Annotated in this window: 47 protein-coding genes and 2 pseudogenes (2 of these 49 cut by a window edge); 30 read left to right on the forward strand and 19 right to left on the reverse strand. The window is 64.7% G+C overall.

Annotation, left to right across the window (positions count from 1 at the left end):
- The 8 genes from nusA to QA643_RS00295 form a co-directional block, all read left to right on the forward strand.
- Positions 1 to 319: the 3' end of a transcription termination factor NusA gene (gene nusA, locus QA643_RS00260; RefSeq protein WP_283031228.1), read on the forward strand. 1,292 nt of this gene lie to the left of the window's left edge; the window shows 319 of its 1,611 coding nt (coding positions 1,293-1,611); the start codon falls outside the window, past its left edge; its stop codon occupies positions 317 to 319.
- Between the two features lie 75 nt (positions 320 to 394).
- Positions 395 to 1,075, forward strand: a complete 681-nt coding sequence (locus QA643_RS00265) for an RNA-binding protein (protein ID WP_283031229.1) — start codon at positions 395 to 397, stop codon at positions 1,073 to 1,075.
- Between the two features lie 74 nt (positions 1,076 to 1,149).
- Positions 1,150 to 3,810, forward strand: a complete 2,661-nt coding sequence (gene infB / locus QA643_RS00270) for a translation initiation factor IF-2 (protein WP_283031230.1) — start codon at positions 1,150 to 1,152, stop codon at positions 3,808 to 3,810.
- A gap of 155 nt (positions 3,811 to 3,965) precedes the next feature.
- Positions 3,966 to 4,379 (forward strand): 30S ribosome-binding factor RbfA, encoded by a 414-nt coding sequence (rbfA, locus tag QA643_RS00275; protein ID WP_283031231.1) that lies wholly within the window; start codon positions 3,966 to 3,968, stop codon positions 4,377 to 4,379.
- Positions 4,379 to 5,527 carry a tRNA pseudouridine(55) synthase TruB gene (gene truB, locus QA643_RS00280; RefSeq protein WP_283031232.1) on the forward strand — a complete coding sequence of 383 codons (1,149 nt, stop codon included), beginning with the start codon at positions 4,379 to 4,381 and terminating at the stop codon, positions 5,525 to 5,527. Before rbfA ends, truB begins: the two co-directional genes overlap by 1 nt.
- 2 nt (positions 5,528 to 5,529) lie before the next feature.
- Positions 5,530 to 5,799 (forward strand): 30S ribosomal protein S15, encoded by a 270-nt coding sequence (rpsO, locus tag QA643_RS00285; RefSeq protein ID WP_028347859.1) that lies wholly within the window; start codon positions 5,530 to 5,532, stop codon positions 5,797 to 5,799.
- Between the two features lie 321 nt (positions 5,800 to 6,120).
- Positions 6,121 to 8,277 (forward strand): polyribonucleotide nucleotidyltransferase, encoded by a 2,157-nt coding sequence (gene pnp, locus QA643_RS00290; protein ID WP_283035073.1) that lies wholly within the window; start codon positions 6,121 to 6,123, stop codon positions 8,275 to 8,277.
- A 229-nt stretch (positions 8,278 to 8,506) separates the two neighbouring features.
- Complete coding sequence (locus tag QA643_RS00295) at positions 8,507 to 9,253, forward strand: superoxide dismutase (RefSeq protein WP_283031233.1); 747 nt, start codon at positions 8,507 to 8,509, stop codon at positions 9,251 to 9,253.
- A gap of 289 nt (positions 9,254 to 9,542) precedes the next feature.
- On the opposite strand, the gene katG is transcribed toward QA643_RS00295, so the two are convergent.
- Positions 9,543 to 11,696, reverse strand: a complete 2,154-nt coding sequence (katG, locus tag QA643_RS00300; RefSeq protein ID WP_283031234.1) for a catalase/peroxidase HPI — start codon at positions 11,694 to 11,696, stop codon at positions 9,543 to 9,545.
- Between the two features lie 116 nt (positions 11,697 to 11,812).
- Between katG and QA643_RS00305 the strand changes: the two genes are divergently transcribed.
- The 4 genes and pseudogenes from QA643_RS00305 to QA643_RS00320 all read left to right on the forward strand — a co-directional run bounded on the left by QA643_RS00305 (position 11,813) and on the right by QA643_RS00320 (position 14,846).
- On the forward strand, positions 11,813 to 12,751 hold the full coding sequence (locus QA643_RS00305) for a LysR substrate-binding domain-containing protein (protein WP_283031235.1): 939 nt from the start codon (positions 11,813 to 11,815) through the stop codon (positions 12,749 to 12,751).
- Positions 12,752 to 12,806: 55 nt separating this feature from the next.
- Positions 12,807 to 13,260: pseudogene (locus QA643_RS00310) on the forward strand (GNAT family N-acetyltransferase).
- 296 nt (positions 13,261 to 13,556) lie between these two features.
- Positions 13,557 to 14,171, forward strand: coding sequence for a hypothetical protein (locus QA643_RS00315; protein ID WP_283031236.1), 615 nt, complete (start codon positions 13,557 to 13,559; stop codon positions 14,169 to 14,171).
- 78 nt (positions 14,172 to 14,249) lie between these two features.
- Positions 14,250 to 14,846, forward strand: coding sequence for a glutathione S-transferase family protein (locus QA643_RS00320; protein WP_283031237.1), 597 nt, complete (start codon positions 14,250 to 14,252; stop codon positions 14,844 to 14,846).
- A gap of 102 nt (positions 14,847 to 14,948) precedes the next feature.
- Here the strand turns inward: QA643_RS00320 and fabV are convergent, their stop codons facing one another.
- From fabV to fabA, 3 genes are all read right to left on the reverse strand, one after another.
- Positions 14,949 to 16,118 carry an enoyl-ACP reductase FabV gene (gene fabV / locus QA643_RS00325; RefSeq protein WP_283031238.1) on the reverse strand — a complete coding sequence of 390 codons (1,170 nt, stop codon included), beginning with the start codon at positions 16,116 to 16,118 and terminating at the stop codon, positions 14,949 to 14,951.
- A gap of 84 nt (positions 16,119 to 16,202) precedes the next feature.
- On the reverse strand, positions 16,203 to 17,426 hold the full coding sequence (gene fabB / locus QA643_RS00330; protein WP_283031239.1) for a beta-ketoacyl-ACP synthase I: 1,224 nt from the start codon (positions 17,424 to 17,426) through the stop codon (positions 16,203 to 16,205).
- Between the two features lie 59 nt (positions 17,427 to 17,485).
- On the reverse strand, positions 17,486 to 18,007 hold the full coding sequence (gene fabA, locus QA643_RS00335) for a 3-hydroxyacyl-[acyl-carrier-protein] dehydratase FabA (protein ID WP_283031240.1): 522 nt from the start codon (positions 18,005 to 18,007) through the stop codon (positions 17,486 to 17,488).
- 346 nt (positions 18,008 to 18,353) lie between these two features.
- On the opposite strand from fabA, the gene irrA reads away from it, so the two are divergent.
- Positions 18,354 to 18,845 carry an iron response transcriptional regulator IrrA gene (gene irrA, locus QA643_RS00340; RefSeq protein ID WP_065752496.1) on the forward strand — a complete coding sequence of 164 codons (492 nt, stop codon included), beginning with the start codon at positions 18,354 to 18,356 and terminating at the stop codon, positions 18,843 to 18,845.
- A 126-nt stretch (positions 18,846 to 18,971) separates the two neighbouring features.
- Here irrA and QA643_RS00345 read toward each other — a convergent pair whose 3' ends face one another.
- Positions 18,972 to 19,499 (reverse strand): SH3 domain-containing protein, encoded by a 528-nt coding sequence (locus QA643_RS00345; RefSeq protein ID WP_283031241.1) that lies wholly within the window; start codon positions 19,497 to 19,499, stop codon positions 18,972 to 18,974.
- Positions 19,500 to 19,841: 342 nt separating this feature from the next.
- On the opposite strand from QA643_RS00345, the gene QA643_RS00350 reads away from it, so the two are divergent.
- A complete protein-coding gene (locus QA643_RS00350; protein ID WP_283031242.1) occupies positions 19,842 to 20,843 on the forward strand; it encodes a D-glycerate dehydrogenase in 1,002 nt (333 codons plus the stop codon).
- A gap of 110 nt (positions 20,844 to 20,953) precedes the next feature.
- On the opposite strand, the gene QA643_RS00355 is transcribed toward QA643_RS00350, so the two are convergent.
- Positions 20,954 to 21,913 carry a LysR family transcriptional regulator gene (locus QA643_RS00355; protein WP_283031243.1) on the reverse strand — a complete coding sequence of 320 codons (960 nt, stop codon included), beginning with the start codon at positions 21,911 to 21,913 and terminating at the stop codon, positions 20,954 to 20,956.
- Between the two features lie 119 nt (positions 21,914 to 22,032).
- Between QA643_RS00355 and QA643_RS00360 the strand changes: the two genes are divergently transcribed.
- The gene (locus QA643_RS00360; RefSeq protein WP_283031244.1) at positions 22,033 to 23,037 is read left to right on the forward strand and encodes an aldo/keto reductase; all 1,005 of its coding nucleotides are present in this window, start codon (positions 22,033 to 22,035) and stop codon (positions 23,035 to 23,037) included.
- Between the two features lie 12 nt (positions 23,038 to 23,049).
- Here QA643_RS00360 and moeB read toward each other — a convergent pair whose 3' ends face one another.
- Positions 23,050 to 23,853 (reverse strand): molybdopterin-synthase adenylyltransferase MoeB, encoded by an 804-nt coding sequence (gene moeB / locus QA643_RS00365; RefSeq protein WP_283031245.1) that lies wholly within the window; start codon positions 23,851 to 23,853, stop codon positions 23,050 to 23,052.
- 245 nt (positions 23,854 to 24,098) lie between these two features.
- Between moeB and QA643_RS00370 the strand changes: the two genes are divergently transcribed.
- Entirely contained in the window at positions 24,099 to 25,478 is a 1,380-nt protein-coding gene (locus QA643_RS00370; RefSeq protein WP_283031246.1) for a peptidoglycan-binding protein, read from the forward strand.
- Positions 25,479 to 25,615: 137 nt separating this feature from the next.
- On the opposite strand, the gene QA643_RS00375 is transcribed toward QA643_RS00370, so the two are convergent.
- The gene (locus tag QA643_RS00375; protein ID WP_283031247.1) at positions 25,616 to 27,718 is read right to left on the reverse strand and encodes a methyl-accepting chemotaxis protein; all 2,103 of its coding nucleotides are present in this window, start codon (positions 27,716 to 27,718) and stop codon (positions 25,616 to 25,618) included.
- A 589-nt stretch (positions 27,719 to 28,307) separates the two neighbouring features.
- Between QA643_RS00375 and QA643_RS00380 the strand changes: the two genes are divergently transcribed.
- Positions 28,308 to 29,105, forward strand: coding sequence for a ParA family protein (locus QA643_RS00380; RefSeq protein WP_283031248.1), 798 nt, complete (start codon positions 28,308 to 28,310; stop codon positions 29,103 to 29,105).
- 103 nt (positions 29,106 to 29,208) lie between these two features.
- Here the strand turns inward: QA643_RS00380 and QA643_RS00385 are convergent, their stop codons facing one another.
- On the reverse strand, positions 29,209 to 29,775 hold the full coding sequence (locus QA643_RS00385; RefSeq protein ID WP_283031249.1) for a GNAT family N-acetyltransferase: 567 nt from the start codon (positions 29,773 to 29,775) through the stop codon (positions 29,209 to 29,211).
- Positions 29,763 to 30,644, reverse strand: a complete 882-nt coding sequence (gene mutM / locus QA643_RS00390) for a bifunctional DNA-formamidopyrimidine glycosylase/DNA-(apurinic or apyrimidinic site) lyase (RefSeq protein WP_283031250.1) — start codon at positions 30,642 to 30,644, stop codon at positions 29,763 to 29,765. Before mutM ends, QA643_RS00385 begins: the two co-directional genes overlap by 13 nt.
- Before the next feature lie 79 nt (positions 30,645 to 30,723).
- Between mutM and ubiE the strand changes: the two genes are divergently transcribed.
- The 13 genes and pseudogenes from ubiE to QA643_RS00455 all read left to right on the forward strand — a co-directional run bounded on the left by ubiE (position 30,724) and on the right by QA643_RS00455 (position 49,690).
- Positions 30,724 to 31,485, forward strand: a complete 762-nt coding sequence (ubiE, locus tag QA643_RS00395; RefSeq protein ID WP_283031251.1) for a bifunctional demethylmenaquinone methyltransferase/2-methoxy-6-polyprenyl-1,4-benzoquinol methylase UbiE — start codon at positions 30,724 to 30,726, stop codon at positions 31,483 to 31,485.
- Positions 31,482 to 33,056, forward strand: coding sequence for a 2-polyprenylphenol 6-hydroxylase (ubiB, locus tag QA643_RS00400; protein ID WP_283035074.1), 1,575 nt, complete (start codon positions 31,482 to 31,484; stop codon positions 33,054 to 33,056). Before ubiE ends, ubiB begins: the two co-directional genes overlap by 4 nt.
- A gap of 58 nt (positions 33,057 to 33,114) precedes the next feature.
- Positions 33,115 to 34,554, forward strand: coding sequence for a bifunctional phosphopantothenoylcysteine decarboxylase/phosphopantothenate--cysteine ligase CoaBC (coaBC, locus tag QA643_RS00405; RefSeq protein WP_283031252.1), 1,440 nt, complete (start codon positions 33,115 to 33,117; stop codon positions 34,552 to 34,554).
- On the forward strand, positions 34,551 to 35,009 hold the full coding sequence (gene dut / locus QA643_RS00410) for a dUTP diphosphatase (RefSeq protein WP_283031253.1): 459 nt from the start codon (positions 34,551 to 34,553) through the stop codon (positions 35,007 to 35,009). Before coaBC ends, dut begins: the two co-directional genes overlap by 4 nt.
- Before the next feature lie 273 nt (positions 35,010 to 35,282).
- Entirely contained in the window at positions 35,283 to 37,799 is a 2,517-nt protein-coding gene (locus QA643_RS00415; protein WP_283031254.1) for a PAS domain-containing sensor histidine kinase, read from the forward strand.
- Positions 37,796 to 39,316 carry a tRNA (adenosine(37)-N6)-threonylcarbamoyltransferase complex ATPase subunit type 1 TsaE gene (gene tsaE, locus QA643_RS00420; RefSeq protein ID WP_283031255.1) on the forward strand — a complete coding sequence of 507 codons (1,521 nt, stop codon included), beginning with the start codon at positions 37,796 to 37,798 and terminating at the stop codon, positions 39,314 to 39,316. Before QA643_RS00415 ends, tsaE begins: the two co-directional genes overlap by 4 nt.
- 90 nt (positions 39,317 to 39,406) lie before the next feature.
- Positions 39,407 to 39,730, forward strand: a complete 324-nt coding sequence (locus QA643_RS00425; RefSeq protein ID WP_283031256.1) for a PilZ domain-containing protein — start codon at positions 39,407 to 39,409, stop codon at positions 39,728 to 39,730.
- 129 nt (positions 39,731 to 39,859) lie between these two features.
- Positions 39,860 to 40,582: a nucleotidyltransferase family protein gene (locus tag QA643_RS00430; RefSeq protein WP_283031257.1), complete on the forward strand. Its 723-nt coding sequence runs from the start codon at positions 39,860 to 39,862 to the stop codon at positions 40,580 to 40,582.
- Between the two features lie 299 nt (positions 40,583 to 40,881).
- Entirely contained in the window at positions 40,882 to 44,028 is a 3,147-nt protein-coding gene (addB, locus tag QA643_RS00435; RefSeq protein ID WP_283031258.1) for a double-strand break repair protein AddB, read from the forward strand.
- A pseudogene (gene addA / locus QA643_RS00440) lies at positions 44,022 to 47,554 on the forward strand (double-strand break repair helicase AddA). Before addB ends, addA begins: the two are co-directional and overlap by 7 nt.
- 73 nt (positions 47,555 to 47,627) lie before the next feature.
- The gene (gene trxA, locus QA643_RS00445) at positions 47,628 to 47,948 is read left to right on the forward strand and encodes a thioredoxin (RefSeq protein WP_016847387.1); all 321 of its coding nucleotides are present in this window, start codon (positions 47,628 to 47,630) and stop codon (positions 47,946 to 47,948) included.
- A gap of 131 nt (positions 47,949 to 48,079) precedes the next feature.
- Positions 48,080 to 49,090: an ATP-dependent DNA ligase gene (locus QA643_RS00450; RefSeq protein ID WP_283035075.1), complete on the forward strand. Its 1,011-nt coding sequence runs from the start codon at positions 48,080 to 48,082 to the stop codon at positions 49,088 to 49,090.
- 138 nt (positions 49,091 to 49,228) lie between these two features.
- Positions 49,229 to 49,690, forward strand: a complete 462-nt coding sequence (locus tag QA643_RS00455) for a DUF2231 domain-containing protein (protein WP_283031259.1) — start codon at positions 49,229 to 49,231, stop codon at positions 49,688 to 49,690.
- 16 nt (positions 49,691 to 49,706) lie between these two features.
- Here the strand turns inward: QA643_RS00455 and QA643_RS00460 are convergent, their stop codons facing one another.
- From QA643_RS00460 to sppA, 9 genes are all read right to left on the reverse strand, one after another.
- A complete protein-coding gene (locus QA643_RS00460; RefSeq protein ID WP_283031260.1) occupies positions 49,707 to 50,447 on the reverse strand; it encodes a metallophosphoesterase family protein in 741 nt (246 codons plus the stop codon).
- 250 nt (positions 50,448 to 50,697) lie between these two features.
- Positions 50,698 to 52,038, reverse strand: coding sequence for a folylpolyglutamate synthase/dihydrofolate synthase family protein (locus QA643_RS00465; RefSeq protein ID WP_283031261.1), 1,341 nt, complete (start codon positions 52,036 to 52,038; stop codon positions 50,698 to 50,700).
- Positions 52,035 to 52,976 carry an acetyl-CoA carboxylase, carboxyltransferase subunit beta gene (accD, locus tag QA643_RS00470; protein ID WP_283031262.1) on the reverse strand — a complete coding sequence of 314 codons (942 nt, stop codon included), beginning with the start codon at positions 52,974 to 52,976 and terminating at the stop codon, positions 52,035 to 52,037. Before accD ends, QA643_RS00465 begins: the two co-directional genes overlap by 4 nt.
- 83 nt (positions 52,977 to 53,059) lie before the next feature.
- Positions 53,060 to 53,896, reverse strand: coding sequence for a tryptophan synthase subunit alpha (trpA, locus tag QA643_RS00475; protein WP_283031263.1), 837 nt, complete (start codon positions 53,894 to 53,896; stop codon positions 53,060 to 53,062).
- A gap of 241 nt (positions 53,897 to 54,137) precedes the next feature.
- On the reverse strand, positions 54,138 to 55,358 hold the full coding sequence (gene trpB, locus QA643_RS00480; RefSeq protein ID WP_283031264.1) for a tryptophan synthase subunit beta: 1,221 nt from the start codon (positions 55,356 to 55,358) through the stop codon (positions 54,138 to 54,140).
- A complete protein-coding gene (locus tag QA643_RS00485) occupies positions 55,355 to 56,014 on the reverse strand; it encodes a phosphoribosylanthranilate isomerase (protein WP_283031265.1) in 660 nt (219 codons plus the stop codon). Before QA643_RS00485 ends, trpB begins: the two co-directional genes overlap by 4 nt.
- A gap of 89 nt (positions 56,015 to 56,103) precedes the next feature.
- A complete protein-coding gene (locus QA643_RS00490) occupies positions 56,104 to 56,496 on the reverse strand; it encodes a LapA family protein (protein ID WP_283031266.1) in 393 nt (130 codons plus the stop codon).
- 78 nt (positions 56,497 to 56,574) lie between these two features.
- Entirely contained in the window at positions 56,575 to 56,880 is a 306-nt protein-coding gene (locus tag QA643_RS00495; protein ID WP_057844774.1) for an integration host factor subunit beta, read from the reverse strand.
- Between the two features lie 171 nt (positions 56,881 to 57,051).
- Positions 57,052 to 57,671, reverse strand: partial view of a signal peptide peptidase SppA gene (sppA, locus tag QA643_RS00500; protein WP_283031267.1) — the 3' portion only. The gene runs 352 nt beyond the window's last position; the window shows 620 of its 972 coding nt (coding positions 353-972); its start codon lies off the right edge, out of view — the gene reads right to left on this strand; it ends in the stop codon at positions 57,052 to 57,054.

A 57,671-nucleotide genomic window follows, 5' to 3' on the forward strand; every position in this document is an offset into this window, starting at 1 on the left:
CAAGGAGCTTGGCGTGGAAGATGCGATGAAGAAGGTCCCCGGCGTGACCTCGAAGATGCTGGTGAAGTTCGGCGAGAACGACATCAAGACGGTCGAGGATTTGGCGGGCTGCGCCACCGACGATCTGGTCGGCTGGACCGAGCGCAAGGAAGGCAGCGAGCCGACCAAGCACGCCGGCATCCTCGACGCCAACGAGATCTCGCGCGACGACGCCGAGCGCATGATCATGCAGGCCCGCGTCATCGCCGGCTGGATCACCGAGGCCGAGCTCGCCAAGCAGACCGAGGCGGCGGAAGCCACCGAAGACCAGACGGCGTAATGCGGGTGTTACGCACCGCCGGATATCTTTTCTGCGCGCAGCCCGTGCGCAGATGACAGGAGCCGTCAAACAGGCATGCTCGCTTTGGCTGACCCCGATCTCGACCATGGGCCGCGGACCGACAAGTCCGCGACCATGCGGATGTGCGCGGTCAGCCGGCAGGTGCGCCCGATTGACGAGCTGATCCGCTTTGTGGTCGCCCCGTCGGGCGACGTCGTTCCCGATTTGAAACGGAAATTGCCCGGCCGCGGCCTGTGGGTCGGCGCCTCGCGCCGCACCATTGCAGAAGCGGTCAAGCGTCACCAATTTAGCCGTGGGTTCAAGCGCGACGTCCGGGTTGCGGCCACCCTTCCCGCCGATACCGAGGCCCTGCTGGAACGAAGCTGTGTCGAGGCGCTGGCCATGGCCGCCAAGGCCGGCCAGGTGATTTCCGGCTATGCCAAGGTCGAGGGCCTGCTCGAACAGGGCAGGGCCGGAGCCCTGATCCACGCTTCGGACGGGGCGGCCGACGGAATCCGCAAATTGGACGCGATCGCCGGGCAAAGGAGCCGAAATATCGGCGATTCGCGCGATTTGCCGATTGTCACTGCTTTAACCTCGGCACAATTGGATTTGGCACTGGGCCGGTCAAATGTGATACATGCTGCGCTGCTCGCGGGCCCGGCGAGCAAAACGTTCCTGTCGCGCTGCCAGATCCTGGTTCGATACCGGATGGACGATGACGACGGGACCGGGGATGGCGGCCAGAAATTCTGACGACGATCGGTTCCGAAGACCTGCTGTAATGACGGCGCGGAAGCGCACAACGCTAACGAGATTAGGACTGCTGAATGGTTGATACCAAAACGCCTGGCGACAAGACTTTGAGTGTCCCGACCAAGACCTTGACGCTGAAGCCGCGGGTCGAGACGGGCACCGTGCGCCAGAGCTTCAGCCATGGCCGGACCAAGCAGGTCGTGGTCGAAAAGCGCGGCAAGCGCCGCGTCGGCGGTGATGCGCCGGCGACTGAGACGCACGCGCCCGAGCCGGTGGCCGCCAAAGCGGCGCCCGCGGCGAAGGCACCGCTGTCCCGTCCCGGGGCAGCGCCGGCAGGTGCACGCGGCGGCTCCGGCGTCGTGCTGCGCACGCTGACCGAGGACGAGCGCTCCGCCCGCGCCAGCGCGCTGGCCGATGCCAAGGTGCGCGAAGTCGAGGAACGGCGGCAAGCCGAGGAAGAAGCCAAGCGCCGCGCCATCCGTGAAAGCGCCGAGAAGGCCGAGCGCGAGGCCGCCGAGGCCCGCCGCAAGGCCGAGGAAGAACGACACCGTCAGGAAGAAGAAGCCAAGCGTAAGGCCGAAGGCGAGGCCAAGAAGCGGTTCGGCGAAGGTGAAGCCAAGCCTGCCGCGGCGGCACCGGCGGCAGCCCCCGCCGCGACCGCCCGTCCGGCCACGACGCGCCCGGCAACCACCCGTCCGGCCGCCGCGACGCCCGCTGCTCGCACGCCGGTCGCAGCCGACGGTTCCGATGAGGACGAAGGTCCGCGCCAGATCAGGCGCGGTCCCGGCGGCGCCATGCGTCCCGTCGCGGCCCCCAAGACCACCCACAAGCCCGGGCCGCAGAAGGAGCGCGGCCGCCTGACCGTCGTCACCGCGCTCAATGACGATGTTCGCGAGCGTTCGATCGCCTCGTTCCGCCGCCGCACCCAGCGCCTCAAGGGCCACGCCTCGAACGAGCCGAAGGAAAAGCTGGTCCGTGAGGTCACGATTCCGGAGGCGATCACGATCCAGGAACTCGCCAACCGCATGTCGGAGCGCGCGGTCGACGTCATCCGCCTGTTGATGAAGCAGGGCGCGATGCACAAGATCACCGACGTGATCGACGCCGACACCGCGCAGCTGATTGCCGAGGAACTGGGCCACAGCGTCAAGCGCGTTGCTGCGTCCGACGTTGAAGAGGGCCTGTTCGACGTCGTCGACGATTCCACCGACACCGAGACGCGCTCGCCTGTCGTCACCGTGATGGGCCACGTCGACCACGGCAAGACCTCGCTGCTCGACGCGCTGCGCCACGCCAACGTGGTATCGGGCGAAGCCGGCGGCATCACCCAGCATATCGGCGCCTATCAGGTGACCTCGCCGGAAAGCGGCAAGAAGATCACCTTCATCGACACGCCCGGCCACGCTGCGTTCACCGCGATGCGCGCCCGCGGCGCCAAGGTCACCGACATCGTGATCCTGGTGGTTGCGGCCGACGACGGCGTCATGCCGCAGACGATCGAAGCGATCAACCACGCCAAGGCGGCCAAGGTGCCGATGATCGTGGCGATCAACAAAATCGACAAGCCCGACGCCAAGCCGGAGCGCGTGCGCACCGAGCTGCTGCAGCATGAGGTGCAGGTCGAATCGTTCGGCGGTGAAGTCGTCGACGTCGAGGTATCCGCCAAGAACAAGACCAATCTCGACAAGCTGCTCGAGATGATCGCATTGCAGGCCGAGCTGCTCGAATTGAAGACCAATTCGGAACGGCCGGCCGAAGGCACCGTGATCGAAGCCAAGCTCGATCGTGGCCGCGGTCCGGTGGCGACCGTGCTGGTGCAGCGCGGCACGCTCCGCGTCGGCGACATCATCGTGGCCGGCGCCGAAATGGGCCGCGTCCGCGCGCTGATCTCGGACCAGGGTGACAATCTCGACGAGGCCGGACCTTCGGTGCCGGTGGAAGTGCTCGGCTTCAACGGGCCGCCGGAAGCCGGCGATCGCCTTGCTGTCGTCGAGAACGAAGCCCGCGCCCGCCAGGTCACGAGCTATCGCGCCCACCAGAAGCGCGAGAATGCGGCCGCGTCGATCTCCGGCATGCGCGGCTCGCTCGAACAGATGATGTCGCAGCTCAAGACGGCGGGCCGCAAGGAATTCCCGCTGATCGTGAAGGCCGACGTGCAGGGCTCGCTCGAAGCAATTCTGGGTTCGCTGGAAAAGCTCGGCACCGAGGAAGTCGCCGCGCGCATCCTGCATGCGGGCGTCGGCGGCATCTCCGAATCCGACGTCACGCTGGCGGAAGGTTTTAACGCCGCCATCATCGGATTCAGCGTTCGTGCCAACAAGGAAGCCGCGGCGGCCGCCAAGCGCAACGGCATCGAGATCCGCTACTACAACATCATCTACGATCTCGTCGACGACATCAAAAAGGCGATGTCCGGCCTGCTCGCGCCGACGCTGCGCGAAACCATGCTCGGCAACGCCCAGATCCTGGAAGTGTTCAACATTTCCAAGGTCGGCAAGGTCGCCGGCTGCCGCGTCACCGACGGCACCGTGGAGCGCGGCGCCAATGTGCGCCTGATCCGCGACAACGTCGTCGTGCACGAAGGCAAGCTGTCGACCCTGAAGCGCTTCAAGGACGAAGTGAAGGAAGTGCAATCCGGCCAGGAATGCGGCATGGCGTTCGAGAACTACGGCGACATGCGTGTCGGCGACGTGATCGAGTGCTACCGTATCGAGACGATCCAGCGCTCTCTGTAAGTCCAAATCTTGCGAAGAGCCTGGAATTTTACCGACTGAAGTGTGTGTGCGTCGTGGCCGGACCTGTTCCGGCCATCCACGTGCTGATCCTGATTGAAGCAAGCAAGCCGTGATGCCTGCGATACGCGCGGGCCTGACGGCTTTGAGAGACATTAATGCCCCGCCACCACAACAAGGGTTCCGCCTCCGGCGGTTCGCAACGTCAGTTGCGCGTCGGCGAGACCGTGCGCCATGCCGTCGCCGATATCCTGTCGCAGGGTAACGTTCACGACCCCGACCTCGAAGGCCACATCATCACCGTTCCCGAAGTGCGGATGTCGCCCGACCTGAAGCTTGCAACGATTTACGTGATGCCGCTCGGCGGCCGCGATACCGACATCGTGCTCGCGGCGCTTGATCGCAACAAGAAGTTCCTGCGTGGCGAGATCGCCCACCGCGTTAACTTGAAATTTGCTCCCGAGCTTCGCTTTCGCGTCGACGAACGATTCGATGAAGCGGAACGGATCGAGAAATTACTGAGAACACCTGCGGTGCAAAGAGACCTCGCACCCGATTCGGACGACAAGTGATGACGATGCCCACCGCCAACCGCGTGATCGCGCAGCAAACCGCCGATTCGCACGACGCTGAAAAAAATATTTTTTCAGGCGTCGAGCAAGGCGAGCGCCGCGCGAACGACGATGGTCGCCGCGCGGACGATAACAATCGCCGAGACAACAACGATCCGCGCAACAAGCAGCAACGCCAGAACAGTCAGCCGCGGCGCGACAAGCGCGACGTTCACGGCTGGGTCGTTCTCGACAAGCCGATCGGCATGACCTCGACGCACGCGGTCGCCGTACTCAAGCGCTTGTTCCAGGCCAAGCGCGCCGGCCATGCCGGCACGCTCGATCCGCTGGCCTCCGGCGGCCTGCCGATCGCGCTCGGCGAAGCCACCAAGACGGTGCCGTTTGTGATGGACGGCAAGAAGCGCTACCGCTTCACGGTAGCCTGGGGCGAGGAGCGCGACACCGACGATACCGAGGGACGCGTGGTCAAGACGAGCGACCTGCGGCCGTCGGCCGAGGCGATCCGGGCACTGCTGCCGCAGTTCACCGGCCTGATCGAGCAGATCCCGCCGCAATATTCCGCCATCAAGGTGCAGGGCGAGCGGGCCTATGACTTGGCGCGCGACGGCGAGACCGTCGAACTGAAGCCGCGCCCGGTCGAGATTCACGAATTAACCCTTGTAGAACATGGAGATAATGGCCAGTCCGTGTTCGAGGCCGAGTGCGGCAAAGGTACTTATGTAAGGGCGTTGGCCCGCGATATCGGCCGGATTCTGGGCTGTTTCGGCCATATCTGCGCGTTGCGGCGGACTTTGGTCGGCCCGTTCCGCGAGGCGGACATGATTCCGCTGGAAGAGTTGGAGGCTTTATGCAATAGAGCCGCGTCTGGCGAGGGAAGCCTCGCCGACGCGCTTTTGCCCGTTGAGACCGCGCTGGACGACATCCCGGCACTGGCCGTCACACGGGCTGATGCGGCAAGGCTCCATCGGGGCCAGGCCGTTTTGTTGCGCGGACGGGATGCGCCCAATAGTAGCGGCACAGTCTATGTCACGGTGGCAGGCCGGCTTCTGGCCCTCGCCGAAATTGGCAATGGCGAACTCATCCCCAAGCGCGTGTTCAACCTGACCGGGCTGACTGCCAGCCCCGGTCGCAGCAATGAGAGAGTTTGACGATGTCGATTACCGCCGAACGCAAAGCGGAAGTCATCAAGACGAATGCCACCAAAGCCGGCGACACCGGTTCGCCCGAAGTGCAGGTTGCGATCCTGTCGGAACGCATCAACAATCTGACGGGCCACTTCAAGACCCACGTGAAAGACAATCATTCACGCCGCGGCCTTCTGAAGCTCGTGTCGACGCGCCGTTCGCTTCTCGACTACATCAAGAAGAAGGACGAGGCGCGTTACAAGGCCTTGCTCGAAAAGCATAACATTCGTCGTTGATTTGAGCGTACACGCGCGCGCAGTTTGCGCGCGTTTTCGCATGATCATCCGAAGAAAACGGGCTCCGATTGTCGGAGACGATCATGCGCAAGGGAGCATCATCCGATCAGGATCATGCTCGACAACGTCCAGCAGCAATCCGGCCGCTGGACAGGGCAAGGTGCCCGTGACTGCCGAGAGGATGGACGCCATCCGAAAGATAAAGACCATGGCAGGATCGCCGGATGCTGATCTCCCATTGCGATCAGCATCTCGCCATCTTGCGCATGGTCTTTGTGTTTTTGGGCGCTGCTCTCTCGTGAACCCATGAAAGAAACCGATATGTTCAATAAGCATTCCGTCGAGATCGACTGGGGTGGACGTCCCCTCAAACTGGAAACCGGCAAGATCGCCCGTCAGGCCGACGGCGCCGTGATCGCCACCTATGGCGAGACCGTGGTGCTCGCCACCGTCGTCGCCGCGAAGGCGCCGCGCGAAGGCGTCGACTTCCTGCCGCTGACCGTCGACTACCAGGAAAAGACCTACGCCGCGGGCCGCATTCCCGGCGGCTACTTCAAGCGCGAGGGGCGCCCGACCGAAAAGGAGACGCTGGTCTCCCGCCTGATCGACCGCCCGATCCGCCCCTTGTTCGCCGACGGCTGGCGCAACGAAACCCAGGTGATCGTCACCGTGCTCTCGCACGACATGGAGAACGACCCCGACGTGCTGTCGATGGTCGCCGCGTCAGCGGCACTGACGCTGTCGGGCGTGCCGTTCAAGGGCCCGATCGGCGCCGCCCGCGTCGCCTTCAGCAACGACGAATACATCCTCAACCCGACGCTCGACGAGATGACCGACACCCAGCTCGACCTGGTCGTCGCCGGCACGTCGGACGCGGTGCTGATGGTCGAATCCGAGGCCAAGGAGCTGTCGGAAGAGATCATGCTCGGCGCCGTCATGTTCGGCCATCGCCACTTCCAGCCGGTGATCAAGGCGATCATCGAGCTCGCCGAGAAGGCCGCCAAGGATCCGCGCGAGGTCACCGCGATCGACAACAGCGAGATCGAGAAGGAAATGCTCGGCCTGATCGAGCAGGACCTGCGCACCGCCTACGCGATCCCGATCAAGCAGGAGCGCTACGCGGCCGTCGGCGCGGCCAAGGAAAAGGTGCTCGCGCACTACTTCCCGGAAGGCCAGGAGCCGAAATACGACAAGCTGCGCATCGCCGGCGTGTTCAAGGAGCTCGAGGCCAAGATCGTTCGCTGGAACATCCTCGACACCGGCAAGCGGATCGACGGCCGCGACGTCAAGACCGTGCGCAACATCATCGCAGAAGTCGGCGTGCTGCCGCGCGCCCACGGCTCGGCGCTGTTCACCCGTGGCGAGACCCAGGCGATGGTCGTGACCACGCTCGGCACCGGCGAGGACGAGCAATACATCGATGCGCTGTCGGGAACGTACAAAGAAACGTTCCTGCTGCACTACAACTTCCCGCCCTATTCGGTCGGCGAGACCGGACGTCTCGGCGGCACCAAGCGCCGCGAGGTCGGTCACGGCAAGCTGGCCTGGCGCGCGATCCATCCCGTCCTGCCGCCGCACCATGAATTCCCCTACACGGTGCGCGTGGTCTCCGAGATCACCGAATCCAACGGCTCGTCGTCGATGGCCTCGGTGTGCGGCGCCTCGCTGGCGCTGATGGACGCCGGCGTGCCGCTGAAGCGGCCGACCGCGGGCATCGCGATGGGCCTCATTCTCGAAGGCTCGCGCTTTGCGGTGCTTTCAGACATTCTCGGCGACGAGGATCATCTCGGCGACATGGACTTCAAGGTGGCCGGCACCGACCAGGGCATCACCTCGCTGCAGATGGACATCAAGATCGAAGGCATCACCGAGGAGATCATGAAGGTCGCCCTCGGCCAGGCCAAGGAAGGCCGCGTCCACATCCTCGGCGAAATGGCCAAGGCGCTGACCAACGCCCGCGCCGAGCTCGGCGAATACGCGCCGCGCATCGAGACCTTCAAGATCGCGACCGACAAGATCCGTGAAGTGATCGGCACCGGCGGTAAGGTGATCCGCGAGATCGTCGAGAAGACCGGCGCCAAGGTCAACATCGAGGACGACGGCACCGTCAAGGTCGCCTCCAACGACGGCGAGGCGATGAAGGCCGCAATCAAGTGGATCAAGTCGATCGCTTCCGATCCGGAGATCGGCCAGATCTACGAAGGCACCGTGGTCAAGGTGATGGAGTTCGGCGCTTTCGTGAACTTCTTCGGCGCCAAGGACGGCCTCGTCCATATCAGCCAGCTCGCGGCGAACCGCGTGCAGAAGACCTCCGACGTCGTCAAGGAAGGCGACAAGGTCAAGGTCAAGCTGCTCGGCTTCGACGACCGCGGCAAGACCCGGCTCTCGATGAAGGTGGTCGACCAGGCCACCGGCGAGGATCTCGAGGCCAAGCAGAAGGCGGAAGGCCAGGCGCCGCGCGAAGCCGCCGGCGAGTAAGGCATCGCTAAAATGTGAACAAGGGGGCGGCCGAACGGCCGCCCTTTTTTGTTGCCCGCCGGGGTTACATTGCCGGGACGGCAGCACCTGTGCGATTACGTCGCAGGTTGATGAGGAGAGAAACGAGACCCGATTCCACCCCTCATCCGTAACTTGTCACCCGCAGCGGCCTACGGCGTTCCATCCCAACGCATATTCACAGAGTTCATCTACAGGTAAGGAGAAGTCGATGTCATCCATGTCCCGGCGCCATCTGATGTTTGCTGCAACCGGTCTTGCAGCTGCGGTTGCAGCCCCACGTCTCGTCTTTGCGCAGGCGGCCGCTCCTGCCCCGGCGGAGGCCCCGACCGGCCCCTTCACGCTGCCGGCACTGACCTATCCGACCAATGCGTTCGAGCCCCACATCGACGCCAAGACGATGGAAATCCATCACGGCAAACACCACGCCGCCTACGTCGCCAATCTCAACAATGTCGCCAAGACCAACCCGCAGCTTGGGACGGCGAAGATCGAGGACGTGCTCGGCAATCTGAATGCGCTCGACGACAGCATCAAATTCACCGTCCGCAACAATCTCGGCGGCCATGCCAACCACACCATGTTCTGGGAGATCATGGGCCCGAACGGCGGCAAGCCTGAAGGCGAAGTGCTCGCCGCGATCGACCGCGACCTCGGCGGCATGGAAAAATTCCAGAACGACTTTAACGCCGCCGGCGGACGCCAGTTCGGCTCCGGCTGGGTGTTCGTCACCGTCAACAAGGACGGCAAGCTCGCGATCGAGACCCGGCCGAACCAGGACAATCCGATGATGGACGGCAAACGCGCGTTGATGGGCAACGACGTCTGGGAGCACGCCTATTATCTGAACTACCAGAACCGCCGTGCCGATTATCTCAAGGCGTGGTGGAATACGGTGAACTGGGCCAAAATCGCCGAGCGCTATGCGGCAGCAAAGGCCGGCACGCTCGGCGTGTGAGCGCGGGACGGCCGCTTAAGCACGTTGAAATTTGAATTGGTTGCGACCACGAAGAAGGTGCGCTCCCTCTCCCGCTTGCGGGGGAGGGTCGGGGTGGGGGTGTCTCCACGGGCGACACTACCCGAGTGGAGAGAGCCCCCACCCGGCGCTTCGCGCCGACCTCCCCGCAAGCGGGAGAGGTAAAGCGCCCGCCTGCGGCCAATCCCATCCAACCAACAATCATCATGCTCCTTAGCCCGAAATCAAAAGGGCGGCCCGTGAGGCCGCCCTTTCATTTAAGCCGTGAGGCTCAGGCGATGTCGAAGCGGTCGAGGTTCATCACCTTGGTCCACGCCGCCACGAAGTCCTTGGCGAACTTCTCTTTCGAATCCGAGCAGCCATAGACTTCCGCGAACGCGCGGAGCTGCGCGTGCGAGCCGAAGATCAGGTCGACGCGGGTGCCGGTCCACTTGACCGCCTTGGTCTTGCGGTCGCGGCCCTCATAGACGCCATCGGAGCCGGCGGGCTGCCATTGCGTACCCATGTCGAGCAGGTTGAGGAAGAAGTCGTTCGTCAGCGTGCCGGGCTTATCGGTGAACACGCCGTGCTTGGAGCCGCCGAAATTGGCGCCGAGCACGCGCAGGCCACCGACCAGCACCGTGAGCTCCGGCCCGGTGAGCCGCAGCAATTGCGCCCGGTCCACGAGCGCCTCTTCGGGCTTCATGAACTGGTGCTTCTTGCTGTTGACGTAGTTGCGGAAGCCGTCGGCCCGCGGCTCGAGCGGCGCAAAGGACTCGACGTCGGTCTGGTCCTGCGACGCATCGGCGCGGCCCGGCGTGAACGGCACCTTGACGTCGACGCCGGCATCCTTGGCGGCCTTCTCGACCGCCGCAACGCCGCCGAGCACGATCAGGTCGGCCAGCGAGACCTTCTTGCCGAACTCCTTCTGGATCGCCTCGAGCTTGGCGAGCACCGTCTTGAGTTCGGCCGGCTGGTTGACCTCCCAGTCCTTCTGCGGACTGAGACGGATACGCGCGCCATTGGCGCCGCCGCGCTTGTCGGAGCCGCGGAACGTCGAGGCCGACGCCCATGCGGTCGAGACGAGTTGCGGCACGGTGAGGCCGGAGCCGAGGATCTTCGTCTTCAGCGCGGCGACGTCCGCTTCACCGATCGCGGGATGATCCACCGCCGGAATCGGATCCTGCCAGATCAGCGTCTCCTTCGGCACCAGCGGGCCGAGATAGCGCGCGATCGGGCCCATGTCGCGGTGCGTGAGCTTGAACCAGGCCCGCGCAAACGCATCGGCGAACTGCTCGGGGTGCTCGTAGAAGCGCCGCGAGATTTTTTCGTAGGCCGGATCGAAGCGCAGCGACAGGTCGGTGGTCAGCATGGTCGGCACATGCTTCTTCGACTTGTCATAGGCGTCCGGGATCGTAGCTTCGGCATTTTTGGCCCGCCACTGCTTGGCCCCGGCCGGGCTTTGCGTCAGCTCCCATTCGTTTTCGAACAGGTTCTTGAAGAACAGATTGCTGAACTTGGTCGGCGTCTGCGTCCAGGTGACTTCCGGGCCGCCGGTGATGGCATCAGGGCCGACGCCGGTGCCGTGCTTGCTCTTCCATCCCAGTCCCTGATCCTCGATGGCGCCGCTTTCGGGGTCCGCGCCAACCAGCGACGGATCGCCGGCGCCATGGGTCTTGCCGAAGGAGTGGCCGCCGGCGATCAGCGCGACCGTCTCTTCGTCGTTCATCGCCATGCGGAAGAAGGTCTCGCGGATGTCCTTGGCCGCCGCAACCGGGTCCGGATTGCCGTTCGGCCCTTCCGGGTTGACGTAGATCAGGCCCATCTGCACGGCGCCAAGCGGCTCGGCGAGCTGGCGTTCGCCGCTATAGCGTTCGTCGCCAAGCCAGGTGCCTTCAGGTCCCCAGAACAGCTCTTCCGGCTCCCAGACATCGGCGCGGCCACCCGCAAAACCAAACGTCTTGAAGCCCATCGATTCCAGCGCGACGTTGCCGGCGAGAATCATCAGGTCGGCCCACGAGATCTTGCGGCCATATTTCTGCTTGATCGGCCAGAGCAGCCGGCGCGCCTTGTCGAGGTTGGCGTTGTCAGGCCAGCTGTTGAGCGGCGCGAAGCGCTGCTGACCGGCGCCGGCGCCGCCACGGCCGTCGGTGATGCGATAGGTGCCCGCGCTGTGCCAGGCCATGCGGATCATCAGGCCGCCATAGTGACCGAAATCGGCTGGCCACCAGTCCTGCGATTCCGTCATCAACGCATGCAGATCCTTGATGACGGCGTTGAGGTCGAGGCTCTTGAACTCCTTGGCGTAGTCGAACGCCTCGCCCATCGGATCGGAGAGATCGGAATTGCGGTGAAGGATGGAAACGTCGAGCGCATCCGGCCACCAGTCACGGTTTGTGCGCGCGCGATTGCCGCCCGAGAACGGGCATTTTGTCTGATCGTCCATGATTATCTCCTGGGGTCGCGTCTTGTTTGGATTGGAAGCAATCTAAGCAGGCCCATCCATCAGGGGAAGTTGATTTTAATGATCGAACCGATAAGATTGTCTGATAAGATTATCTGATGTTCCAGATTACGCTTAGGCAGCTCCGCTATTTCGACGCGCTGGCCCGTCACGGCCATTTCGGGCGCGCGGCCGAGGCCTGTTCCATCTCGCAGCCGGCGCTCTCGATGCAGATCAAGGAAATGGAGGAGGCCCTGGGCGGCGTGCTGCTGGAACGCGGCGCGCGGCAGGTTTCCCTGACGAAGTTCGGTGAGGAAATCGTCCAGCGGGTCCGTGACATCCTGCGATCGGTCGATGAGCTCGGCGATTTCGCCCGCGCCTCACAGGACCGGCTCGCCGGGCGGCTGCGCATCGGCGTGATCCCGACGATCGCGCCCTATCTGCTGCCGAAAGTGATCGAGAATCTTTCGCGCATGCATCCGGAACTCGACATTCACGTTCGCGAGACCCAGACGCCGCGGCTGATCAAGGAGGTCACCGAGGGCCGGCTGGATACCGCGATCGTCGCGCTGCCGGTTTCGCAACCCTCGCTGACCGAGGTCGCGTGCTTTTCGGAGACGTTTCTGCTGGTGCGGCCGGGCTGGGACGAAGGCACGCCGGTGCCGAGCCACGAAAGCTTGCGCGAAATGCGGCTGCTGCTGCTCGAGGAGGGCCATTGTTTCCGCGACCAGGCGCTGTCGTTCTGCAACATGCAGTCGTCGCCGCCGCGCGAAGTGCTGGACGCAAGCTCGCTGTCGACCCTCGTTCAGATGGTCGGCGCCGGGATCGGCGTCACCTTGATTCCGGAAATGGCCGTCGGCGTGGAGACACGATCGGCGTCGGTCTCGGTCGCGCGCTTCAAGAACCCGCAGCCGTCGCGCACCATCGGCATGGTCTGGCGCAAGACAAGTCCGCTTGCCGGCCAGCTGCTGCAGATCTCCGAAGTGGTCTGCCTCGCGGCGGATGCGTTGCGCGCGCAGCGCGAGGCGAAGTCATCGTCGCGGAAAGCGCGGACTTGAATCCTTCAGTCCCGCCGTCGAATTCGACAGCCCGAAGAGACCACGAAAGCATCCGATGCCGCAGCCTGTGATCCGCCCCGCCCGGTCCGACGAGTATGACGAGATCGCGCGCGTCTGGATGAACAGCTGGTGTTCGACTGGGCTGGAAGACGCCAGCGATTCCCTGCTGGCCAAGTTGCGCACGCGCATCCCGATGGAAGTGGAAAAGGGCTGGAGCCTTTACGTCGCCGACGACGAGGGCGTGCTGGCGGCGATGCTCGCATTGCATGTGTCCGACCATTATCTCGACCAGCTGTTCGTCGCGCCCGAATATCAGAGCAGTAGTCTCGGGCGCCGCCTGCTCGCCTTCACGCGGCAACAAATGCCTGACGAGATCTGGCTGCGCTGCGCGCGGGAATGAAAAGGCGTGGCGCTGGTACGAGCGCGAAGGCTTTATGTTCGAGAAAGAAGAGCTCGAGCCGAAGAACGGTTTCATGATGAAATACTATCGATGGCGAAAATCGGCCTGAAAGCCGCAGCGTTGCTTGCGGACGGAGCGCGCACGCTGTAGTTTTTGTCCTTGTCGTCATCAACTGTCTTCGTTCGGATCATGTTGCGTAACATCACTGCCGCCGTCATCCTCATGTCATGCTTCACGACAGCGGGATGGGCTCAAACCCCTGCAACAAACCCGGCGGCAGCGCCATCTTCCAAACCTGTGGCGAAAAAGGCGGCGCCGAAGGCCAAGGCCGCCACGAAACCGCCGGTTGCCGAGACCGGCCCTTGCCGGCTTGGCATCATTGCGGCGATCGAGGATCGCTTTTCGGTGCAGAAATTCGGGCTCACGGTCTTTGAGACCGAGGTGAGCGCGGTCGCGGTCAACGGATGGGGACTGGACGATCTCGCCGTTGCGCGGATACGCGCGGTGACCGGCGCCGATCCGGGGGTAAGGCGGATCGGATATCCAAAAGGCGCGTTCGAGCCCTTCTATAACCCGACATCGCGATTTCTGCCCGATCCTCGCGAGGGCCTTTCGGCGATCGTCAAAAGCATCACGCCGACCGCGAACTGCGAACGATATCTTGTCCTGACCAGATACAAGACACAGCTTGCAAACACCAATCTCACACTGGACGGTGTCGGCGTTTATAGCCGCGGACTTGGCTCGGTCCTCAGGCGCGCAGAACTTTTCGCCAATGTTTCATTGAGTATGCTCGACGGCAGCACCTATGAGAGGATCAACCGCCCGCTCGGGAATTTTGGCGCGAGGCTGGCCCGAGGGCTGCAACTGGGCGAGGATCCGCTCACGAAGCTCGATAACTCGGAGTTCCCTGAGCCGGCGGCCGCGGCCGCAGGAAACGCAACGCTTCGCGAGAGGACGCGCGCGCTGATTGCGGCGCGTCTTGACGAGGTTCTGCCAAGTTATCTCAGCAATGATTGAGCGAGGTCGCTGCAAGCCGACCGGCATGTCGCTTGAACCGCCGCCGCTGCTCGCCCAACGCCGATGAAAGGTTTTGCCATGATAAAACTCTATTGGTCGCCCCGCTCGCGCTCGTTCTCCGCAATCTGGCTCTTGGAAGAATCCGGGCTGCCTTATGAACGCGTGCTGACCGACATTTCGACCGGCGCGCAGAAGGCGCCGGAATATCTCGCGATCAATCCGATGGGCAAGGTGCCCGCTTTGCAGGACGGCGAGGCTGCGCTCGGCGAGGCGGCGGCGATCTGCGCCTATATCGCCGACCGCTATCCGGAAACCAATCTCGCGCCTGATGTCACCGATCCGCTGCGGGCGCGTTATCTGCAGTGGCTGTTTTTCTCACCAAGCTGCATCGAGCCGGCGATCATCCAGATCTACACCAAGCTGGAAGTGCCGCCGAGCACGGCGGCATGGGGCAGCGCGACCCAGACCTTCGATGTGCTCGACGCCGCGCTGCAGAAAGGCCCCTGGATTCTCGGCGAAAGATTCTCGGCTGCCGACATCACGATCGGCGCCGGGCTGAACTTTGCGGTGCGGGTATTCAAGATAGTGCCGTCGCGGCCGTCATTCGACGCCTATCTCGATCGCATCGTGTCGCGACCGGCGTTTCAGCGCGCCGAGAAGATCGCCGCGGGGTGAAATGCGTAGGATGGTGGAGCGAAGCGATACCCATCATCGCTCCGCTTAGGGATTCGATGGGTTTCGCTGCGCTCTACCCATCCTACGACACTCACCAAGGGCTCACGTGACCACGCGGGGATCCACGTCCGCCGCGTAATCGACGCCGTCGATGCCAAAGCCGAACAGGCGAAGAAATTCTCTCCTGTATTCCGGAAGGTCCGCCAGTTCGCCGAGCGTCTCCGTGGAGAGCAGCGGCCAGCGTCGCGACACCTCCTTCTGAACGTCCGGCGAAAGCTCCCAATCATCGACCCGAAGGCGCATCGCGTCGTCAACTTCGGCATTCGGGCCAAGACGCATGCGGAACAGGCGATCGATCTGTTCGATGCAGCCTTCGTGGAGCCCGAGCTGCTTCATCACCTTGAACAGCACCGTGCCATAGAGCGGCACCACCGGGATCGCCGAGCTCGCTTGCGTCACGACGGCCTTCAGCGCCACCACGCGGGCGGCGTCCTGGCCGAGTCTGCTGCGGATCTCTTCTGCCTTGCGGTCAAGATCGACCTTGGCGCGACCTAGCGTACCATGCCAGTAGATCGGCCAAGTCAGTTCGCTGCCGATATAGGTGTAGTTCAGCGTCCGGAAGCCGGGCGCCAGCACACCGGCGTCCGCGAGCTGGTCGATCCAGCGCTTCCAGTCCTCGCCGCCCATCACCGCGACGGTCGCGGTGGCCTCATCTTCGCTCGCCGGTGCAATGGTGGTCTCATAGACCTCACCGGTTTCGGTGTTGAGGGTCTTGATGTCGACGGGAGCGCCGAGCGGCTTGATCGCCGAGCGCCAGGTCTTGCCGGTGACCGGATCGGTGCGGACCGGCGCGGCCATGCTGTAGACCAGCAGGTCGAGCTGTCCGAACTTTTCACGCACACAGTCGATGAAGGTCTTCTTCAGCTCGTCGGAGAAGGCGTCGCCCTCGAGCGTGAGGGGAGACCGTCCGATCTTCTGCGCCTCGATCTCGAAGGCGCGGTTGTTGTAGAAGCCGGCGCTGCCTGTCCTGGTCGCTGTGGGCTCGCGCTCCAATGATACGCCGATGGTGTCCGCCCCGCCGGCGAAAGTCGCAACGATGCGGCTCGCGAGGCCGTACCCCGTCGAACATCCCAGCACGGCGACGCGCTTGGGACATTCCGCAATCGGGCCCTGGTGCAGAACGTAAGCAATCTGCTCACGGACGTTCGTGGCGCAGCCGGCGGGATGCGCCGTCGTGCAGATGAACCCTCGCACGCGCGGTTCAATAATCATGCCCACTCCGTTTCGGATTGTTGCAAGGTCACCACCCGCCGCCTGCGAGGCTGTTGCCGCAAACGAGCGATCGCAAAAACCAAATCAAGCGTCCATCCGCTTGAACACCAGCGTGGCGTTGGTGCCGCCGAAGCCGAAGGAGTTCGACAGCACGGTGCCGAGCTTGGCGTTGTCGATGCGCTTGCGCACGATCGGCATGTCGGCGAAGATAGGATCGAGCTCGGTGATATGGGCGCTCTCGCAGACGAAACCGTTGTTCATCATCAGCAGCGAATAGATCGCTTCCTGCACGCCGGTGGCGCCGAGCGAGTGGCCGGTCAGCGCCTTGGTCGCCGAAATCGGCGGGCACTTCTCGCCGGTGCCGAACACTTTTCGAATCGCCTCGATCTCCGGCGGGTCGCCGGCCGGCGTCGAGGTGGCGTGCGGGTTGATGTAGTCGATCGGCGTCTTCACGGTCGACATCGCCATGCGCATGCAGCGCTCGGCACCCTCGCCCGACGGCGCGACCATGTCGTAACCGTCTGACGTCGCGCCATAGCCGACCACTTCGGCATAGATGCGCGCGCCGCGCGCCTTGGCGTGCTCGAGCTCTTCCAGCACCACGACGCCGGCGCCGCCGGCGATGACGAAGCCGTCGCGGCTGATGTCGTAGGGCCGCGAGGCAGTGGCAGGCGTATCGTTGTATTTCGAGGACATCGCGCCCATGGCGTCGAACAGCACCGACAGCGACCAGTCGAGCTCCTCGCAGCCGCCGGCGAAGATCACGTCCTGCTTGCCGATCTGGATCGTCTCATAGGCGTTGCCGATGCAATGGTTCGAGGTCGCGCAGGCCGAGGAGATCGAGTAGTTCACGCCCTTGATCTTGAACCAGGTCGCAAGCGTGGCCGACGCGGTCGACGACATCGCCTTCGGCACCGCAAACGGTCCGACGCGCTTCGGCCCCTTGGTGCGGGTGATATCGGCGGATTCGACGATGGTGCGCGCGGACGGCCCGCCCGAGCCCATGATGATGCCGGTACGGACATCGGATACTTCAGCCGGCGTCAGGCCGGAATCCTGGATCGCCTGCTCCATCGCAACGTGATTCCACGCCGCGCCCTCGCCGAGAAAGCGCATCGCGCGGCGGTCGATGACGTCGGTCGGATTGAGCGTCGGCGCACCTTGCACCTGCGAACGGAAGCCCATTTCGGCATACTTCGCCGCGCGCGTGATTCCGGACTTCGCGTCGTGAAGGCTCGCAAGCACTTCCTGGGTGTTGTTTCCGATGGATGAGACGATCCCCATCCCCGTGATGACAACCCGCTTCATGACTGCCTCGCCCTGCCGTTCCGTTGCTTGAGAAATGTGCTGCTGTGTGATCGTGCCGTTCAGGCTGGCTCGGTGCCCTGCTTGAACAGTCCGACCTTCAGATCCTTGGCGCGATAGATAATCTCGCCATCCATGGAAAGCCAGCCGTCGGCGACGCCGAGCACCAGCTTTGAACGCATCACGCGCTTCATGTCGATGTTGTACACAACCTTGCGGGCGTTCGGCAGCACCTGGCCGGAGAACTTCAAATCCCCCAGTCCCAGCGCCCGGCCCCGCCCCTCGCCGCCGATCCAGCCGAGGTAGAATCCGACCATCTGCCACATTGCGTCCAGGCCGAGACAGCCCGGCATGACAGGGTCATTCTTGAAGTGGCAGCCGAAAAACCACAGGTCGGGCTTCACATCGAGCTCTGCCCGAATCAGACCCTTGCCGAACTCGCCGCCATTGTCGTTGATTTCGGTGATGCGATCGAACATCAGCATCGGCGGCAGCGGCAGCTGGGCATTGCCCGGGCCGAACATCTCGCCGCGACCGCAGGCCAGCAAATCCTCGTATTCATAACCGCTGCGCCGATCCAGCATCGTCTTTCAGCCTCTATTTAGATGTCCCGATGGAGCGCTTTGTGAGCGAACCGGACCCGTTTCCCTACGGGAACGCTTGTTCCCGCAATTTGGCGCTACTTAGGGTGCTATCGGCCTTTGCCTCTGCCGAAATCGCATATGTGGTCCGCGCGCTCTGTAACATAGGCATGACGGCCCGGCAAAGCACTGGAACGGGCAAAAACGCCGCTTGTTCCTGCCTAACCGCTGCTTGTCCTTGCTTAACCCTGGGCCAGTTCTAGTTGCGAAAAACTTGCATCTACCTGATTTCCTTTTATATTGAGCAAGAATATTGCCCAAGTTAGCGCGTGTGGTGCCCGAAGTGGACATGAACGACCAAGCCTCGCCCCTGAACGACGACGGTATCGATCCGGCCGCCCGTGCCGCCGGACATCAGCCGGCGTTGACCGGCTGTCCCTGGCACGATGTCAACGAGATGCTGCAGGCCGCGGGTCTTCGGCCCACCCGCCAGCGCATGGCTCTGGGCTGGCTGCTGTTCGGCAAGGGCGCCCGCCACCTGACCGCGGAAATGCTCTACGAGGAGGCGACACTGGCCAAGGTGCCGGTATCGCTGGCCACCGTCTACAACACCCTCAACCAGCTCACCGATGCCGGCCTGCTGCGCCAGGTCTCGGTCGACGGCACCAAGACCTATTTCGACACCAACGTCACCGCGCACCACCACTTCTATCTTGAGAACAACCACGAGCTGGTCGACATTCCCGATCCGCATCTGGTGCTGTCGAAGATGCCCGACGTGCCGGAAGGCTACGAGATTTCCCGCGTCGACATGGTCGTGCGGCTGCGCAAGAAGCGCTAGCTGTCGTCCCTGCGAACGCAGGGACCCATAACCACAAATCTATGTTGTGACAGAAGGCGTCTACGCGCGCGCCCCATTGATGGGCCGCGGCGTATGGGTCCCTGCGTTCGCAGGGACGACAGAAACTCAATCCACCTTCTCGTCGGCGTAGACGCCCCACAGGCGCTGCTGCTCGATCCAGCCGTCAAAGCCGTTGCCGATCACCCGGCACCAGCCGTTGGCGCATTTCTTGACCTGCGCGACCACCCCGGCCTGCAGGCGGGCCGCCACCGCACTGGTCTTATCGGGACGATCATAGATCGATGCCAGCTCGTCCTTGCTCTTCATGGTGACAACCGCGGTGCGGCGACCAGACAGCAGCGAGTGATAGACCCAGCCCTCGGATCCCTCGGAATCGCGCACGCGGCGCCAGTTCTCGAATTCGGCGGTGATTTCGACCGGCAGGCCGGAGCGGGTGTAGACCCAGGCGACGTCATTGTCCTTGGTCGGGCCGGCGCGGACGTTCACATGATCGGATTTGAGACTGACATATCGGGGCACCGGCAGGCCGCTCGAAGTGGTGGCCGAATCCTTGGCCGAAAATCCCGTGCTGACGGAAGCAAAAAACCAGCACGCCGCCAGCACCGCCACCGAACAGAAACGCCCCAACGCCATCAACTCGCCTCCTGCCAGACAGGTGCAACTCAAAATCTCCGAGTTGAAACCGCCCGCTACGCCCGAATAACCCCAAACCCCCGTGCCGCGCTTGGTCGCAGCCGGCTTGCGGCGTCCGAGGGGTTCTTGTCTTGGCCCGGCCTTCTGATAGAGAGGACGGAACGCCAAGAACCAGAACGCCCGAATTTTCTGCCGAAAATCCGAGGCAAGTATTGGGGAACCCAAGGGACTTACCTCACGAAACAGCCGGATGCCGGGACCGCGTGGCCACCGCAGTGTCGAACAACCGGGTTAATGAGGCCTGAACGGCGCGCTTTACGTCGTCCCTCATGAGAGCTGGACATGTCGGTTAAGAAAAAACCCCTCGTCGTCGTCACTCGCAAGCTGCCGGACTCGATCGAGACGCGGATGCGCGAGCTGTTCGACGCGAGGTTGAACCTCGACGACACGCCGATGACACCGCAGCAGATTGCCGAAGCCTCCCGCTCGGCCGATGTGCTGGTGCCTACCGTCACCGACATGATCGACGAGACGATGATCAACCATCCCGACTGCAAGCTGCGCATGATCGCCAATTTCGGCAACGGCGTCGACAATATCGACGTCACGGCGGCGCATGCGCGCGGCATCACGGTGACCAACACGCCGAAAGTTCTGACCGAGGACACCGCCGACATGACCATGGCGCTGATACTCGCCGTGCCACGGCGACTGATCGAAGGCGCAACGATCCTTCCCGACGGCAAGAACTGGCCGGGCTGGTCCCCGACCTGGATGCTCGGCCATCGCATCGGCGGCAAACGCCTCGGCATTATCGGCATGGGCCGGATCGGCCAGGCGGTCGCCCGCCGCGCCCGCGCCTTCGGCCTGCAGATCCACTATCACAACCGCCGCCCCGTGGCCCCCATGATCGCCGAGGAACTCGGGGCGACCTATTGGGAAAGCCTCGACCAGATGCTGGCGCGGATGGACATCATCTCGGTGAACTGTCCGCATACGCCGGCGACCTATCATTTGCTGTCGGCGCGGCGGCTGAAGCTGATCCGCAAGGACGCCTACATCGTCAACACCGCGCGCGGCGGGGTGATCGACGAGGACACGCTGGTCAAGTTGCTGGAAGCCGGCGATGTCGGCGGCGCCGGGCTCGACGTCTACGAGCACGAGCCCGCGGTGAACCCGAAGCTGGTGCGCCTCGCCAAGGCCGGCAAGGTGACGCTGCTGCCGCATATGGGCTCGGCCACGATCGAAGGCCGCGTCGAGATGGGCGAGAAGGTGATCATCAACATCAGAACCTTCCTCGACAATCACAAGCCGCCGGACCGCGTGCTGCCCAGCATGCTGTAAACGGGATGTCTCAACGAGGTCGTCCCTGCGAACGCAGGGACCCATAACCACCGGCCTTTGTGATTACGACAAACTGGCGCTCCAGCTCTTCCGACAAGCAACATCGGTAGTTATGGGTCCCGGCTCGCGCTCCGCTTGGCCGGGACGACGGAGGATTTTTCGCTCTTTCGCCGCTCCTGCCTGCGCCATTGCGCGACGAACGTCACGAACGCGGCCAGCGCCGGCGGTGGCTGACGCCGGCTCGGGTAATACAGAAACGGCCCCGGAAACGGCGGGCACCAATCGTCGAGCACGCTGACCAGCGCGCCCGACTTGATGCCGTAACGAACATAGCCCTCGAAGGTCAGCCAGAAGCCGACGCCGTCATGGACGGCGCGTAGCGCAAGGCCGAGATAGGTCGCGACCAGCTTGGCCGGCGGCGAGACTTTTACGACGCGGCCCGTCTTCTCGAATTCCCAGTCCAGCATCGCGCCGCTGCCGAACCGGGTGCGGATGCAGGAATGCTCGAGCAGCTCCTTCGGATGTTTCGGGCGGCCGTGCTGCGCGACATATTCGCGCGAGGCCACCACCGCGTAGCGCTGCGGCGCCCCGAGCGGGACCGCGATCATATCCTGCGCCAGGTGCTCGCCATAGCGCACGCCAGCATCAAAACCCTGGGCCACGATGTCGACGAACGAGCTGTCGCCGACGATTTCCAGATCGATTTTTGGATGCGCCTGAAGGAACGGCGCGACCATCGGCGCCAGCACCAGATCGATCGCCGGCGGCGGCGCGTTGATGCGCAGCCGCCCCGACGGCACGGACCGGAGGCCGCGCACCTGGTCCAGCGCCGCGCCGACGTCGGACATCGCGGGCGCAACACGGGCCAACAAAAGCTCGCCGGCTTCGGTGAGCGCGACGCTGCGCGTGGTGCGGTTCATCAGGCGGACGCCGAGCCGCTCCTCCATGTCGCGCAGGCGCTGGCTGAGGCTCGAGACGGAGACGCCCTGCTCGGTGGCGGCCCGGCGGAAATTGCGCGTGCGCGCCACGGCAACGAACGCGTCGAGATCGCGGAGATCGAAATCCTTCATTGTTCGATATATTGAACAAGCTATTTCGAATTGTCCAGCTTATCGCGCGGGCGTGGAAGGTTCATATCAGCCTCGTCATTACGGCGGCATCGCCGCCACCGATCACGAGGAGAACCACCATGGAAAAGCGCAACCTCGGCAAGACGGGCCCAAGTGTCTCCGCCATCGGCCTCGGCTGCATGGGCATGTCAGACTTTTATGGCCCTGCCGACCGCGGCGAAAGCATCGCCACCATCCATGCCGCGCTCGATGCCGGCATCACGCTGCTCGATACCGGCGACTTCTACGGCATGGGCCACAATGAGATGTTGATCCGCGAAGCGCTCGCCTCGCGCAATCGCGACAATCTGCAGATCAGCGTCAAATTCGGCGCGCTGCGCGATCCCGCCAGGAATTGGTCCGCCTATGACAGCCGCCCGGCGGCGATCAAGAATTTCCTCGCCTATTCGCTGCAGCGGCTCGGCGTCGATGCGATCGACATCTATCGTCCCGCACGGCTCGATCCCGATGTGCCGATCGAGGAAACCATCGGTGCGATGGCCGACATGATCAAGGCCGGCTGGATCAGGCATATCGGCCTTTCCGAGGTCGGCTCCGACACCATTCGCCGCGCGCACGCCGTGCATCCGATCGTCGATCTGCAGATCGAATATTCGCTGCTCGCGCGCGGCATCGAGAGCGACATCCTGAAGACCTGCCGTGAGCTCGGCATCGGCATCACCGCCTACGGCGTATTGGCGCGCGGCCTGATCAGCGGCCACTGGACCAAGGATCGTTCCGCCGCGCAGGATTTCCGCAGCCTTAGCCCGCGCTTTCAGGGCAGCAATCTTGATGCGAACCTGATGCTCGCTGACTCATTGCGGCGAATTGCCGATGACGTCGGCGCTTCGCCGGCGCAGGCCGCCATCGCCTGGGTCGCGGCGCAGGGTCGCGATATCGTGCCGCTGGTCGGCGCCCGCCGCCGCGATCGTCTCGCCGAGGCGCTCGGCGCGCTCGATGTCCGGCTGACGCCAGCCCATCTGGCCGCACTGGCCGAGGCGTTTCCGCCTGGAGCGGCCGCTGGTGCACGCTATCCGGAAGCCCAGCTCGCGCACATGGATAGCGAGAAGCGCATCGGCCCGTAGCTGAGCGGGGTGCTACGCCGCGTGCCCGCTCAGATCGATGATGACAGGCGTATCGCCGTTGAGCGGGTTTTGCGGGTCGCGCGTGTAGCGCAGCGTTTCGAAACGCATCGCGCGCGCATCGACCATCACGAGCCGGCCGACCAGGCTCTCGCCGAAGCCGACGATTTCGCGGATCGCCTCCAGCGCCATCATCGAGCCCAGCATGCCCGCGAGCGCGCCCATCACGCCGGCCTCGGCACAGGCCGGCACGGTGCCGGGCGGCGGCGGTTCGGGAAACAAGCAGCGATAGGTCGGATTGTAGTGGCCGTCGGCGTCGCGTTCATGCGCCCGGATCGTGGTCAGCGATCCGTCGAACTGGCCGAGCGCCGCCGTGATCAGCGGCTTGCCGGCAAAGAAGCAGGCATCGGACACGAGATAACGGGTTTCGAAATTGTCGGAGCCGTCGAGCACGAGATCGTAGTCGTCGATCAGCGGCATCACGTTCCCGGCACGGAGGCGAACGGCGTGAGCCTCGAACTGAACATGGGGGTTGAGCGCGTGAACCGTCTCCGCGGCGCTGTCGACCTTGAGCCGTCCGATATCCGGCGTGGTGTGAATGACCTGGCGCTGCAGGTTGGACAGCGAGACGACGTCGTCATCGACCACGCCGAGCCGACCGACACCGGCGGCCGCCAGGTACATCAGGACCGGCGCGCCGAGGCCGCCGGCGCCGATCACCAGCGCAGATGCATCCTTGAGCGCCGCCTGCCCCGGGCCGCCGACGTCGCGCAGCACGATATGGCGGGCGTAACGTTCGAGTTCGTCATCGGTCAGCATGGACTTTGTTCCCTGCATCCGCGCTATCGGATCCTCATGGTGAGGAGCGCGTCTTCGCGCGTCTCGAACCATGCGGCCCGACTCGGGCCTTCATCCTTCGAGACGCGGCCAAAAGGCCGCTCCTCAGGATGAGGAGAAACGACCGGCGATCCCCTGAACCGGGGCGCGGTTGTTGCCGACCAAGCAGATGTGCTTAATTGGCCGCGCGTCAATGATTACGCTCCCCTATTCTGCCGGGATTTGTCATGAGATCGGTGCTTTCGGCAACATTGATGGTGACGGCCCTGGGCCTAGTCGTTTCCGGTCCTTCGGCGCAGGCGCAGATGACGCCGCCTTCGACGGCCGGAACGAAGCCGAAACCGGTGACGACGGAGCCGATCCGTCCGGCGGTGCAGAAACCGGAGGACACCGCCAAGGCCCTGAGCCAGGCCGAGCGGCTGGCCCTGCAGTCGGATCTTGCCTGGGTCGGGCAATATAACGGCGCCATCACCGGCGACGTCAGCGAGCGCATGGTCAATGCGATCAAGGAATTCCAGAAGTCGCGCGGCGGCAAGCCGACCGGTGTGCTCAATCCGCAGGAACGCGGCGTCCTTGCCGAAATCGCGAAGAAGAAGCAGGAGAGCGTCGGCTGGAAGGTCGCGACCGATCCCGGCACCGGCGCCCGCCTCGGCATTCCGACAAAACTGGTGCCGCAGCAGGCCAGCGACGCCAACGGCACCAAATGGAGTTCGCCGAACGGCACGATCCAGGTTCAACTGGCGCGGCGCAAGGAGGCCGGTCCCACCACGGCCAAGCTTGCCGAGCGCGAGAAGAAGGAGCCGGGGCGCAACGTCGACTACACGGTCGTCAAGCCCGATTTCTTCGTGCTGTCCGGCCTGCAGGGCCTGAAGAAGTTCTATATCCGCGGCACGTTCAGAGGCGACGAGGTCCGCATCCTCACCATCATGTACGATCAGGCGACCGAGAACACCGTCGAGCCGGTGGTGATCGCGATGTCGAGCGCCTTCAACGCATTCCCGGCCGCGGCGCAAACGGCCGGGCCGCCGCCGCGCAAGACAGTGGAATACGGCACCGGCCTCGTCGTCAGCGATGACGGCGCCATCATTGCCGACCGCCAGATCACCGACGGCTGCATCGCGATCGCGATCGCCGGCTTCGGCAATGCCGATCGCATCGCCGAGGACAAGGCGCACGACCTCGCGCTGCTCCGCATCTACGGCGCGCGCGGGCTGAAAGCACTCGACCTCGCCAAGCCTGCCGCGAAGACGGCGCTCGATCTCACCGGCATTGCCGATCCGCAAGTTCAGGGCGGGGGTTCGGCCGTGACCGGCGCCAAGGCTTCGGTAGCCCAGCTCGGCGGCAGCAGCGATATCGCGCTGACGCCGACGCCGGCGATCGGTTTTTCCGGCGCACCCGCGCAGGACGGCGACGGCAAGTTCGCCGGCGTCGCATTGCTCAAGCCGGTTCAAGTCGCCGGGCCGGCGACCGACGCCCCGGCGGCGCAGGCGGTGCTGGTGACCGCCGATACGTTGCGTGGCTTCCTCAAGGCGAATGACGTCAATGCGACCGGCGGATCGACCGATGCCAAGGCGTCCGTGGTTCGCGTGATCTGCGTGAGGAAGTAGACGTTGGTGTCCCGGACGCGATGCAGCGTGCAACGCTGCTTCGCAGAGCCGGGACCTACACTGCGGAACGATGGGCCCCGGCTCTGCAGCGCTTCACTTCGTGCTGCGCTGCGTCCGGGGCGCGCGCCACCAACAGATCAAGCCGCCTTGATATTGTTGAGGAAGGCTTCGACCTCGCCGCGCATCGTCTCCGACTGTTTCGACAATTCGCTGGACGCCTGCAGCACCTGATGGGCGGCTGCCCCGGTATCGCCGGCCGCCTGCTGAACGCCGACCACATTCGCCGAGATTTCGCTGGTGCCAGCCGCGGCCTGTTGCACGTTGCGGGCGATCTCCTGCGTGGCCGAGCCCTGCTCCTCGACGGCGCTGGCGATCGCGGACGCGATCTCGTTCATTTCGTTGATCGTCGAGGTGATCCCCTTGATCGCGGTCACGGCCTCGCTCGACGAGTTCTGGATCGCCGAGATCTGCGCCCCGATCTGCTCGGTCGCCTTGGCGGTCTGCTCGGCAAGGCTCTTGACCTCGGACGCCACCACCGCAAAGCCGCGGCCCGCCTCGCCGGCGCGCGCAGCCTCGATCGTGGCGTTGAGCGCCAGCAGGTTGGTCTGCGAGGCGATGTCGTTGATGAGTTTTACGACGTCGCCGATGCTGGCCGCGCCATCATACAGCCCCTGGACGGTAACGTTCGTGCGATCGGCCTCCTCGACGGCTTTCTGCGCGATCGCGGCGGACTGCGCCACCTGCCGGCCGATCTCGGTCACCGAGCCCGCCAGTTCCTCCGAGGCCGCCGCGACGGTCTGCACGTTGGTGGAGGCTTCCTCGGTCGCGGCCGCGACCGCGGTCGCCTGGTTCGAGGCTTCTTCCGCGGTGGCCGTCATCGACGACGCCGTCGCCTGCAGCTCGGTCGAGGCCGACGCCACCGACCGCAGCACGTTCGAAATGCTGTTATCGAACGCCTGGGTCAGCTCATTGACCCGCGTCGCCCGCGCCATGCGTGCCTTGACTGCCTCTGTTTCCTTGTCGGCGAGCTCCTTGGCCTTGATCATGTTCTCCTTGAAGATCAGCACCGCCTTCGCCATCAGGCCGAGCTCATCCTTCCTGTCGGTCGCGGGGATAGCGACCGAGTGATCGCCGCCGGCGAGCTTGCCCATGGCGCCGACCATCTTGAGGATCGGCGGCACGATCGACCGGTTGGTCAGGTACACGACCGTCGCCGCGATGCCGATGCCGACACCGAGCAGCACCCAGAGCAGCGTCGCGAGGAAACCTGTCTCGGCAAGGACGGCGTCGCCATCCCGTTTCAGATTGTTCTGCTGCCGTGAAACCATTCCGCCGGCACGCGCGCCGGTGGCGTCCTTGGCACCGGCAAAGATGTCGAGCAGCTTGTTGGCGCGCGGCGCCGCCTCGTTGGTCAGAAACCACTGCGCCATGTTCCAGCGGTCCGAAGCGCGGATCTCGAACATCTTCTGCGGCAGCGGCGCAAATTTGGCGCGGGCCGCGATGAGCGCGTCGAAGGCCTTCTGCTGGCCGCCCGTCATCTCGCTGCGCCGCTTCGCGAGCGCCTCGAACTTTTTCTGATTGAGCGCCCAGAGCTGCTCGAATTCGGTCTTGAAGGCGGCATCCGCCGTCAGCAGATAGGCGCGAATGGCGCCGATCGCCGAGGCCATGCTGCCGCGCAGATCGGCGAAGTCGATCAAGAGGCTCTTGCGCGCATCCGTCGAGGCAATGCCCCCTTCCTCGTCGATGATCGAGGTGGCGTTTTGCAGCATCAGCTTCGCGAGCGGCGCAGCTTCAGTGGCGAGCAACTTTGCCGCGGGCTGTTCGTCCAGGGTATGGGCGATCGCTTCCGCCCTGTCCTGTGCACTGCGCAGCTCGTCGAGCAATAGCTTGGCCTGGCGCCAGTCCGCCTTGTTCTGTTCGGCCGTCCAATGGCCGGAGAGATCGTCCATCCTGGCGCCGTGGCGCTGCATTTCCTTCCAGAGCATCGCGCGCTCGGTCTTGAACGAATCATTGCCGGTGATCAGCCAGCCCCGCAGCGAGGCCAGCGAAGCGTAGACCCCGGCGACGACTTCGCTCGCGGTCATGGCGGTCGGCACACGAAGGTTCACTGTGCGGCTGGTGGCCTCGTTCACTTCGCGCACCTTGACGATGGTCGTACCGACCACCACGGCGAGCAGCGCACAAAGCACGCTGAAGCCAAGAATCAACCGTCCCCGGATATTCAGGTTCACGAGCGTCACGGATTTGATCTCCATCAATGCAATGGCAAAAGTGCCCGGAATTCAATGCATCGAGGGTCAGGCGTTACCGTGAACAAAGGACAAATCGGCAAACCGTACTAGTACGCAGTTCGCTCACGCCGATTGCGAAATCTCCCGTAAAACAACGGAGCTATGGCAGGCAAATGGAATAATCCGGCGCGCGCAGGGCTGCCGTCAGCTAAGCCCGAACCTCGCGCCGGCGCGCGCAAATCCGCCGCCGATGCCGATGGCGTTCCGTCTGCGCGCCAGCACGCCGCACCCGACATCGTTCCATCCTCGTGTAACTGGAATGCTGGCTGCGCGATCCCGCCAATGACCCGTCATGCCGTTTTCCCGTTTCTTGTTGTGGTTTCACTGGGCACAAACTGCACCGCGCGGCAGTATTTGCCCGGATGACCACCATTCCAGAATCGTGCATCATTGCAAGCAGACTGATTCGGACAACCGCGATCCCCTGACCTTTGGATCGGGCTGGGCACGTCTGAACGAGCGCGTAACTCAGCGTCGCAGAATGCGGCGCGGCTCGTGGCGTAATCCAAATGCCTGAAAGCTATCCAGAGGACCTGAAATGCAGACGATCGTATTGGCCACCCAGAAGGGCGGCTCCGGGAAAAGCACGCTTGCCATCAGCCTTGCGCTTGCCGCCATCCGGGCCGGACACAATGTCCGCGTGATCGAAACGGACTCGCAGGGCACGCTTTCGAACTGGAAGCGCCGGCGCCCCTATGCCGCGCCGATCGTCGAGCCGGTTTACGCCGCCAGGGAGGTCGAACAGCGCCTGCAATCACTTGCGCGCGAGGGCGTGGCTGTGACAATCGTGGATACCGCCGGCGGTATCACCGCCGCGACCACGTCAGCGATTCGCTATGCCGATTTCTGCCTGATTCCGACCCGTCCGAGCATTGCCGACATCGAGGCGACCGCCCCGACGCTCAGCTGCATCAGGGCGTGGAAGAAACCGTTCGCCTATGTCCTGAACCAAGCCCCAATCCGGGGCGCGGCGCGCCTCGCCGGCGCGGAGAACCTGCTGAGCGACGAGGCCGCGCTGGATATCGACGATATCGTTGCCCGTCCCATCATCATGATGCGGAACGATCACCAGGACGCGCTGACGGCCGGCCTCGCCGTCTGCGAATACGCGCCGGGCAGCAAATCCGCCGAGGAAATCCGAGATCTCTGGCAGTGGATCGAAACGCGGCTCGGCAACGTCGCGGCTGCCGGCGACGAACCGGTCATCGAGAAGAACGCCCCGATCATCGAGAAGTTCGTGGAAAGAGAAAGGCCCACGGGACTTCCGTCAGTGGCTGCGCTCACCTCCATCGTGAACGACACCGCGCTATTCCTGAGGGTGCAGGCCCGAAACTGACACCCCCTTCCCGGCGACGCCGTAGCGAGCTTGTCCGCCGTAGCTTGAAAGAGCAACAGCGGAAGCAATCCAGCCACCAGCGCCGCTGGATTGCTTCGCTCCGCTACAGATCCCGGCGCAGCCAGTTTTTCCGGGTCACGCGCCATCTTTCCGCGCGCGTCTGACCGTTGTGATGGGGAAGCTCGACATAGCCGACGAATTCGGCGCCGGTCTTTTGCTTGACCCGCCGTGACGCCTCATTGGTTACGGCGTTGCAGACGTGCAGAACGTCGACGCCGAGAACACGGAAGGCAAAATCATTTACGGCCGTGACGGCCTCGGTCATCAAGCCTTGATTCCAGTAGCGTTCAGCAAGCCAAAATCCGCGGTTGCCCTTGGGATCGTCGACCCACGGACGCAGGCGGATATTCCCGATCGCCTCGCCGTCGCCGCCGCGCAGCACCAGCATCCAGTTATAGATCACTTCCCCCGCCGCGACCCGCTCCAACTCCCGCTCAATGAACGTCACCGCACCATCTTCCGGATATGGCCAGGGAACGTTCTGTGCGAGATGCTGGATGATGTTCCAGTTGTTGAAATGGCGCTGGATCGCCGGCGCATCCGACAGCGCCAGCGGCCGCAGGATGAGTCGCGCCGTCTCGAGCGTCGGGGTTTCGGTTATTTCTGACATTTCGGACACCAAAAGGTCGATCGGCCGTTCTGAACGAAGCGCCGCACGATACCGCTGCAGCCCTTGGTCTGGCACCTCTCGCCCTCGCGGTCATAGACCTGGAACGAGTGCTGGAAATAGCCGAGTTCGCCGGAGGTCAGGCGATGGTCGCTGATCGAGGAGCCGCCGGCCTTGATCGCCTGATTGAGCACCGAATGAATTGCGCCGACCAGCCGCCCGGCATGGTCGGTCGGCTCGCCCTTCTTGGTCGCCAGCGTCGCCGCCAGGCGGCGGGGCGAGAGCTGCGAGCGAAATAGCGCTTCGCAGACATAGATATTGCCGAGACCCGCAACCACGCGTTGGTCGAGCAACGCGGCCTTCAGGCTGGTCTTCTTGTTGTGGCACGAGCGCGCCAGCATCGCGGCATCGAACTCATTGCCGAGCGGTTCGGGGCCCAGATCCTTCAGCAGCGGCTCGTCCTCCAGCGCGTTGCGGGCGATGATCTTCATATAGCCGAAGCGGCGCGGGTCGTTGAAGACGATCGAAGCCCCCGATGACATGTGAAACACGACGTGGTCGTGTGCGCGATCCTCGCTGCGCGGATGATGAAACTGACCGGGCGTCTTGTCATGGCTGCCGTCGAGCACCCGGAACGAGCCGGACATGCCCAGATGCATCACCAGAACGTCGCCGGAGCCAAGGTCCGCCATCAGGTATTTGGCGCGGCGGCCGAGACCGGTCACGGTCTGGCCCTCCAGCCGCGTGGTAAAGTCTTTTTGAAAGGGAAACCGCAAATCCTTGCGCCGGGCTTCCGCCTTGAGGATTTTCGCTCCCTCCATGGCCGGCTGCAGGCCGCGGCGGACGGTCTCGACTTCGGGCAATTCAGGCATACAGGCATTCACCTTATGGAGGTGACGTGATAGCGCCATTGCGCCGGGCGCGCTATGGTCCGGTAGTGGAGTACATGTAATGGTTCGGCCGGAGCAAACCACCCATTTTGGCTTCAGGGACGTGCCCCTGGGGGATAAACAGACGCTGGTGAACGACGTGTTTCACAGCGTGGCATCCCGCTACGACCTGATGAACGATCTGATGTCGGCGGGCCTGCACAGGGTCTGGAAGGACATCATGATCACGGCGCTCAACCCGCCGAAAAACGATGCGCCGTTTGCGCTGCTCGACGTCGCCGGCGGCACCGGCGACATCGCCTTCCGTGCAGCCGAGGCCTCCGGCTTCGGCTTCCAGGCCACCGTCTGCGACATCAACAGCGACATGCTCGAGGTCGGCCGCAACCGCGCGCTGGCCCGGCATCTCGACCACCAGGTCTCCTTTGTCGAGGGTAACGCCGAGGCGCTCGCCTTTCCCGACCGCTCGTTCGACGCCTACACCATCGCGTTCGGCATTCGTAACGTGCCGCGGATCGATGCGGCGCTGGCCGAGGCCTATCGCGTGTTGCGGCCGGGCAGCCGCTTTCTCTGTCTGGAATTCTCCGCTGTCGACGTGCCCGGGCTGGATTGGCTGTACGACCAGTTCTCCTTCAAGGTGATCCCGCCGCTCGGCCGCGCCGTGACCGGCGACGCGGAATCCTATCAATATCTCGTCGAATCGATTCGGAAATTCCCCCGGCCGAACGTGTTTGCCGGGATGATCCAGAACGCCGGCTTTTCGCGGGTGAAGTGGCAGAGCCTGTCCGGCGGCATCGTCGCGTTGCATTCGGGCTGGCGTTTGTGATCTCTGCGGCGACCCACATCGCGCGGCTGGTCCGCGCCGCTTACGTGTTCGCGCGCGAGGGCGTGTTCGGCGTCGTCGACCCCAGCCTGGTCCCGCCACCCGGGCAACTCGCGCTACGCCTGGCGCGGCTGATCGAACGGCCCGGCGCCAAGGTCGGCCCACGCCTGTCGCGCGCGTTGACGCGCCTTGGCCCGGCCTACCTCAAGCTCGGGCAGTTTCTCGCCACCCGTCCGGACGTAGTCGGCGTCGCGATGGCGCGCGATCTGGAAAGCCTGCAGGACCGGCTGCCGCCGTTCTCGCATAGCGAAGCCGAGGCTGTGATCGCCGCCTCACTGGAACGCCCGCTCGCAAAGGCCTTTGTCAGCCTTGGACCTGCGGTCGCCGCGGCCTCGATCGCACAAGTGCATCGCGGCGAGGTCGAGCGCAACGGCGTCCACGTGCCGGTCGCCGTCAAGGTGCTCCGGCCAAATGTCTCCTCACGCTTTCGCCGCGACCTCTCCGATTTCTTCTTTGTCGCGCACAATGCCGAAGCGCATTCGGCCGAGGCACGGCGGCTGCGGCTGATCGAGGTCATCAACACCATGTCGCGCTCGGTCGCGATGGAGATGGACCTGCGGCTCGAGGCCGCCGCGCTGTCGGAGATGGCGGAGAACACGCGCGACGATCCGGACTTCCGCGTGCCCACCGTCGACTGGGACCGTACCACACATAACGTGCTGACGATGGAGTGGATCGACGGCATTGCGCTGAACGACCACGCCCGCCTTGCCGCGGCGCAGGTCGATCTGCCCGACCTCGGCCGCAAGGTGATCCAGAGTTTTCTGCGCCACGCGCTGCGCGACGGCTTCTTCCACGCCGACATGCATCCCGGCAATCTGTTTCTCGACGATGCCGGCCGGCTTGTCGCGGTCGATTTCGGCATCATGGGCCGGCTTGGGCTGAAGGAGCGGCGCTTCCTGGCCGAAATTCTGCTTGGCTTCATCACCCGCGATTATCGCCGCGTCGCCGAGGTGCATTTCGAGGCCGGTTATGTGCCGGGCCACCATTCGGTGGAGAATTTCGCGCAAGCCATCCGCGCCATCGGCGAGCCGATCCACAACCGCACCGCCGAAGAAATCTCGATGGCGAAGCTGCTGACGCTGCTGCTCGAGGTCACCGGGCTGTTCGACATGCAGACCCGGCCTGAATTGATCCTGCTGCAAAAGACCATGGTGGTGGTCGAAGGCGTGGCGCGCGGCTTCGACCCCAAGCTCGATATCTGGAAGGTCGCCGATCCCGTGGTGCGGGAATGGATCGAGCGCAATCTCGGCCCGCTCGGGCGGGTTCAGGGGGCGATGTCCGGCGCGGGCGAACTCGGCCGCGTGGCGGCGAGCCTGCCCGCGATCGCCTCACGGGCGGTTGCCGTGGTCGAGCACATGGAGAAGATGACCCGGGAGGGCATCACGCTGTCGCCGGAGACGATTGCAGCCCTGGGCCGCGCCGAGGGCCGCAAGAGCCGCTGGCGAACGGTGGCGCTGTGGATCATCGCGGCGACCTTTATTGGAATTTTGATCGCCATCCGCCAGCTATGATTGCAATGATAGCACGAGATTGCTATCATTGATAGCATATCTTGCCGGAGGGCCCACCATGGCCAGCCTGACCATCCGAAAACTCGACGACGGCATCAAGTCCTACCTGCGGCTGCGCTCGGCCAAGAATGGCCGTTCGGTCGAGGAAGAGGTCCGGGTGATCCTGCGCGAATATTGCGAGGGCAGCCCGGCGCCGGCCGCACCGTTGGCCGCAGCGCCCGCTGCAGCAGACCGGGCAGGCGCCGAGCGCACGAACGTGGCCGGACAAGCCAGCGTCACCCTGATCATCGGCGGCGGCATTGCCGCTTTCAAATCGCTGGAGCTGATCCGGCGGCTGAAGGAGCGGCATGTCGATGTCCGCTGCGTGCTGACGAAGGCCGCACAGCAGTTCGTTACGCCGCTCTCCGCCAGCGCGCTGTCGCACGAACGCGTCTACACCGACCTGTTCGATCCCGGCAGCGAATTCGACGCCGGCCATATCCGGCTCGCGCGCGAATGCGATCTGATCGTGGTGGCGCCGGCGACCGCCGACCTGATGGCAAAGATGGCGAACGGCCATGCCGACGATCTCGCCAGCGCCATTCTCTTGGCGGCCGACCGGCCGATCCTGCTGGCGCCGGCGATGAACCCCTTGATGTGGAACAACGCCGCCACGCGCCGCAACGTGATGCAGCTCCGCCGCGACGGCGTCCACATGATCGGCCCCAATGCCGGCGAGATGGCCGAGTCCAACGAAGCCGGCGTCGGACGGATGTCCGAAGCGGTCGAAATCGCGGCCGCCGCCATCGACATTCTCCGCCCGCCGCGGCCGCGGCCGCTGCTGGGCAAGCGCGTGCTGATCACGGCTGGGCCAACCCATGAGGCGATCGACCCTGTGCGCTATATCGCCAACCGCTCCTCCGGCAAGCAGGGATTTGCCATCGCCGCCGCCGCGCAGGCCGCGGGCGCCGACGTAACGCTGGTCACCGGTCCCGTCGAGCTGCGCGATCCCACTGGCGTGACCGTCATCCGCGTCGAATCGGCGCGCGACATGCTGCACCGGGTCGAGGCCGCGCTGCCGGCCGACATCGCGGTCTTTGCCGCCGCGGTCGCCGATTGGCGCGTGGCCAATGAAGGCGAGCAGAAGCTGAAAAAGACCTCCGGCGGCACGCCGCAGCTCGCATTGGTGGAAAACCCCGACATTTTAGCGACGATCTCGAAGCTGAAGGACAAGCGCCCGCCGCTGGTGATCGGCTTTGCCGCCGAGACCGAGCATCTGATCGACAACGCCAAGGCCAAGATCGCACGCAAGGGCTGCGACTGGATCGTCGCCAACGACGTCTCGCCCGCAACAGGCGTGATGGGCGGCGACCGCAACACCGTTCATTTGCTGACGCGCGACGGCGAAGAGATCGGTGTTGATTCCTGGCCCGTGATGACCAAGGAACAAGTCGCAGCCGAACTGGTGGCGAAGATCGCCGAGGCTCTAGCGAACAAGGCCGTGGAGAAGAATTCGTGAGCGAAAGCGTGAAAGTCGAGGTCTGCCAACTGCCGCATGGCGAAGGCCTCGCCTTGCCGGCCTATCAGAGCGCTCACGCCGCCGGGCTCGATCTGCTCGCCGCCGTTCCCGCTGATACGCCGCTGATCCTGTCGCCCGGAAAGCACGCGATGGTGCCGACCGGCCTCACGATCGCGCTGCCCAGGGGTTTTGAGGCGCAGGTGCGGCCGCGCTCCGGGCTTGCCGCCAAGCACGGCGTCACGGTGCTGAACTCGCCGGGCACGGTGGACGCCGATTACCGCGGCGAGATCAACGTGCTCTTGATCAATCATGGCGATGCACCGTTCCCGATCCGGCGCGGCGAACGCATCGCGCAGATGGTGATCGCGCCGGTCGTGCAGGCAGAGCTCGTTCAGGTCGCATCGCTGTCATCGACGGCACGCGGCAGCGGCGGTTTTGGCTCGACCGGGCGCTGATCGGCGCCAATTTTGTCCGCTGAAACCGTGAGTGGTCCGATTTTTTCACAGCCTACCCACGTTCACGATCTGGACTCTTACCCCTCGAGTCTCGCTCGGGATACTCTCGCTTCGATTCGTGTGAGCACGACCGGTAAAGTGGGGTCCTGTTTTGGGTCCGGGCGCGCTCAATCCTCATTCGGCGCACAATCTCAACGCCAAACCGCTCATTTTTTGGCGGGATTATGCGCTGGGGGTAGTGCCGGGCCTGCAGTCGCGTAGTTGGGGCAAATAATGTCGGGCGTAGCCGCTGCGATGCGTCGAACCCTGCTGTCGTGCACCTCACTGGCGCGCCACGGCATGATTGCGCTCGCCACCCTCTCCGCATCGCCGGAACCCGCCGCGGCGGCCGAGCTGTCGATCGGGCAGACGATTTCGACCCTATTCAACCTCAATCACCAGGAATTCGCGGCGCTGACAACGGCGCTATCGCTGCTCGGCTTCACCGTGCTGGCCGCGATCCTGCTGATGCGAACCCGCATTCGGGCCACCCAAACGGAACTCAACCTCCGCCAAGACATCACCGACCTGCAGGCGCAGGCCGACCGGCTCCGCGCGCTGCTGTTCGCCGAGCCCCAGGTCCTGATCGCCTGGGCCGCCGGCGACAACCGGCCCCAGATCAGCGGCGATACCTCGCTCCTGATCTCGCAGGACGCGCTGGCGAGTTCGCCGCAGCGGATCCTGGCCTTTGGAACCTGGCTGCCGCCGGAACCGGCGCTGCAGATGGATCATGCGGTCGACGCACTGCGCGAGGTCGGCGAGGGCTTTCTGCTCAATCTTTCGACCTCCAACGGCCGCGCCATCGAGGCGATGGGCCGCGCCATCGGCGGCCAAGCCATTGTCAGGATTCGCGAACTCGGCGGCTTGCGCCGCGAGCTTGCCGAATCCAATCTCCGCTACAGGACCCTGCTGGAGGAGACCGAGCTGTTGCGCAACTTCGCCGCCGCGGCGCCATGGCCGATCTGGGCCAAGAGCGCCGAAGGCAATCTGCGTTACGCCAACACGGCCTATGTCCGCGCGACAGAGGGCAGGAGCGTCGCGGATACGATCCACCGCAACCTCGAACTGCTCGAGAACGATCAGCGCGCCGAGATGAACCGGGTGCTGAACGATAATGCCAGCTTCAGCGCGCGGCTGCCGATCGTGGTCGGCGGCGAGCGGCGCATTTACGACATTCAGACGCTCAAGCTCAGCGGCGGCACTGCCGGTATCGCCATCGACGCCGGCGAGGCCGCGCAGTTGCGTGATGCCATGGAGCGGATGGTGGAAGCCCATCGCCGTACCCTCGACCAATTGTCATCAGGGGTCGCCGTGTTCGACGGCCAGCGCCGGCTCGCGTTCTACAACGAGTCCTACCGGCGGCTTTGGGGCCTCGATCAGGCTTTCCTCGATTCCAATCCCGACGATTCAAGCGTGCTCGACCGGCTGCGGGCGGCGCGCAAGCTGCCCGAACAGCCCGACTTCCGCGCCTGGAAGGCCAAGCTGCACGAGGCCTACCGCGCCGTCGAACCGGCGACCTACACCTGGTTCCTGCCGGACGGCCGCGCGCTGAGCGTCGTCACCACACCGAACCTCGAAGGCGGCGTCACCTACCTGTTCGACAATGTCACCGAGAGCCTCGATCTCGCGCGCCGCTACGACCGCCTGACCCGGGTGCAGCACGAAACGCTCGACAATCTGGCCGAAGCCGTCGCGGTGTTCGGCAGCAACGGCCGCGTCGAGCTGTTCAATCCGGCTTTCGCCAAGATGTGGAAGCTACCGGCGGAATCGCTCAAAGAGCAGCCGCACATCGAGACCGTGGAAGCCTGGTGCAAGCCGCTGTTCGACGACGCGCTGACCTGGCGAGCGCTGCGCGAGGCCATCACGGGTATAGAAAACCGGGCGCAGGTGGCGCTCAAGCTCGAGCGCAAGGACGGCAGCGTGCTTGACTGCATGACCATGCCGCTGCCCGACGGCGCGACGCTGCTGACCTTCCAGGACATCACCGACACCGAAAATGTCGAGCGGGCGTTGCGCGAGCGCAACGAGGCGCTCGAGGCCGCCGACCAGATGAAGGTGGATTTCGTCCACCACGTGTCATACGAGCTGCGCGCGCCGCTCACCACCATCATCGGCTTTGCGCATTTCCTCAGCGATCCCTCGACCGGCCCGCTAACGCCGAAGCAGGCCGAGTATCTCGACTACGTCACCAAATCGACCAACGCGCTGCTGGCGCTCACCAACAACATCCTCGATCTCGCCACCATCGACGCCGGCGCCATGAAGCTCGAGCTGGGCCCGGTCAACATCGAGAAGGCGATCCAGGCCGCCGCCGAAGGCATTCAGGACCGCCTAGCCACCGACCGCATCGAGCTCAAGATCGACATCGATCCCAATATCGGCAACTTCACCGGCGACGAGCGGCGCGTCGTGCAGGTGCTCTATAATCTGCTCGCCAACGCCGTCGGCTTCTCGCCGCACGATGCAGCGGTCACGATCAGCGCGCGGCGGACCGAGCATCGCGTGATCTTCACCGTCAGCGATTGCGGCCCCGGCATTCCGGCCGAGGTGAAAGACAAGGTGTTCGACTGGTTCGAAAGCCACTCGCACGGCTCGCGGCACCGCGGCGCCGGCCTCGGCCTGTCACTGGTACGCTCCTTCGTCGAGCTGCATGGCGGCAAGGTGCGGGTCGATTCCGTGGTCGGCAAGGGCACCTCCGTCACCTGCGACTTCCCGGTCGACCAGAACGCGCATCGCAACGCCGCCGAATGACCGAACCTGCGACATTTACGGTGGCGCTCGCGAACGAGACGGCCACCGCGCATCTGATGGCCGACCTCGCGCTGCTGGTCAGTCCGGGCGACGTGATCACGCTCTCGGGCGATCTCGGCGCCGGCAAGACCGCGGCGGCGCGCGCGATGATCCGCTATCTCGCCGGCGATCCCACGCTGGAAGTGCCGAGCCCGACCTTCACGCTGGCGCAGAGCTACGAGCAGCCGTTTCCGATTGTCCACGCCGACCTCTACCGCATCAATGATGCGAGCGAACTGGAGGAAATCGGGTTGTCGCCGCTGCCGGAGGGCGCGCTGGCGCTGATCGAATGGCCGGAGCGTGCGCCGGATGCACTGCCCGAAAATCGCATCGACATCGCCTTCAGCCACCGTCCCGCGCTCGGCTCCACCGCACGCGCCGCCGAAATCACCGGCCATGGCAAGGCGGCCGTGCAGGTGGCGCGGCTCGAGGCGTTGCGCAAACTTCTCGTTCAAGCCGGCTTCCTCACCGCCGAACGCGAGCGCATGCCCGGCGATGCCTCGACGCGCTCCTACGCACGGCTGGTCGGCAAGGACGGCACATCGATCCTGATGAACTCGCCGCGCCGCCCGGACGGGCCGGCGATCTATGACGGGAAATCCTACAGCGCGGCTGTGCATCTCGCCGAGGACGTCAAGCCGTTCGTCGCCATCGACAATGGCCTGCGTGCGCACGGCTTCTCGGCGCCGGCGATCCGCCATGCCGACATCGACGCCGGCTTCCTGATAACAGAGGATTTCGGGAGCGCCGCCGTTGTCGAGGGCGATCCGCCGCAGCCGATCGTGGAATGCTACGAAGCCGCCACCGACATGCTGGCGGAGCTGCATCGCAAGCCGCTGCCCGAAACAGTGCCGCTGGCGCCGCAGCTCACCTACGATATCCCGGTCTATGGTATCGATGCATGGCTGGTCGAGATGGGCTTGATGCTCGAATGGTATCTGCCGGATCGCGGCGCGGAAGTGAGCCAAGAGCGGCGCGACGAGTTCGTCACGATGTGGCGGACGCTACTGGAGAAGCCGGCGGCGGCGCCGCGCACCTGGGTGATGCGGGACTTTCACTCGCCCAACATCATCTGGCTCGCCGAGCGCACGGGGATCCTGCGCGTCGGCATCATCGACTTCCAGGACGCCGTGCTGGGGCCTGCTGCCTACGATCTGGTGTCGCTGTTGCAGGATGCGCGGATCGACGTGCCCGAACAGCTCGAGCTGGCGCTTCTGACCCGCTACATCAAGGCGCGCCGCGCAACCGATAGCGAATTCGATCCGGCCAGCTTTGCCGAGCTCTACGCCATCATGTCGGCGCAGCGGAATACGCGCCTGCTCGGCACCTTTGCCCGGCTCAACCGGCGCGACGGCAAGCCGCAATATCTGCGCCACCAGCCGCGGATCTGGACCTATCTGAACCGCTCGCTGGCCCATCCGGCGCTGGCGGCGTTTCGCACATGGTACGCCGCCAACGTACCGCCGCCGGTTCCCTGATTTACCTCCTGTTAGCCACCCCGCCCTTAATCTCGAACTGATCCATGCTGGACAGGCATGGCACAGCCGATTTGAAGCGGGAACACAGCCATGGCGGGAGCGGAACGGCGCCGGGGAGATCGGGTCGTATTTGAGCGCGGCTTTGCGGCGCACATGATGGGCATCGATGGCACCTGGCGGCGCGACTGCGTGATGGAGGACGTCTCCGAGACCGGCGCCAAGCTGACGGTCGAAGGCTCGGTCGAAGGCCTGCACCTGAAGGAATTCTTCCTGCTGCTGTCGTCCACGGGCCTCGCCTATCGCCGCTGCGAACTGGCCTGGGTCAATGGTGACCAGATCGGCGTCAACTTCCTGAGGCAGGGTGACAAGAAAAAGAAGGCGGCCAAGCGCGGGGCCGAGGACGCCAACGCCTGACGTTGGCACAAAAGCGGCTGTCGTACGGCCGTCACATGCAGCAACTATGGCCTCCCAGTCACTGCAATAGGCTATTCGCCGTGGTATGATCCGCGGCGCGATTTGAATGATTGGAAAGAACGCTAGGGAATGCCCGTTACGCCCACCAAAGCCATGGTCCTTGCCGCCGGTCTCGGTCTGCGCATGCGCCCCCTGACCGACCACATGCCAAAACCGCTGGTGCGCGTCGCCGGTCAGCCGCTGCTCGACCACGTGCTGGACAAGCTCGCCGGCGCCGGCGTCAGCGAGGCCGTGGTCAACGTGCATTATCTGCCCGACCAGATCATTGAGCATACCGCGAGCCGGACCTGGCCCCGCGTCATCATCTCCGACGAGCGCGACGAGGTGCTCGGCACCGGCGGCGCGGTGGTGAAGGCACTGCCGCTGCTCGGCAAGGAGCCGTTCTTCCATCTCAACGCCGACACGATGTGGATCGATGGCGTGCGGCCCAATCTGATGCGCCTTGCGGAGGCCTTCGATCCGGCGCGGATGGACATCCTGCTGTTGATGGCGCCGACCACGAGCAGCATCGGCTATGCCGGCCGCGGCGACTACGGAATGCTGCCAGACGGCGCGCTGCGCAAGCGCAGGGAACACCAAGTGGTGCCGTTCGTCTATGCCGGCGCCGCGATCATGTCGCCCGCGCTGTTTACCGATGCACCCGCCGGCGAATTCTCGCTGACCAAGATGTTCGATCGCGCCAATGAGCAGGAGCGCCTGTTTGGGCTGCGGCTCGACGGCGTCTGGATGCATGTCGGAACCCCCGACGCGGTGCAGGCCGCGGAAGAGGCGTTTTTGGAGAGCGTGGCGTAGCGCCCACGGCTGTCATGCCCCGCGAAGGCGGGGCATCCCGTACGCCGCGGCCTCTCGCTTCGATCACTACTGTCTCTGGAATACTGGATCACCCGCCTTCGCGGGTGATGACAGTTGTACGAGGCGGCTGATGCCGGTGAGCCCACAGGGCCCAGACAAAAAATCTCGAAAACAACCCCATGCACAGTAGAATGGACCCGGACTGCCTTGGCGGTGAGTAGCGGGGACGCCGCCCTCACCCGCATGACCTGTCCCTCGTCCCTCCCTATATTGGCGCCTGACCTCGAATCAGGATGCCCATGCGCGTTTTCAGTGTTCCCCTTTCCGTGCCGTTGCTGCGCACCGTCATTGCGGCGCTGATTGACGGCCGGCTGGTCGAGGGGTTCGAGACGCGGAAGGACCCGCTCAATCTGGCGCGCGCCACGCTCTATCTGCCGACCCGGCGCGCCGGGCGACTGGCGCGGGAAATCTTTCTCGACGAACTGAAGACCGATGCTGCGATCCTGCCGCGCATCGTCGCGCTCGGCGACATCGACGAGGACGAACTGGCGTTTGCGGAAGGCGCCGAGCAATTCAGCGGCGTAGCCCCGCTCGACATTCCGCCGCGGCTCGGCGAGCTGGAGCGGCGGCTGACGCTGGCGCATCTGGTGGCGGCATGGGCAAAGACCCCGGTGTCGGCGCCGCTGGTGGTCGGCGGCCCAGCCTCGACGCTAGCGCTGGCCGGCGACCTGGCGCGGCTGATGGACGATATGGTGACGCGCGGCGTTGCCTGGGAAGCGCTCGACAGGCTGGTGCCCGACCAGTTCGATAAATACTGGCAGCACTCGCTGGAGTTTCTGCGCATCGCGCGCAAGGCATGGCCGGAGCACTTGAAAGAAATCGGCCGGATCGAACCCGCCGAGCGGCGCGACCGCCTGATCGAGGCGGAAGCCGCGCGGCTGACCGCGCATCACGAGGGGCCGGTGGTGGCGGCGGGCTCGACCGGCTCGATGCCGGCGACTGCAAAATTTCTCAACGCCGTGGCCCGCCTGAAGCAGGGTGCGGTGGTGCTGCCTGGCCTCGACACCGATCTCGACGAAGAATCCTGGCAGGCGATCGGCGGCGAGCGGGACGCGCAGGGCAAGTTCGTCACCCAACCCTCCTCCAACCATCCGCAATTTGCGATGCATGGCCTCTTGGACCGGTTCGGCATCAAGCGCAGCGACGTCGAGATCCTCGGACTACCGGCGCCGCATGGGCGCGAGATGCTGATGTCGGAGACGATGCGGCCGTCGGCCGCGACCGAGCAATGGCATGACCGGCTGGCGCAGGCAGATGTTGCAGCAAAGATTGCCGGCGGCATGGAGAAGCTTACCGTCGTCGAAGCGCCGAGCTCGGAGATGGAGGCGCTGGCCATCGCGGTGGCGATGCGCGAGGCGCGGCACCTCGGCAAATCGGCCGCGCTGGTGACGCCGGATCGCGCGCTGGCGCGGCGGGTGATGGCGGCGCTGACGCGCTGGAATCTCGCATTCAACGATTCCGGTGGTGACGCGCTGATGGATACGCCAAGCGGCGTCTTCGCCCGCTTGGCCTCGGAAGCTGCCACGAAAGGGCTGGAGCCGCCGACCCTGCTTGCGCTCTTGAAGCATCCGCTGTTTCGGCTCGGCGGCGCCCATGGTGCGTTCAAACGTGCGGTTGAGGTTCTCGAACTGGCGCTGCTACGCGGCACCCGGCCGCAGGCGGGAACGGCCGGCCTGGCACGCGACTTCGGTCGTTTCCGCGTCGAGCTCAAAAAGCTCCGAAGCCATGAGACATCCTCGCTGCACGCCGCCGAACCGCGGGCGAAGTTGAGAGACGAGGAGCTCGACCAGGCGCAAGCGTTGATCGCGTTGTTGCAGAAGGCGCTGGAGCCGCTCGAAATCATGGGCAGTTCAAAGCCGTTCGATTTCGCCGAGCTGGCGCAGCGCCACCGCGAAACGCTGATCGCATTGTCATCTGACCAGAACGGCGTTGTCGCCGTCTTCGAGGACGCACAAGGCGCCGCGCTGGCTGCTGCCTTCGATGACCTCCTGGCCGAGCAAAAGCCGAGCGGGCTGATGGTTCAGCCCGGCGATTACCCTGATGTGTTCCAGACCGCCTATGCCGACCGCATCGTGCGACGGCCGGAATTGGCGAACGCACAGCTTCAGATCTACGGCCAGCTCGAAGCGCGGCTGACCGAATCCGACCGCGTCATTCTCGGCGGGCTGGTCGAAGGCGTATGGCCGCCGGCGCCGCGGGTCGATCCCTGGCTGAGCCGGCCGATGCGCCATGAACTCGGCCTCGACCTGCCGGAGCGACGCATCGGCCTTTCCGCGCACGACTTTGCGCAACTGCTCGGAACGGAAGATGTGATCCTGACCCACGCCGCCAAGGTCGGCGGCGCGCCGGCGGTCGCCTCGCGCTTCCTGCACCGGCTGGAGGCGGTGGCCGGCGAAGCGCGCTGGGATGAAGCGAAAAAGGCTGGAGAAAAGTACGTCCGATTCGCGGAAGAGCTGGACCAGCCCGACGACGTCAAACCGATCGAGCAACCCGCGCCAAAACCGCCGGTCGCGACGCGGCCGACAAAACTGTCGGTCACGGCGATCGAGGACTGGCTGCGCGATCCCTATACGATCTACGCGAAATATATTTTGCACCTCGATCCGCTCGACCCCGTCGATATGCCGCTGTCGGCGGCCGACCGCGGCTCGGCGATCCACGACGCGCTCGGGGAATTCACGCAGGAATTCGCCGACGCACTTCCTCCGCAGCCGGCGCTGGTGCTGCGCCGGATCGGCGAAAAATATTTCGCGCCGCTGATGGAGCGCCCCGAGGCGCGCGCGCTGTGGTGGCCGCGGTTTCAGCGCATCGCCGCTTGGTTTGCCGATTGGGAGCTGGCGCGGCGCGACAACATCGAAAAGATCGCCGCCGAGATCAGGGGCGAGATCAAGATCCCGCTCGATGGCGAGCGCATCTTCACGCTGTCGGCGCGTGCCGACCGGATCGAGCAGCGCCACGACGGCCGCTTTGCGATCCTCGATTACAAGACCGGCCAGCCGCCGACCGGCAAGCAGGTGCGAATGGGCCTGTCGCCGCAACTGACGCTGGAGGCCGCGATCCTGCGCGAGGGCGGCTTTGAGAATATCCACGCCGGCTCCTCCGTCGGCGAGCTCGTCTATGTCAGGCTCAGCGGCAACAATCCGCCTGGGGAGCAACGGACGCTGGAGCTGAAGATCAGGAACAACGACACGCCGCAGCCGCCGGACGAGGCGGCCGATTACGCCCTTGAGCAACTCGAAGCCCTGATCCGCAAGTTCGAGATCGAGGAGACCGCCTACACGTCGCTGAATCTCTCCATGTGGTCGAACCGCTACGGCGCCTATGACGATCTCGCCCGCATCAAGGAGTGGTCGGCGGCCGGCGGCTTGGGGATCGAGGAATGGTGAAGGCTGCCCGCACCATTCCCGATGCCGTTCGCGCCACGCAGGCGCGCGCATCCGACCCTGCGGCTTCCGCCTTCGTCTCGGCGAATGCCGGCTCGGGCAAGACGCACGTGCTGGTGCAGCGGGTGATCCGCTTGCTGCTCGACGGCGTCGCGCCGGAAAAGATCCTCTGCATCACCTTTACCAAGGCCGCAGCCGCCAATATGGCGGAGCGCGTCTTCACCACGCTTGGCCACTGGGTGACGCTCGACGACGACGCACTGGATGCGGCGATCCGCGAGGCCGGCATTGCCCATGTCGGCGCACGCCTGCGCAAGTCGGCGCGCAAACTGTTTGCCTGCGCGTTGGAAACGCCGGGCGGGCTGAAGGTGCAGACCATCCACGCCCTGTGCACGCGGCTGCTGCAGCAATTCCCGTTCGAGGCCAACGTGCCGGCGCGCTTTGCCGTGCTCGACGAGCGCGACCAGAACGAGATGATGGAGCGCGCCAATCTCGCGGTTTTTCTCGAGGCATCGCGTCATCCCGACAGCCCGACCGGCCGTGCGCTGATGACGGCGATGGCGAGCGCCGCCGACGTCACCTTCAAGGACGTGGTGCGCGAGGCCTGCCTCAGCCGCGATCACTTCATGGCCTGGACCGACGCCGCCGGGAGCGCGCAGGCAGCGGCCGCGCAGATTTCGGCAGCGCTCGGCGTATCCCCGGGCGATCGCCTCGAAGATGTCGAGCGCGACATCATCGAGGGGCCGAACCTGCCGCGCGACCGGTGGGCCGAGATTGCGCTGGTTCTGCAGATCGGCAGCAAGTCCGACCAGGACCAGGCGGCGCGGCTGCGCGAGGCGTTGGTGTTCAGCGGCGCCGCGCAGGTCGATCAATATCTCCTGCTGTTCCTCACCGAAGCCGATCGCACACCGCGCAAATCGGTGGTGACGAAAAAATTCTGCGACAACAATCCGGCCATCGGCAGGCTGATTGAATCGGAAGCCCGGCGTATCGTGCCGCTGATCGAACGCCGCCGCGCCCTGGTGGCGCGCGACCGCACCGAGGCGCTGCTCTACATCGCGACATCAGCGGCGGCGAACTATCGCCGCGAAAAGCAGGAGCGCGGCCTGCTCGACTATGACGATTTGATCGACAAGACGCTGGAAATGCTCGATCGCGTCTCCTCGGGCTGGGTGCATTACAAGCTCGATCGCGGCGTCGATCATGTGCTGATCGACGAGGCGCAGGACACCAGCCCCCGGCAATGGGACATCGTCGCGCACATCATCTCCGAATTCACCTCGGGCGCGGGCGCGCGCGACGGCATCGTGCGCACGGTGTTCGCGGTCGGCGATGAGAAGCAGTCGATCTTCTCGTTCCAGGGCGCCGCCCCCCGCGAGTTCGACCTGCGCCGCCGCGCATTGCAGCGGAAGTTCGAGGGCGCCGGGCTGAAGTTCGATCCGGTGTCGTTCAATTACTCTTTCCGCTCGGGACCGGCGATCCTCCACGCGGTCGATCAGGTGTTTCGCGAGCAGGACATCTACCGCAGCATTCACGCGGTCGATATCGGCAACCCGATCCATCACGCGCTCGCCGATGCCGGGCCGAGCCAGATCGATCTCTGGGACCTGGCGGAAGCCGACGACCGGCAGGACATTGAAGGCTGGCGCGCACCGTTCGACGGCGTTGCCGCGACCAGCCCCGAAGTGAAGCTCGCCCGGCGCATCCAGGCCGAGATCAAGACGCTGGTCGGCAGCCGCGTGATGACCGGAGCCAAGGGTGATCGCCGGCCGCTGCGCTATGGCGACATGCTGGTCCTGGTGCGGCGGCGCGGCAACGCGTTCGATGCCGTGATCCAGGCGCTGAAGCATGCCGGCATTCCCGTTGCCGGCGCCGACCGCCTCAAGCTGACCGAGCATATCGCCATCATCGACCTCATGAACCTTGCGGACGCGCTGCTGCTGCCGCAGGACGATCTGGCGCTGGCGGTGGCGTTGAAGAGCCCGCTGTTCGGGCTCGGCGATGATGACCTGTTCAAGATTGCCTGGGACCGCAAGGGATCGCTGCGCGCCGCCTTGAGCGCACGCGCCGCAACCGACGGCCGGCTGCGCGACGCGCTGTGGCGGCTCGAACAGTGCGAGAGGCGTTTCGCCAGTGAGACGCCGTTTGCGTTCTATGCCTGGCTGCTTGGCGGCGATGGCGGCCGCGCGCGCATCCTGCGTCGGCTCGGCCATGAGGCCAACGACGCGCTCGACGAGTTTCTCGAGCTGGCGCTGAGCTATGAGCGCAAGGCGCCGGCCTCGCTACAGGGCTTTATGGCCTGGCTGCGTACCGCCGATCTCGAAGTGAAGCGCGACATGGAAATCTCGCGCGACGAGGTTCGCGTCATGACCGTGCATGGCGCCAAGGGGCTGGAGGCGTCCGTCGTGTTCCTGGTGGATACCACGACCTCGCCATCGGATACGCAGCGCCTGAAGCTGATCAACCTGCGGCAGGGCAATGGCGATCCGCACGCGCCAGGCGTTGTCGTCTGGGCCGGCCGCAAGGCCGAGGACCCGCCGGCTGTCGTCACAGCGCGCGCGGCGATGATCGGCGATACCGAGGATGAATACCGCCGCCTGCTCTATGTCGCGATGACGCGCGCGGCCGACCGCCTGATCGTCGGCGGCTGCCTGCCCGGCAACATGAAGAGCGTTCGCCCGCTGTCCTGGTACGACCTGATCACCAGGGGGATCGAGGGATCCGGCCTGCAGCTTCAGGAGATCGAGACCACTGCTGGCCGGGTGAAGCGCTATACGCGGGTGGAGGATGCCGCGTCGTCGGCAACGGCGCCGGCGACGGCGGTGTCCCCGCCGGCCCCGATCGCGCTGCCCAACTGGCTGCTGACCCCGGCGCAACCGGAAACTGCCCCGGAAAGCCTGCTGCGGCCCTCCGACCCCGCAGATAGCGGCGCGTACCCGGTACGGACGTCCGAATCGCTGCTGCAACGCGCCCGTGCTTTGCAGCGCGGCACGCTGGTGCACCGCCTCCTGCAATCGCTGCCCGACGTCGCCGCCGAACGCCGCCGCGAGGCCGCGCTGACTTACCTCGCCCGCAACGCCGACGGCTGGAACGAGGAGGAGCGGCAGGCGCTGGCGGGCAGCACGCTGGCCCTGATCGCGGACCCGCGATTCGCGCCCGTTTTCGCGCCCGGCAGCCGGGCCGAGGTCTCCATCGTCGGACGCCTGGACCGGCCGGGCGGACGTCCGGCCCTCGTGTCCGGGCAGATCGACCGCCTCGTCGTCACCGAAAGCGAGGTTTTGATCGTCGATTTCAAGACCAACCACGCCCCGCCGAGCGACCCTGCGGAGGCACCGCGGGGCTATGTCCGCCAGCTCGCGCTGTACCGGGCGGTGCTTTCGAAGCTTTATCCCCAGCATGCCATCCGCGCCGCGCTGCTGTGGACAGAAAGCTCTGAATTAATGGAGATTTCCGCGCCCGCGCTGCAGGCCGAGCTGGCATCCATCATCTCGGCGTGACCGCGCTTGACCCGGCAGGGTCGCGTTCATAGGTTTGCCACATCATCCCAGGGCGCGATTCTTAGGGCCGCGCCCTTTCATTTCTAACCGAACGAGGTAATTCCGATGGCCGTTGGCAAGGTTTCTGACGCCGATTTCGAAGCCGAAGTGCTCAAGGCGACCGGGCCGGTGGTCGTCGACTTCTGGGCCGAATGGTGCGGTCCGTGCCGCATGATCGCCCCTGCCCTCGACGAGATCTCCGGCGCCATGGGCGACAAGGTCAAGATCGTCAAGCTGAACGTCGACGAGAGCCCGAAGACCGCCTCGAAATACGGCGTGATGTCGATTCCGACCCTGATGATCTTCAAGGGCGGCGAGATGGCCTCCCGCCAGGTCGGCGCGGCGCCGAAGGCGAAGCTGCAGCAGTGGATCACCGCGGCGGTCTGATCGCCTGAACAATTATTTCTTCGGACGGCCGGCGAATAGCCGGCCGTTTGCGTTGAGACGGCATGTCTCGCGTTGAAGAAGCTCTGAGTGCTCCACCAAAGGCGCGCCGGCGCCTTGCCCCGCTCGCCGCGATGGAGGCACGCTCGGTCGACGAAATCCCGAAGGGTGCGGAATGGCAGTACGAGCCGAAATGGGATGGCTTTCGCTGCCTGATGTCCCGCCGCGGCGGAATCGTCGATCTCCGCTCCAAATCCGGCGAGGATCTCGCCCGCTATTTTCCCGAACTGATCCAGGCCGCGCTGGCGCTAAAGGCACGCGAATTCGTGCTCGACGGCGAAATCGTCGTGCCGCACGGAAAATCATTTTCGTTCGACGACCTGCTGCAGCGGATTCATCCCGCCGCGAGCCGGGTCAAGAAATTGTCGCAGGAAACGCCGGCGCTGTTTCTCGCGTTCGATCTCTTGGCGTCAGCCGCGGACAACAAGCTCGCCGCATCTGCCTTGCGCCAGCGCCGTCCCGCGCTGGAGGCCTTTGCCAAGACGCAGTTCAAATCGCAGAAAACGTTTCGTCTCTCGCCGGCCACGACAAACTATGCGACCGCGCAAAAATGGCTGAAGCAGGCCGGCGGCGGCTCGGACGGCGTGATCGCCAAGCGCCTCGACCTGCCCTATCAGGCCGGCAACCGCGATGGCATGCAGAAGATCAAGAAATTCCGCAGCGCCGATTGCGTGGTCGGCGGCTTCCGCTACGCCACCAACAAGATCGCGAACCGCAAGGTCGTCGGCTCGCTGCTGCTCGGCCTCTATGACGACGAGGGACGCCTGCATCACGTCGGCTTCACTTCCGCGATCAAGCAGGCGGACAAGCCGGCGCTGACGGACAAGCTCGAGCCGCTGATCGCGCCGCCAGGCTTCACGGGCAATGCGCCGGGCGGGCCGAGCCGGTGGTCGACCGATCGCTCGGCCAAGTGGTGTCCGCTCAAACCCAAGCTCGTGATCGAGGTCTGCTACGACCATTTCAGCGGCGAGCGCTTCCGCCACGGCACGTCCATCCTGCGCTGGCGACCCGACAAGGCGCCGCGGCAATGCCGTTTCGATCAACTCAAGCAGAAGGCCGCGGACCCGATGAAGCTGTTGAAGTGAACCACCACAGCTTCCGCCTCAATGCGCGACGCAGGCGGAACTATTGCGCTGCACACACGCGCCTAATCCGCAAATTGCCAGGAACCGGCCCCGCAACAGGCAGTTGACCGCGAAACTGCCGTTTTTGAGGAGGCGCGCATGACCAACCCCAAATCGACCGCGCAGATCGCCGGTCACCCCATCCATCCCATGCTGATTCCATTTCCCGTCGCCTGTTTCGTGCTGGCGTTTGTTTCCGATATCGCGTTCTGGAGAACGTCGAACGACTTCTGGGCCAGCGCTTCGCTGTGGCTGCTCGGCATCGGCCTGATCATGGCCGCGCTCGCCGCCATCGTCGGCGTGATCGACCTGTTCGGCGACAACCGCATCCGCAACCTCAACGATGCCTGGCTGCACGCCGGCGGCAACGTCATTGCGGTGCTGATACAGCTCTACAACTGGTATTTGCGCTACACCGACGGAACGTCTGCCATCATCCCAACAGGTCTGGTGCTGTCGTTCATCGTCGTACTCATCCTGCTCTTCACCGGCTGGAAGGGCTGGGAGATGGTTTATCGCGAGCATGTCGGCGTCTCCGATGAGACCCCTGTGACGCACTGATACGACGCGATGGCGGCTACCTGACCCATCCCGTCTCGAGTGCGGAAGCGAATTCGGCGTTGCCATTGCGGCGCGCCAATGCCGCCATCGCCTGGTTATCGTAGGCCACATGCCGGAACGTCACACGCCAGCTTCCCGCCACCAGTTCGAGAACCGCGTAGCGGGCGTCGGGCGTACCGGCCTCGATCAGATGCGGGAATGGAACGCTGTAGGAAAAGCCGGGGCTGCCGACGCTGCCGGGATTGACCACCAAGCGCCCGTCGCTGAGTCTGACCGCGCGCGCGACGTGGGTATGGGCGCACAGAATCAGCGGCTGCGAAATGCCTTCCGCCTGTTTCTCGATCGCTTCCCGCGGCGACATTTTGACCGACCCGTCCGGCATCACCGTCTCCAGCCAGTAGACGTTGTCGTCCGCAGGCGTGGCGTGGCAGAGAAAGACCTGATCGCGAAATATCCGCGTCGATGGCACCGTGCGCAGCCAGTCGAGATGGCCGGCGTCGAGCTGCGCATGAGCCGGCCGGTCCCATGAGCCCATCTTCTCCGGCGGCCGATCGATCAGCCAGCGATCATGATTGCCGAGCACGTGAGCCGCGTCGAGCGCCATCAGCGCATCCATCGCGCGGCGGGCGTCGAGCGGGCCGCTCGCCATGTCGCCGAGATTGACGATCTCGCTAATGCCCTGCGCGCGGATATCGGCGAGCACGGCTTCCAACGCGAGATAATTTCCGTGCACATCGGCTATGGCGGCAAAACGCATTTCGGATTTCCAGTGGTCAGGTACTTACCCCGCAAGAACGGTGCTAGGCCCGTCTACCTCATTTGGGTGAAGCCGGCCCGCAACATTCGCCTTTGGTTCTAATGTGAATCATGGGTTCCGACTCGCAGCGTGCGGATAGCTTGGCTAGACTTTGCAACAGACCGGGGCTGGCGAATTCATAAGCAATCGATATTTCTTCCCGGGCGGCCGCTGGAAGCAATTCCAGCGGTCATTTAATTTTTGCCTGATGTCAGCCTGGCGGCGTGCCGTTGATGTCGAGCACATGGCCGGCGAGATAGAGCGAGCCGGTAATCAGAATCCGCGGCGGTGCTTCGTAAGCGAGGCGCGAGAGCGCGTGCAGCGCCGCTTCGACACTTGCAGCATTTTCCACGCGCATGCCGAGCGCGCGCGCCGCATCCGCCAGCTGGTCGGGCGACATTGCGTTGTCGCGGCCCGGGATCGGCACCGCGATGATGTGGCGCGTCAGCCCGGCGAAATTGGCGAGAAACGCGCCGGCATCCTTGTTCGCCATCATGCCCGCGATCACCACCAGCGGACGCGACACCCGTTCTTCGAGATCGCCGAGCGCGGCGGCGGCAACGCGCCCGCCTTCGGCGTTGTGCCCGCCGTCGAGCCAGATCTCGCAGCCCTTCGGCCCCTGGTCGATCAGCGCGCCGGCGACCAGCCGCTGCATCCGCGCCGGCCATTCGGCATTGATGATGCCGGCCTCGAACGCCGCCATTCCGATCCTGAACGTCTCGATCGCGCGCAGCGTCGCAATCGCAAGGCCGGCATTGTCGAACTGATGGCGGCCGAACAGTTTTGGCGCGGCGAGGTCCATCAGCCCGCGCTCGTCCTGATAGACCAGCCGCCCGCGTTCGACACCGACATGCCAATGCTGGCCGGCCGCATGCAGCGGGGCGCGCATGCGCGCTGCCTGCGCCTCAATCACCGACATCACCTCCATCGCCTGCTCCGCTGAGATCACCGGCGCACCGCGCTTGATGACCGCAGCCTTCTCGCCGGCGATGGCGGTCAGCGAACTGCCGAGAAACTCGGTGTGGTCCATGCTGATGGGTGAGATGACGGTTGCAGCCGGCCGCTCGATGACGTTGGTGGCGTCCAGCCGGCCGCCGAGGCCGGTCTCCAGCAGCACGATATCGGCCTCATGCTCCGCGAACAGGCAAAACGCCGCCGCGGTCTCGATCTCGAAGATCGTGATCGGCTCGCCTTGATTGACCGCTTCGCAATTCTCCAGCACGCGGCGCAGCTCCGCGTCCTCAACCAGCCGGCCGCCGCCTTTTGCGCCGATGCGAAAGCACTCGTTGATCCTGACCAGGTAGGGCGAGGTATAGACGTGCACGGCAAGGCCCGCAGCCTCCAGGATCGCGCGCAAGTACGCGATCGTGGAGCCCTTGCCGTTGGTGCCGGCGACATGGATCACCGGTGGCAGCGTCCGCTCGGGATGATCAAGACACGCCAGGAGACGGTGCATGCGATCGAGGCTGAGATCGATCCGCTTCGGATGCAGCGCAGACAGCCGCGCGATCAATTCACCGAGCGGATGGGATCTGGCGGCGGGCAGGTTCACGCGTGGGGCGCAGCCGGCACGGCTTCCGGCGCCGAGACGATTTGCGCGGGATCCGTGACCTGCGGCGAAGGCTTTGAGGCAGTTTCGAGCGCCGGCGATTTGGTCAGGAGCCGGCAGAGCCGCGCCAGCGTCGGACGCATCTCGTGGCGGTGCACCACCATGTCGACCATGCCGTGGTCGAGCAGATATTCGGCGCGCTGGAATCCTTCCGGCAGCTTCTCGCGGATGGTCTGCTCGATCACGCGCGCGCCGGCGAAGCCGATCAGCGCGCCCGGCTCGGCGATATGGACGTCGCCCAGCATGGCGTAGGAGGCGGTGACGCCGCCGGTGGTCGGATTGGTCAGCACCACGATGTAGGGCAGCTTCGCCTCGCGCAGCATCTGCACGCCGACGGTGGTCCGCGGCATCTGCATCAGCGACAAAATGCCTTCCTGCATCCGCGCGCCGCCGGAGGCGGCGAACATGATGAAGGGCGATTTCTTTTCGAGCGCGAGTTCAAGCCCGCGCACGATCGCCTCGCCTGCGGCCATGCCGAGCGAGCCGCCCATGAAATCGAAATCCTGCACCGCGATGACGACGCCCATGCCTTCGAGCTTGCCAAAGCCGACCTTGATCGCGTCGTTCATCCCGGTCTTGGCGCGGGCATCCTTGATGCGATCGACATATTTGCGCTCGTCGCGAAACTTCAGCGGATCGGCCGTCACCTCGGGCAGCGCGATGTCGTACCAGGTCTCGCCATCGAAGATCGACTTCAGCCGCGCCGTCGCGCCCATGCGCATGTGGTAGTTCGAGCCGGGGATGACGAACTGATTGGCCTCGACGTCCTTGTAGAATACGAGCTGCCCGGAATCCGGACACTTGATCCACAGGTTCTCCGGCGTCTCGCGCCGCAGCATGTTGCGGATCTTCGGCCGGACGACGTTGGTGAGCCAATTCATGGTTCGCTCCGAAATGCGGCTAAACGCATTAACTGAAGATATGGCGATCCGGACCTAGCCCGGCAAGCCGCCCCAATTGTGGCCTATTCGGCCGCCTGTTTCGCGCCCCGCACGCCCTGCGCCAGCGCGGCCACCAGATCGGCCACGGCGCCCACGGTCTTGGCGGTCGCGCGCCCCTCGGCGTCGAGGCTGCCGCGGAGCGCATCGACCAGCGCGGTGCCGACCACGGCGCCATTGGCATTTTCCGCAATCGCCCGCGCCGCCTCCGGGGTGCGGATGCCGAAGCCGACGCAGACCGGCAGCTTGGTATGCCGCTTGATGCGCGCCACCGCATCGCCGACGGCCGTCGAGTCGGCCGCGGCCGCGCCGGTGATGCCGGTGATGGAGACGTAATAGACGAAGCCAGAGGTGTTCGCGAGCACGGCCGGCAGGCGCTTGTCGTCGGTGGTCGGCGTCGCCAGACGGATGAAATTGAGCCCGGCCTTCATCGCCGGCAGGCAGAGTTCATCGTCCTCCTCCGGCGGCAGGTCGACGATGATCAACCCGTCAACGCCGGCGGCCTTGGCATCGGCGAGGAATTTGTCGACGCCGTAGATGTAGATCGGATTGTAATAGCCCATCAGCACCAGCGGCGTTAAGTCGTCGTCCTGGCGGAAGCCGCGGACCATCTCCAGCGTCTTCTTCAGCGTCATGCCGGCCTTCAGTGCGCGCAGGCCGGCCGCCTGGATCGAGGGCCCGTCCGCCATCGGATCGGTAAAGGGCATGCCGATCTCGATGATGTCGGCGCCGGCCTTGGGCAACGCCTTGACGATGTCGAGCGATGTCTTGGGATCGGGATCGCCGGCCATCACGAAGGTGACGAAGGCGGAGCGGCCCTGCTTCTTCAGTTCGGCGAAACGCGCGTCGATACGGGTGGTCATGATGCAATCCTTGCGGCGCTGTGCCTCTTTCCGATATTTGCGCTCGCTGACGCACCCCCACCCCAGCCCTCCCCCGCAAGCGGGAGAGGGAGCAGAGCTTGCCGCGTCGACATACCGTTCGACAAAACTGGACGATACGCGCGCGAGCATCGTGCCACGACACCGGTCGATCCCCTCTCCCGCTTGCGGGGGAGGGTTAGGGTGGGGGCTCTCTCCCCGGGCTGGATGCAAGCGATCATCGTTACAGCGTCTTCCTGCCCTTCAAGATGTCGCCGACCTGCGGCACGTCCTTGTCGCCACGGCCGGAGAGGTTGACCACCATCAGATGATCCCTGGGGCGCTGCGGCGCGAGTTCAGCCAGTTTGGCGATCGCATGCGCGGATTCCAGCGCCGGAATGATGCCTTCCAGGCGCGACAACAACTGGAACGCCTCGAGCGCTTCCTCGTCGGTCGCGGAGAGATATTTCACGCGGCCGGTTTCGTGCAGCCAGGCGTGCTCCGGCCCGATGCCGGGATAGTCGAGGCCGGCGGAGATTGAATGCGCCTCCTCGATCTGGCCGTCTTCGTCCATAAGCAAATAAGTGCGGTTGCCGTGCAGCACGCCGGGACGGCCGCCGGCGATCGACGCCGCGTGCAGTTGCGTCAGCCCATGGCCGGCCGCTTCGACGCCAAAGATCTCGACCGAGGGATCGTCGAGGAAGGGATGAAACAGCCCCATCGCATTCGAGCCGCCGCCGATGCAGGCGATCAGCGAATCCGGCAGGCGGCCCTCAGCTTCTTGCATCTGCTGGCGCGTCTCGTTGCCGATCACCGACTGGAAATCGCGCACCATCATCGGATAAGGGTGCGGGCCCGCCACCGTGCCGATGCAGTAGAACGTGTTGTGCACATTGGTGACCCAGTCACGCAGCGCGTCGTTCATCGCATCCTTCAGCGTCCGCGCGCCCGATTGCACCGGGATCACCTTGGCGCCCAGCATCTCCATGCGGATCACGTTGGGCTGCTGCCGCGCGACGTCGACCGCGCCCATATAGACCACGCATTCGAGGCCGAAGCGCGCGCACAGCGTCGCGGTGGCAACGCCATGCTGGCCGGCGCCGGTCTCGGCGATGATGCGCTTTTTGCCCATCCGCCGCGCCACCATGATCTGGCCGAGCACGTTGTTGACCTTGTGCGAGCCAGTGTGATTCAGCTCCTCGCGCTTCAGATAAATCTTCGCGCCGCCGAGATGCTCGGTCAGCCGCTCGGCGAGATAGAGCGGCGACGGACGGCCGACATAGTTCTTGAGATAGCCGTTCATCTCGGCCTGGAACGCCGGATCGGCCTTGGCCTCGGCATAGGCCTTTTCCAGGTCGAGGATCAGTGGCATCAGCGTCTCGGCGACGAAGCGTCCGCCGAAAATGCCGAAATGCCCGCGCTCGTCGGGACCGGTGCGGAAGGAATTGGGCAGCTTTGGATTCATCGGACCATCAATTCTTCGGTGGCGCGTGCAGCGCGAATGAAATGGCGGATCAGCTCGGGATCCTTGACGCCGGGCGAGCTTTCGACGCCGGAGGACACGTCAACGCCGCCGGCGCGGGTGACGCTGACAGCCTCGGCGACGTTGCCGGCGGTGAGGCCGCCCGAGACCATGAAGGGCAATTTGAGATCGAGCTTTTCCAGGACGTGCCAGTCGAACACCGCCCCGAGCCCGCCGGGACGGGTGGCGCCCTTTGGCGCGCGGGCGTCGAACAGGATGCGGTCGGCCACGCTGGCATAGCCGGGCAGCGCCGCGAGATCGGCCGACGTCTCGACCGCGATCACCTTCATGACCGACAGCGCGAACTTCGCCTTGATGTCGCGCACCCGCGCGGTGGTTTCCTTGCCGTGTAGCTGCAACAAATCCGGCCGCAGCGTCTCGACGATGTTTTCAAGCGTGGCGTCGTCGGCATCGACCGTCAGCGCCACCTTGGTCGCGCGGCCCTTGGCCTGCTTGCCCAGCTCGCGCGCGACCTCGAGGCTGAGATGGCGCGGCGAGGGCGGAAAGAACACGAAGCCCACCATGTCGGCGCCGGCCGAGAGCGCTACCTCGAGCGTCTCACGCGTGGACAGGCCGCAAATTTTGACGAGCAGGGACATGGTCTCTCAGGGGCGGATCTTCCGGCCGCCATTTCAGGCCGTCATTTCAGGCCGTCTTGGCACATTGGAACAAGCTGACGGGGCGGGTTCTACAACGTCGCGCCCTGCTTGTCTCGCCCGGCGGCCCCATAGAAGCCGTACTGGGAGGGCGCCGGCAGCCGCTGCTGGTCGGTCCGGGAAACCGCCGCCGCGGCCCGCAAATCGGCCGCTTCGGCCCTGGCCCGGCGGGCATCGGCCTCATGGTGGCGCGCCGCCCGCCGCCAATGGCGCTGCCGGAACCAGGTCGCGATACCGCCCGCGGCGACTCCCAGAATGGCCACCGAAATGATCACGGCAAACAGCGGCATCGAGACCGCGATCGCCGGATCGGCCGCATTGAAGGGGTCGAACGACACCGTCACGAAATGCCGGTTGGCGACCGCGAAGACGATGAAGATCAGCCCCAGGGGGATGACGACCAGTGCCGTGAAGAACTTTCGCATGACCATCTCTCGCAGGTGATGGAGAAAGGCGGGCACGAGGCCCGCAACACGGCTACAACTAATCTAACCAAAAAATGCTTACGCGCCGGCCTCGGGGGAACCGTTGTCGCGGTTCAGCCGCTCGCGCATTTCCTTGCCCGTCTTGAAGAACGGGACGCTCTTCTGGTCGACCGGCACATGCGCGCCGGTGCGTGGATTGCGGCCGGCACGCGCCGGACGATGCTTGACCGAGAAGGCGCCGAAACCGCGCAGCTCGACACGGTCGCCGCGCGCCAGCGCTGCCACGATCTCGTCGAGGATCGCGTTCACAATGTTCTCCACATCCCGCTGATAGAGGTGCGGGTTGTGCTCGGCGATGCGCTGAACAAGTTCGGATTTGATCATCGAAGTTGGGATCCGGGGTCGTGCGGATATCCATTTCCGTGAAAATGCCTTGAACTGTCAAGACGCTAAATCACTTTTGGGCAACGCGAAATGACCTGACAGGCGCCCCGGAACGGGTTTGTGACGCCACCCGCAGTGCGGGAAAATGTGGCTGACAGCAGCCGGTGCGGCTCAGTTGGGCGCAGACGGGCGCCACAATGCCAGCATGCCGTCGAGGGAGAGCTGATCGACGGCCTGCACTGCGCCGATCTGACGCGCGATGGAACTCAAGCCGAGCGCATCAAGCGCCATGGAGGTCGCCGTGCGCAGGAATGTCAGGTCGCCGAACTGCGGATTCAGCTTGTAATCGCGCACCGGAAGATCGCTTTTGATCTTTTTCTCGGCGACCAGCCATGCAACGGCGGCTTTTTCATCGCCAAGCTGATCGACGAGCTTCAGTTCGACCGCCTGGCGGCCGGTGAAGACGCGCCCGTCCGCGACCTTCTCCAAAAGCGCCTCATCCATGGCGCGCCGTTCCTTCACCAGGCCGCGGAACCAGGCGTAGGAGTCCTTTACCAGCGCATCGATCGCGGCGCGTGCCTCCGGACTGGTCGGCTCAAACCCGTTCGGCGCAGCCTTCAATGGCGAGGATTTCACCTCCTCGACCTTCACGCCGACGGTCTTCAATAGCTCGCTGAAGTTCGGAAACTGAAATAGCACGCCGATCGAGCCGACCAGCGAGCTCTGCCGCGCGACGATTTGATCGGCGGCGAGCGCTGCGATGTAGCCGCCCGACGCGGCGAGGCCCTCGA

The organism is Bradyrhizobium sp. CB3481 (assembly GCF_029714305.1).
Classification (GTDB): Bacteria; Pseudomonadota; Alphaproteobacteria; order Rhizobiales; family Xanthobacteraceae; genus Bradyrhizobium.

Bases quoted from the DNA above. Each gene is read 5' to 3' on its own strand.
- QA643_RS00265 (WP_283031229.1), top strand. From the start codon at position 395: ATGCTCGCTTTGGCTGACCCCGATCTCGACCATGGGCCGCGGACCGAC.
- infB (WP_283031230.1), top strand. From the start codon at position 1,150: ATGGTTGATACCAAAACGCCTGGCGACAAGACTTTGAGTGTCCCGACC.
- rbfA (WP_283031231.1), top strand. From the start codon at position 3,966: ATGCCCCGCCACCACAACAAGGGTTCCGCCTCCGGCGGTTCGCAACGT.
- truB (WP_283031232.1), top strand. From the start codon at position 4,379: ATGACGATGCCCACCGCCAACCGCGTGATCGCGCAGCAAACCGCCGAT.
- rpsO (WP_028347859.1), top strand. From the start codon at position 5,530: ATGTCGATTACCGCCGAACGCAAAGCGGAAGTCATCAAGACGAATGCC.
- pnp (WP_283035073.1), top strand. From the start codon at position 6,121: ATGTTCAATAAGCATTCCGTCGAGATCGACTGGGGTGGACGTCCCCTC.
- QA643_RS00295 (WP_283031233.1), top strand. From the start codon at position 8,507: ATGTCATCCATGTCCCGGCGCCATCTGATGTTTGCTGCAACCGGTCTT.
- katG (WP_283031234.1), bottom strand. From the start codon at position 11,696: ATGGACGATCAGACAAAATGCCCGTTCTCGGGCGGCAATCGCGCGCGC.
- QA643_RS00305 (WP_283031235.1), top strand. From the start codon at position 11,813: ATGTTCCAGATTACGCTTAGGCAGCTCCGCTATTTCGACGCGCTGGCC.
- QA643_RS00320 (WP_283031237.1), top strand. From the start codon at position 14,250: ATGATAAAACTCTATTGGTCGCCCCGCTCGCGCTCGTTCTCCGCAATC.
- fabV (WP_283031238.1), bottom strand. From the start codon at position 16,118: ATGATTATTGAACCGCGCGTGCGAGGGTTCATCTGCACGACGGCGCAT.
- fabB (WP_283031239.1), bottom strand. From the start codon at position 17,426: ATGAAGCGGGTTGTCATCACGGGGATGGGGATCGTCTCATCCATCGGA.
- fabA (WP_283031240.1), bottom strand. From the start codon at position 18,007: ATGCTGGATCGGCGCAGCGGTTATGAATACGAGGATTTGCTGGCCTGC.
- irrA (WP_065752496.1), top strand. From the start codon at position 18,354: ATGAACGACCAAGCCTCGCCCCTGAACGACGACGGTATCGATCCGGCC.
- QA643_RS00345 (WP_283031241.1), bottom strand. From the start codon at position 19,499: ATGGCGTTGGGGCGTTTCTGTTCGGTGGCGGTGCTGGCGGCGTGCTGG.
- QA643_RS00350 (WP_283031242.1), top strand. From the start codon at position 19,842: ATGTCGGTTAAGAAAAAACCCCTCGTCGTCGTCACTCGCAAGCTGCCG.
- QA643_RS00355 (WP_283031243.1), bottom strand. From the start codon at position 21,913: ATGAAGGATTTCGATCTCCGCGATCTCGACGCGTTCGTTGCCGTGGCG.
- QA643_RS00360 (WP_283031244.1), top strand. From the start codon at position 22,033: ATGGAAAAGCGCAACCTCGGCAAGACGGGCCCAAGTGTCTCCGCCATC.
- moeB (WP_283031245.1), bottom strand. From the start codon at position 23,853: ATGCTGACCGATGACGAACTCGAACGTTACGCCCGCCATATCGTGCTG.
- QA643_RS00370 (WP_283031246.1), top strand. From the start codon at position 24,099: ATGAGATCGGTGCTTTCGGCAACATTGATGGTGACGGCCCTGGGCCTA.
- QA643_RS00380 (WP_283031248.1), top strand. From the start codon at position 28,308: ATGCAGACGATCGTATTGGCCACCCAGAAGGGCGGCTCCGGGAAAAGC.
- QA643_RS00385 (WP_283031249.1), bottom strand. From the start codon at position 29,775: ATGTCAGAAATAACCGAAACCCCGACGCTCGAGACGGCGCGACTCATC.
- mutM (WP_283031250.1), bottom strand. From the start codon at position 30,644: ATGCCTGAATTGCCCGAAGTCGAGACCGTCCGCCGCGGCCTGCAGCCG.
- ubiE (WP_283031251.1), top strand. From the start codon at position 30,724: ATGGTTCGGCCGGAGCAAACCACCCATTTTGGCTTCAGGGACGTGCCC.
- coaBC (WP_283031252.1), top strand. From the start codon at position 33,115: ATGGCCAGCCTGACCATCCGAAAACTCGACGACGGCATCAAGTCCTAC.
- QA643_RS00415 (WP_283031254.1), top strand. From the start codon at position 35,283: ATGTCGGGCGTAGCCGCTGCGATGCGTCGAACCCTGCTGTCGTGCACC.
- tsaE (WP_283031255.1), top strand. From the start codon at position 37,796: ATGACCGAACCTGCGACATTTACGGTGGCGCTCGCGAACGAGACGGCC.
- QA643_RS00425 (WP_283031256.1), top strand. From the start codon at position 39,407: ATGGCGGGAGCGGAACGGCGCCGGGGAGATCGGGTCGTATTTGAGCGC.
- QA643_RS00430 (WP_283031257.1), top strand. From the start codon at position 39,860: ATGCCCGTTACGCCCACCAAAGCCATGGTCCTTGCCGCCGGTCTCGGT.
- addB (WP_283031258.1), top strand. From the start codon at position 40,882: ATGCGCGTTTTCAGTGTTCCCCTTTCCGTGCCGTTGCTGCGCACCGTC.
- trxA (WP_016847387.1), top strand. From the start codon at position 47,628: ATGGCCGTTGGCAAGGTTTCTGACGCCGATTTCGAAGCCGAAGTGCTC.
- QA643_RS00450 (WP_283035075.1), top strand. From the start codon at position 48,080: ATGGAGGCACGCTCGGTCGACGAAATCCCGAAGGGTGCGGAATGGCAG.
- QA643_RS00455 (WP_283031259.1), top strand. From the start codon at position 49,229: ATGACCAACCCCAAATCGACCGCGCAGATCGCCGGTCACCCCATCCAT.
- QA643_RS00460 (WP_283031260.1), bottom strand. From the start codon at position 50,447: ATGCGTTTTGCCGCCATAGCCGATGTGCACGGAAATTATCTCGCGTTG.
- accD (WP_283031262.1), bottom strand. From the start codon at position 52,976: ATGAATTGGCTCACCAACGTCGTCCGGCCGAAGATCCGCAACATGCTG.
- trpA (WP_283031263.1), bottom strand. From the start codon at position 53,896: ATGACCACCCGTATCGACGCGCGTTTCGCCGAACTGAAGAAGCAGGGC.
- trpB (WP_283031264.1), bottom strand. From the start codon at position 55,358: ATGAATCCAAAGCTGCCCAATTCCTTCCGCACCGGTCCCGACGAGCGC.
- QA643_RS00485 (WP_283031265.1), bottom strand. From the start codon at position 56,014: ATGTCCCTGCTCGTCAAAATTTGCGGCCTGTCCACGCGTGAGACGCTC.
- QA643_RS00490 (WP_283031266.1), bottom strand. From the start codon at position 56,496: ATGCGAAAGTTCTTCACGGCACTGGTCGTCATCCCCCTGGGGCTGATC.
- QA643_RS00495 (WP_057844774.1), bottom strand. From the start codon at position 56,880: ATGATCAAATCCGAACTTGTTCAGCGCATCGCCGAGCACAACCCGCAC.